Below are 57,671 nucleotides of genomic sequence, written 5' to 3' on the forward strand. Positions count from 1 at the left end.
GCACGACGCACTGACATGTGGCCGACGTTTTCGGACTTTCAACGTCGTGGATGATTTTAACCGCGAGGCTCTGGCGATAGAGATTGACCTGAATATCCCGGCACAGCGGGTGGTTCGGGTGCTGGACAGGATAGTGGCAAACCGTGGATATCCGCTGAAAATGCGGATGGATAACGGGCCAGAACTGATATCACTGGCTCTGGCGCAATGGGCTGAAGACCACGGTGTGACGCTGGAATTTATTAAGCCGGGTAAGCCAACGCAGAACGCCTTTATTGAACGGTTTAACCGAACGTACCGGACAGAAATCCTGGATTTTTACCTGTTCAGAACGCTGAACGAAGCACGGGAAATCACGGAGCGCTGGGTGACGGAATACAACAGCGAGCGGCCTCATGAATCCCTGAATAACCTGACGCCGGAAGAATATCGGCTGATGGCTGAGAAACCGGAAATCTCAAAAAGTGTGTGGAACTAAAACGGGTCTGTTTACACAGCCATATATTCTCTGATGTTGAAAGCCGGGGCTATGAGACGACATGCGCATGCTGCAGTGTTACCTGGCAAATAACCGTGAAGGTCACTTTGTAACGGCTGACGAAGCCATAAGTGCAACCAGGCCAGGTATGGAGCTGCGCCTCCTGTGGCTGTCGTCTGGTGCTGCATGCCGGCTCTTACGGTGACCCAGCCTGGTTTGAACACGATCAGCGCTCAGTGGCACAGCATGTACTGATGAAGTGCCCATCTGGACCCGGAAGTGAAGGCGGAGGCTCGTCACAGAAAGTTATGCAACATCATCAATGGGCTGGATGCGTCGGTGACAACACTCTCCTGGTACTGTGTCTGGTGTGGTGGACATTACAGCGCGGATAAATATTGTGCGTCGTGTGGAACGGGCATTTACAGTATTGAAAAATCCAGCTGGCAACTGAATTACTGCTGTGATATTAGCCCAAGATGACCACGGTCAGTCTGGAAGAGCCGCATCATCCGTAATGCATGACTGCCGCTGGCTTTACACGTGGCAAGTACCTGCCGGATTTCTGTATGCCCCGTTGGGTACCCGCGGTGTTTAGCGACCGCTTCTTAAGAACTCCCCTGTTGCAGGCACTTACCATTTCGAATGGTGATGAGCAGGTTACCAGAGAAACAATCCATCCCCCGACTTTTCCGCGGAAGAACTGAACGCGAGTGTGTTTTACAAGACCCTTATTATCTATCAGAACAAAACTTTTCCTGAAAGTGCTGTCGGCATTCAGCTATTGCTGAACATATATCTCGTGCAGGGCGCATGTGATAGGTTATCGTGGTCTGGAATCCCCTTCCGGGTTGAAATCCCAAGTGTTCAAGACTTATAACATCATCAGTCTTGATTCAGCCACGCTCACCATGCTCACCGATATTTCCCTCACGATAAACGATGATTTTCTCCGGATAGTCAGGATTTTCACCTTCCTTCGAGAAAATCTCATAGCGGACATCGCCGGTGCGTTCATTGCTCAACAGCAGTACTTTTACCAGATTGAGCTGTACCATTGTTGCCTCCCGGTCCTCAGGACATACTTTGTTTTACGGATTTGAAGAACATATCCCACAAATGTTCTGCCATACCTTCATTAGTCAGTAATGTGTTATGACTGTTTCCGGTGAACCCCATCATCGTGCGAAAACCCAGAGACTGACCGTTATCCGCCAAACTTAGACTTTCGTTGTAGCTGTTTCGAACCATGCCGTCATGACTGAAACAGACTGAGCCTACCCCATGGAGTCTGTCACCACGCCAGACCCCACACTGCCCCTTCCGGGTACCGTGTAAATAAATCGCGCAGGTGAACGCGCTGGAGTCAACCGGTTGAAATTCCACTTCTATACCTGGGTTGCGTTGTTTTAGCTCGAAGAGAGAGTTTTCAAAATAGCGTGCAACATACTCAAAACCTTCACGGCTAGCCCGATCTTTATCGAGATCGCTGAATGTTTTTGGAAGCGAGAGGTTGCCAGATCGGGGCTTTAAAACTGAATTTACCGACGGTGATAGTTGAGCCTTTGATGAAGTTGAAGCGTGAGGCACTTGGGTTGAATTGTTGGTATCAATACGGGCAGCAGCCTTTGATACTGCATCAACAACCTGCACAAACCCGTCATCATGACTGGGGAACTGAGTAATCGGTTTCCCATCTTTGGTTGCGGCCAGTAGCTTACCAAAAGGGAGATTGTGCCAGGCACAATTGCGCAAAATCACCGGGATGACTATCGCTTCCCCTCGTTCATGCCGCGCCATTGCATTCTTAATTTCAATATTCCAGCAATAATCCGATGCAATGAAGTCGCTACTGACTAACAGCAGAATAATATTGGCTTCGGCGAAATAGCGATCTATTTCATGCTCAAATTCCTGCCCAGGAGCAATACGTCGGTCATGCCACGCGCTGATTGTTCCCATGCGTTTTAACGGTGAGAGATGCGTTTCGAGCTCGTTACGCAAGGCTTCATCTGCATGAGAATAGGAAAAAACGAGGGTAGCCATAAACGTTAATCTCTCCTTAAATATCCTTGATATCCAGCTATTGTAGTTAGTGTAAAAAGGGGCAAACAGCCCCTAACACGATTAACATGCACTCATCCCATCAGGAGGCATCTTAGGGTTGGCTGCAGCTTGGTTTACTAATTTAAGGATCGCTTCCTTGCCAAACTCCTTGCATAGACGAGCAATGTCCCTTTGTGCATGTGAACGTTTATGTTGCGCGTGTAACCTTGCGCATTTCCTCATAATCTCCTCCGGTTCGGATTTCAGAGAATGAAGATCCTCTTTACTGATGAAAAAAACCGCCTGATTGGTGATTCCACCAACATCAGAGCCCGTTGAAACGGAATTTGTTGAGACAGGGAGATTCTTCAGCTTCAAGGAGTGAATGACCGCAGATGCTCGTTTAACGCTAAAATCGGCATTAATTTCATACCCTGCAGTTGTGATCGTTTTTCCATCACATAAGGCTGCAAATACGCACAGGCTTGATTTTTGCAAACGCATTATCACGTCAAGCATGATGAAATTGCCTGAAAAATAAGCATTGAGCTTGTGCCGCGCAATTTCGGGTGAATACTGGTCGGTTACTTTTTCCATCAGTTACTCCAAATCGGTTTATTGGTACCGTTACTGGAGCCACGCTTGTCGATTACGTTGTGAATAACGTATACTCGAAATGCGATTAGCAGGGCTCAAGTGGCGGATTATTCCTCCGCAGAGGTTTTGTTTTTCTGGTGAAGGTTGTCTGCAAACAACCTTCACCATCCCTTCCAGAAGAAATACTCATACAGAACAATTGTTCTATCCAAATATTCCTCCAGAACGATACTGCTGATGATCAATTTATCAATAGGTGTCAATCCTAACTCATTGCAAGCAGTAGATCAACATGTGATAATTGACAGTATACTTAATGTATCATATATCGGAGTGTTACGATGACAGAATTTCATGACGTTCATTTGGAACTGCTTGTTGAAGCCTATTCGCTTCCTCAGGCAGAGCGACTGGCGTACATCGATTTGTGTATACGCTACCTCGGCAGCATATCCAGGGCCGAAATTATGGCTGAGTTCAAAGTTGCACAGGCTGCAGCCTCAAAAGATCTTGCTTTATATCGGGAACTCAAGCCAGGTAACTGTAGTATTGATACGGCAACCAAAAGGACGATTATTTCTCATGGTACCTATACTCCGTTGGTGCAGATTAGTGTTCATACGGCGCTGAATCTGATCCAGTATGGTTTCTCTCGTTCGGAGCTGATGCAAAAACGTCCGATGCTGCCGATTGATGAGATAGACCCGCTTTATCTACCCGAGCGTTTGAAAGAAGAACAGGTCTATGTTGTCACCAGGGCAATAAAAGGCCGCTATGCGATCAAATGCACATATGGCTCAGAAAGTGGCGAGCATGGCAAACGGATACTATTTCCATCAGCATTATTTGTAGATCGGAAAAACTGGTACTTCAGAGCTTATGATCGAAACGATTCGGATCCAAAACTGAGTGGGTTTAAAAACTTTAAGTTATCGAGAATTTTTGATGTTGAGCAAGAGGAATCGATACTGCCGACGGTTGCAGAGTTGACGGACAGAGAATGGAATGAGGAGGTTACCTTTATCATTGCATTCAAAAAGGACCTTCGACCTGAGATTGTAGATAAAATCTCTCGTGAGTTTTCGATCAGCGGTAATGTACATTCTGTTACATGTCGCGCTGCTTTGGCCTGGTACGTAAAGACCAACTGGAAAATAGATCTGACTGGAAATAACAATAATGGTTGGTTGTACTTTGATGTCCTGAATAAAGAAGCTTTACAAGAAGTTAAATGCTTGGAGAAGTTGTTTGAAGAGTAATATTTTCAGTCACTGCTCTTCCAAACTGGAGTTTGGTTGCGGATGGGCAAGTTATTGCGTCAACATTCGCTATCTACTGTCTTACGCTAGGTATGGTTCGGGAGACGTCACATGTTGATGATGCATAGTAGCTGAGACTGATAACGATTCAGCTTGCCCGCTAGTGAGTAGATGTACAGGCTCTGTACTGCCTGAGCATCCTAAATTACTGATCCACTACAACCCGTATTTGCAGGTTGAGTGGCCTTTGTGGATGGTTTCACCGAACTAAAGATTCGTGCCATGCAGAGCTTTAGTCTGCGCTATCTGTGACTTCACCAGTTATCTGAGTGAATTGTGCAGAACCAGAACCGGCTACCGTTCTTCTGACTTAGCGGCGTATTCTGGCCTGACATGAGCGTTGATTCCTAGCGAACCGCCGATCGACGTTCCAAGCGAAAACATGATCGACCAGAGCTGGATACGCAACTTTGCCACCATTCTTGATTTTCACGAAAAATTTCAGAGTCTGGCACGGCGGTTATCATTTTCAGTAAAGCGCGACAAATGTACTCCGGCAGTTAACAGAGAACGTGTAACATAGATACAAATTGAACAAACATTGTTGCCAGCCGTTCGGGGGTTGTGGAATACCGCATGGCCTGAGACGTGATAAATACCAAAAACAGAGAACACGATGAAATTCACCGAAGACACCCGGGTAAAAATCCCCGTCATCCTCCACCTGATACGGCTGGGCTACCGCTACCTGTCTCTGAAAGAACAACACTGGGACAAAGAAACCAACATCTTTCCTGACCTCTTCACCGCTGCAGTTGGCAGAATTAACCCCGGAATTGCGCCCGACGACATCGGGCGCCAGTTAAAAGATCTCACGCTGCTTCTCGACAACGACGACCTAGGCCGCGCCTTCTTCGAAAAACTCAGCGACCGTTCCGGCATCAAACTGATAGACTTCGATAACTTCAACAACAATAGCTTCTATGTCGTCACCGAACTGACCTGCGAAAACGGGGATGAAGAGTTCCGCCCGGACATCACGCTGCTGATCAATGGCATGCCACTGATCTTTATCGAAGTGAAAAAGCCCAACAACCGCGAAGGTATCGTCGCAGAACGCAACCGCATCAACGAACGCTTTAAGAACCCCAAATTCAAACGCTTCGCCAATATCACCCAGTTCATGATCTTCTCCAACAACATGGAGTATGACGACAGTGACCCGGAGCCGATTCAGGGGGCATTTTACGCCAGCAGCTCATACAGCAACCCGGTATTCAACTACTTCCGCGAAGAAGAACTCTTCAACCTGACCAACTTACTGAAACCGCTGTCAGAAGAAACCGAAATCGCCGTTCTGAAAGACAACAACCTGGAAGTCATTCGCACCAACCCGGAATTTCAGACCAACAAAGATCACAACCGCCCGACCAACCGCCTTTGCACCGCGCTGTTGAGCCGCGATCGGCTGGCATTTATCCTGCGCTATGCGCTGGTGTACGTCGCCGAACCGGGCGGCATCCAGAAGCACATCATGCGTTACCCGCAGCTCTTCGCCACCAAAGCAATCGAGCGCAAACTGAACGCTGGCGTGAAAAAAGGCATTATCTGGCACACCCAGGGCAGTGGAAAAACCGCACTGGCTTACTACAACGTGCGCTTCCTGACGGATTACTTCCAGAGTCAGCAGGTGATCCCAAAATTCTACTTTATTGTTGACCGTCTGGATCTGCTCCAGCAGGCGCAGCGCGAGTTCACCGCCCGTGGCTTAATTGTTCACCTTATTGACTCACGCGAAGCCTTCACCCGCGACATCAAAGCGGCGCAGGCGCTGCACAATCACCACGGCAAAGCGGAAATCACCGTCGTCAACATCCAGAAATTCCGCGATGACCCGGACGTCGTCACCATCAAAGACTACGACATCAACATCCAGCGCGTGTATTTCCTCGATGAAGTCCACCGCAGCTACAACCCCAAAGGGAGCTTCCTGGCGAACTTAAGCCAGTCGGACACCAACGCCATCAAAATTGGCCTGACCGGTACACCTCTGCTGGGAACGGACTACAACTCCCGCGACCTCTTCGGCGACTACATCCACAAATACTACTACAACGCCTCCATTGCCGACGGCTACACGCTGCGCCTGATCCGTGAAGAGATCGCCACCAACTACCGGATGATCCTGCAACAGGCGCTAAAAGACGTAGAAGTCAGAATGGGCGATGTAGATCGCAAATACATCTACGCCCATCCCAGCTTCGTCAAACCGATGCTGGACTACATCGTCACCGACTTTGCCAAAAGCCGGGGCGCGCTGAATGATGGCACCATCGGCGGCATGGTGATATGTGACAGCTCTGAACAGGCCAAACAGATGTTTGAATTGTTCAACGCCGACTACGCCGAATCGCCCACCGTTGCCGATGAAGTTACCGACGAAATGTCTATATTACAGGCCGCAGAACCCGCTGCCGTTTACCAGATCCACGCCAAAGAAACACGGAAAATCAAACGCGCCGCTCTGATCCTGCACGACATCGGCAGCAAGCAGGAACGTAAAGAATGGGTGGAACAATTCAAGGCGGGTGAGATTGACCTGCTGTTCGTCTACAATATGCTGCTCACCGGCTTTGATGCCAAACGGCTGAAAAAACTCTACCTCGGGCGGGTGATCAGAAAGCACAACCTGCTCCAAGCGCTGACCCGCGTCAACCGAACCTACAACCACTTCCGCTACGGCTACGTGGTGGACTTCGCCGATATCCGCCAGGAATTTGACGCCACCAACAAAGCCTACTTCGAAGAGCTACAGGCCGAACTGGGCGACGAAATGGAGCACTATTCCCGCCTGTTCAAATCGGCGGAAGAGATCCGCGAAGAAATTGAACACATTAAAGATGTTCTGTTCAGTTTCGATACGGAAAACGCAGAAATTTTCACTGACCAGATAAACCAGATCCAGGACCGGGAAACCGCGCTGGCGCTAAAAAACGCGCTGGCCGATGCCCGCAGCCTGTACAACCTGATCCGCCTCCAGGGCAACACTGAGTTTCTCCAGGCGCTGGACTTCAACAAACTCAACATCCTCTACCGCGAAGCCAGCCACCGCCTCGACTTACTCAACCTGAAGGCGGATCTGGAGCAGGGTGTTGACCTCTCCGGTCTGTTGAACCGTGCGCTGGAAGAGGTGATCTTTGAATTCCACAAAGTGGGCGAAGAAGAACTGGTGCTGGCTGACGAACTGAAAGAGACGCTGCGCCGTACCCGTGAAGCGCTGGCCGCCAACTTCGACCAGCAGGACCCGCAGTTCGTCAGTTTGAAAGACGAACTGGAGCGACTGTTTAAGAAAAAGAAACTCAGCGAAGTCACCCAGGAAGAAATGGTTGCGAATATTGGCACACTCAATAAAATTCATGACCGTATTAAAGAGCTGAACCGTCAGAACAACCTGCTGCGCCAGAAATACCGGGGCGATGTGAAATACGCGCGTACCCACAAACGCCTGCGCGAGCACGGCGGCCTTAGCGAGCCAGAGCGTAAAATCTTCGAAGCACTGCTCGGTGTCAAGCTGGATGCGGATGGAAAAGTGCTGAACAATAGCCAAATACTGAACAATGAAAGCTACTTTGAACGCCAGATCGTGTCATGCGTGCTGGAACACTTTGAAAAACAACAGAAGATCACTCTCAGTGCGAAAGCGGCTGGCGATATCAACCGCCTGATTGTGGCGGAATACCTGAACGAATTTAATACCGGAGCACGTACGTGGTAGAACTGGAATTTAGAGACAAAACTAAAACCCTGATCGATAGCCTGAAAAGCATTTGTGCTAACTACGGTCTGGGCAACGACGGTAACGAATTCAAAATCATCACTCAGGCATTTCTATACAAATTCCTGAACGACAAATTCGCCTTTGAAGCCAAAAAGGTGGATACAAGCATCGCCAGCGCCGAAAAATGGGAAGTTGCGCTCAATCAGATGAGTGAAGAACAGCGGGATAAGCTGCAACTGAAAATGAGCGCCGACACAGCGCGTCTGAAGCCACATCACTTCATTCAGTATTTATACAACCGTCAAAATGAGGCCAATTTCGCCACCACCTTTGACGACACCCTGATGGACATCGCCGCTACCAACAACGATGTCTTCGCGGTCAAAACCGACGGCGGTGCAAAAGTGGTGCTGTTTGAACGCTTGAGCCAGTACATCGCCGACGAATCAAAGCGCGACGACTTCTGCCGTGCCATTATCAACAAACTGGCCGATTTCAGCTTCGAGCGCATCTTTACGCAGAAATTCGACTTCTATGCCACCATCTTTGAATACCTGATCAAAGACTACAACAGCAACTCCGGCGGTAAATACGCTGAATACTACACGCCCCATGCCGTAGCACGCATCATGGCGGAAATTCTGGTACCGAAAGCGCAACAGGGCGTCGTGCGCAACGTAAGTTGTTACGATCCATCCGCAGGTTCCGGCACACTGTTGATGAACGTGGCACACGCCATCGGGGAAGATCGTTGCAGCATCTTTGCGCAGGACATCTCGCAGAAATCCTCCAGTCTGCTGCGTCTGAACCTGATCCTCAATAATCTGGTGCATTCGATCCCCAACGTTATCCAAGGCAATACCATTCTGCATCCGTTCCACAAGGACGGCAGCGCACTGAAACGCTTTGACTACATCGTCTCTAACCCACCGTTTAAGATGGATTTCAGCGACTTCCGCGATGCGCTGGACAGTAAGGAAAACCAGCAACGTTTCTTTGCCGGGATACCGAAAGTACCCAAAGCCGCCAAAGACAAAATGGCGATTTACCAGTTGTTCCTGCAACACATCATTTTCTCGCTGAAGCCGGGTGGTAAAGCGGCGGTCGTAGTGCCGACCGGCTTTATCACGGCTCAGTCGGGTATTGATAAAGGCATTCGTGAACATCTGGTGAAAAATAAGATGCTGGCGGGAGTGGTCTCCATGCCGTCGAATATCTTTGCCACCACCGGCACCAATGTGTCGATCTTGTTTATCGACGCCAGCAACAAAGAGAAAGTGGTGCTGATCGATGCTTCTAACTTAGGGGAAAAAGTCAAAGACGGTAAAAACCAGAAAACGGTGCTGACAGAAGAAGAAGAGCAGCGCATCTGCGAAGTGTTCAATAATAAATGGAGCGAAGAAGATTTCTCGGTGGTGGTCAGCTATGACGATATCGTCGGGAAAAATTACTCGTTCAGCGCTGGCCAGTATTTTGATGTCAAAATTGAATACACCGATATGACGCCGGAACAGTTTGCCGCAAAGATGACAGGGTTTTCGGAGAATTTAAATAATCTTTTTGAACAGTCGCGCGAGTTAGAAGTAAAAATAAGAATGCAGATGGCAGATATCAACTATGAAATTTAACTATCTGAAAATAAGAGATGTATGTGATTTTGTCGGAGGAAGTCAACCTCCAAAATCGCAATTTATTTATGAACCTAAACCTGGGTATGTCAGGTTGATTCAGACGCGTGATTACAAAACAGATGCTTTTCCTACTTATATACCAAAATCATCGACGAAGAAATTTTGTAACGAATACGATATTATGATTGGGAGATATGGCCCCCCAATTTTCCAAATATGTCGCGGATTGAAAGGTGCATATAACGTTGCCTTGCTGAAAGTTATACCTAAAGAAGGTGTAAGTCGTGATTTTTTATACTATTTTCTTAAGCAAGACTCTGTTTTTCAATATGTCGATAAATTATCAGCCAGAACCGGAGGACAAACTGGGGTTGATCTGGTATCTTTAAAAAATTATCCAGTCAGAATACCAGAAAAAATAGAACATCAAGAAAAATTGGTGGCTATTCTTATTACCATTGATAAAAAAATCGCCCTTAACAACCGCATCAACGCTGAACTGGAAGCGATGACGAAAACGTTGTATGACTACTGGTTTGTTCAGTTTGATTTTCCTGATGTCAACGGGAAACCATATAAAACCTCCGGTGGAAAAATGTTGTATGATACTACTCTGAAACGCGAAATTCCGGCGGGTTGGAAATCTGGAACATTAGACGACTTAGGCCAAATTGTAGGTGGTAGTACTCCCACTACCAGTAAACCAGAGAATTTTACAGCAAATGGTACTCCATGGATCACACCAAACGATCTGTCTGACAATCAGAGTAATAAATTTATCTCTTGTGGTGCCCAAGACGTTTCTGTTGAAGGGATTAAAAGTGCATCACTAAAGATTTACCCTGCCGGAACGGTGTTATTAAGTTCACGGGCTCCTATTGGTTATATGGCGATTGCCCGAAATGAACTGACTACAAATCAGGGTTTTAAATCCTTCATTCCTTCAAAAAATTACTCAACGGAATATGTGTACTATACGGTGAAAAATAACTTGCCAGTTATTGTCAAAAATGCCTCGGGCTCGACGTTTAAAGAAGTTTCCAGTTCTGTTTTGAAGAGTATTAACGTTATGCTTCCAGCATTTTCTGTTACTGATAGTTTTACAAAAACTGTGACTGGAATATTTTCCCGCCAGGAAAAACTAGAACTTGAAAATCAGCAACTTATCGCACTCCGAGACTGGCTCCTCCCTCTACTTATGAGCGGACAGATCACAGTTAAATAATCCCGACGTGTTTTGCGGGGCGCAGTCCGGATCAGTACTGTGCTCCGCTCACTGTATCCAAATACCATGCCATCTCTTAATGGATGTGGTATATCTCACATTTACTGGTATTAATTATTACTACACCTAATCAACCTATAACTGTCATAAAAGATCTGAGTTTTCACTATGATTAGACAGTCAATCCAGTTCAGTAAATCGCCGGGATATGCATTATTATGAATATCCCGGTGATTTATAGTATATTTTGCCCCTTGCTAGAATTCTCTTATTTAAAATGAATATTGATGAAGTAGTTCGTTCCAACTTATCTCAATGGGTTGTTAGTTTTGGCATAGTCAAAGGGAGAGATAACTTCTTGCATATTCGCATCCAGATAATCCGCCCACCACTGCAGCATCAACCTCCTCTCCCCCAGATGCTCCGCCTTATGAATATAAGCCGCCCGCACAGAGCTGCGTTCCTGATGGCTCATCTGCCGCTCTACCGCATCTCTCGACCATAGCCCCGACTCAATCAACGAACTACACGCCATCGTTCTGAAACCATGTCCGCATACTTCCGTTTTGGTGTCATAGCCCATCACTCGTAGAGCCTTGTTCACCGTGTTCTCACTCATGGGTTTACGCGGATCGTGACCTCCTACCAAGATCAGGTCACGGTTCCCATTCATGCTTTTGATCTTTTCCAAAATTGCGAGAGCTTGTCGCGACAAAGGAACAAGATGAGGTGTCCGCATCTTTGAACCACGCTGAGAATGCTTAACTCCTTCCAGTGGCTCACGCTCGCCCGGAATCGTCCACATAGCCCTTTCAAAATCTACTTCTGACCAGCGGGCAAACCGCAGTTCACTTGAACGAATGAAGACCAACAAAGTGAGTTCAACAGCCAATCGAGTTAGGGGTCTGCCAGAATAGTGATCAATGCGATGAAGTAACTCAGGAATTCGGTTAAGTTCCAGAGCTGCACGGTGCTGTCTTTTCGCCGTAGCAACCGCACCGGCAATCTCTTGCGCGGGGTTATAGTCGATTAAGCCGCTCTGCACAGCAAAGCGCATAATCGCGGTAGTTCGCTGTTGTAAACGGGCGGCGACTTCGAGTCGTCCGGATGATTCCACCCCTTTAATGGGTACAAGAAGATCCCGTGTTTTCAATTCAGCAATGTTCCGCTTACCGATAGCAGCAAAGAGATTATCTTCTAAGCTTTTCAATACACGAGCACTGTGCGACTCAGACCACTTCTGATTGCTGGCGTGCCAGTCTCTGGCAACCACTTCAAACGTTATCGCCTCTTGCTCCTGCTCTACCTTAACGGCTTTCTTGCTCTCACTGGGATCGACGCCATTAGCTAATAGTTTACGGGCCTCATCCCGGCGAGCCCTTGCATCCGCCAGCGAGACTTCGGGGTACTTCCCCAGCGCCAGCATTTTTTCTTTACCACCAAAGCGATAACGAAGTCGCCAGTATTTTGAACCGTTAGGGTGAACCAGCAAAACCATGCCTTCACCGTCAGTCAGTTTATAGGCTTTTGCTTCAGGCTTAGCTGAACGAACCTTCACATCACTCAGAGCCATGATGAGTATCCTTTCAAGGGTTCTGTGTGGGTACAAACATTATCGAACCGGGATATACCCGCAGATGTACCCGCATCAGTAAGTTGATGTAGATTGAATCAGGTTGACTTAGGTTGAGTGAAAAAACGAGGAAAGCCTTGCGGATACTGGATTTCAGGCACAAAAAAAGACGTCCGTTGACGTCTATTGATGTTCCGATGGTGCGAAGGCCGGACTCAAACAATACTGCAACTATATGTTCTGTATGAAAATAAAATAACACAAAACTAAGAATGCCCCCTTTTGTGCCTCCTCATTATTTTAATGAATTTTTTAAGGGCAGATGGTCTTTAAGATTGAAGAGTAGCCAACCAGCAGATTTCCCGACCGATGAGTTAGGCTCCGAAAGACGGAACCTAACCGCGTTAACTTCATCTGGATGAGATAGCAGCGCTTGCATGGGCTAGCTGAAAAGCCACCGTCCGGCTTTTGCTGATTCAACGAGCATATGAATCGTCAAGGGTTTGGGTTCAACGTCAGGGAGCTTATGGGATTTAGGCCTTAAGAAATTAGGCAGAAATCCTTTTTCATAAGGCCAGTATGCAAGAAAATCAAATTCGCTGTTATCAACGTTAAATCGCTCGAAATAGTCATTCATTATTTCGTCACCAGTTTCTCTGGCCCAGGGATATTTACCTGTCGATAGACTGGTATCAATCGTTAGCTCAGGCTTATCTTTTGAAAAAAGAGGCTTAAAATTATAATTATTCTCATACCATTCCAATACAGCGCTTTCGATTGTGTCTTTTACCATAACTTGTCCCCTTCTTTTGCAATCAGGTTGTAAGCGTGGGTCGTTTTCCATCCAATTTGAGTCACGTCATTTATGATAAATCCTATACCCAATATGGGTATCCAGCGTCCAGCGAAAGCACCCAGGTTATTAACATAGCTGAATCTCAATCCTTTAATGCTTTCGGTAGTAAGTGTTGGCCAGCGGTGCACTCTAATCTTTAACCAAACACGAAGATTTGCACTCAAGATTGAAGTTCCCTTAGTTGTTCCGGCTGGTTTTGCGCGCGTGGTTTGGGTTGGTTGACCTAAAATTATTAGTGCTAAAGTGGCTACATCTTCCACACCAAGCTGTTTTTGAGTCTCATCCAGGAACACGAAGAAAAAAAGCTCTCCAGCGGAAAGATTGAACATTCCTTTGTAAAAATACGTCCCTTTCAGCTCTTCGACAGTATCCATTACGCATCTCCTTTATGACTGTCTCAGTACCTTATCTGCCGAATTGAGGTTCGTCCATAATCAAAATTTGAGATTCATTAATTGCAGTAGAGGATAATGAATTCAAATTTTCGATAAAAAAAGATTTTACAGAAAACCCTTCACATTGTTCACCTTCCATTTTTATTTATATATATCAGGCAATTAAATGATGAATGATAGGTGTAGGGTGAAGGATATCATTCATCACCGGTGAAGTTCAGGTATAAAAAAACCGGCTTTCGCCGGTTCAGATAGTCATGCTGCTGGAGGGGCGTCGCACTTTGGCAGCCAGTCGGTGCTGCTTTCTTCCGTCAGATCAAGGTTGGTCTGCATCCCCAGCTTTGTACGCCGCTTCATGTAGTGCTTTCCGTATTCCCGCATGATGCTCTCCAGTGACAGGCCAAACATCTTCATGCTCAGCGGATTCCTGTAGCCGTTGGCCTCCATATAGGCCAGATAGGCATGATAAAGATAACGCCTGGGCTGAAGCGGTCTGATACTGGCGTTACCCATATAGAGTGCGTTTGGCTCGGGCGTCGTAAACAGGTAGCCGCAGAAATCCACCATCGGGTCCGCATCGCGCTTGATGCGCATCGCCTCGTCGGAGTTCTGCTGCGACTGAAGCAGCGACCGGGCCTGCTGTGGCTGGCTGAACTGCTGCATCAGCTGGCGCACGATAACGGACAGCTCACCGCTGATTTTTTCCTTCAGCTGCGGGTCACGCTCGTCTGCCGGGATGATTTCCGGGAAGTGCAGAATAACCCGGCGGCGCGACACGCCCCCGCTGCGGTCGGTGAAGCGCATCGGGTTGTTGTTCACCGCCAGAATCACCGCCGGAATGTGGGTTGAGTAGGCGTCGCGGTACTTCGGGTCAACGGATACCGCATCGCCGCCGGTAATCGCCTTGATGCCCGCGCCGTCGCCGCTCCACTTTTCCTGGTCGGGCAGGATAATCAGCGAATACCCAATCACCGCCGCACGTTCGCGCGACGACTCCAGCGTTTCGATAGTTGCTGAAGTGGTGTTGTCCGTTCCGGCCAGCATGGTGGCGATTTCCGCCATGATGCTCTTACCGCTGCCACCGGGGCCGGTGACCTCCAGAAACAGCTGCCAGTCGTAACGGTTCGCCAGCACCATAAACAGCGCGGCCAGAATAATGTCGCGTTTGGCCGGGTCCCGTCCGGCGGCGCGGTCGAGCCACTGCCAGAAGTGCGGCGCATGGTCTGCCAGCGTTTCACCCTGAACGGGCTTTGTGTAGTCCACCTCGCTGACCGTGCGCAGCCAGAAGTCTTTACTGTGCGGGCTGAAACCACCGGTGCGGGTGTCCAGCACGCCGTTACGAAAGCCAATCAGGCGGCGCGCCGGATCGGCCTGCTGCGGCAGCATCAGCTTCAGCGTGTCCACTACGCCCGAAATCTTGCCCGCCGAAAACGGCGCGCGCAGGCGCTGAAACAGCTTCGCCACGTCGCGCTCAAACTGCTTCCCGGAAATCACCTTCCACGCGCCGGAGCGGTAGCGTGACAGAATTTCCCCGCTGGCGTCCACGGCCAGCGCGCTGCGGTAGTGCTCCGCCACGCGCTCCGCCTTTTCACTGGCGCTCATGGCTGAAAATTCCGCCTCGCTCATTACGTCGAACGGACTGGCGGCAGGCGGCGTGGCGGCTCCGGCCAGCGCCAGCCGGGTGCTTTCCTCACCGTGCTGCATGAAGGCGTCATTCCAGTCACCGAACACCGGCGGCAGGGCCACGGCGGCGCGACTGGCTTCGGCTGCCTGCCTTGCTTTAGTCTGGCCGTCGCCGTTCAGGTCGCGGTCGGCGGCAATCAGCAGCGGCAGTGCGGCGTGCTTTTCACGGGCAAGGCCAGCCAGAGAAAGGAGGTTAACGGACGACAGGGCAATCCACACCTCATCCCCGGTCAGGTTGTGCACCGTCAGGCCGGTGGCGTAGCCCTCCGTCAGCCAGATGCGCGCTGCCGGTTTGCCGGTGCTGAGGACGTGGCACGCGCCTTTTACCTGGCCGCCCTTCAGCGTGCGCTTCTCGCCCGCGGCGTTAATCAGCTGCACGTTGACCAGCTGGCCGCCCGCATCATGGAGGGGAACGAGCAAATCACCGGCGCGATAGGCCGTGAGCGCGATTTTCTGCGACTTCGCCAGCGTCAGGCAGGACTGCTCCGGCCAGCCCTTACGGGACAGGTAGGCGTTGCCGGTTGCCTGCTGCGCGGTGCTGACCAGCTGCCGGGCCTGCTTCACGGCGGTGGCGCGTGCGGCTTCGTTATCTTCGCCCGCGCTGGCGACAGGCGTGCTGTCTATCGGTGGCAGGCTGCCGGTCAGGCCGTTTACCCGCGCGGCGGCTTCGGTCAGGCTCAGTGAGAGGGCCTTTTTCACCAGGTCCATGCCGTCACCGGCACCGCACTGATTACAAATCCACGTGCCTCGTCCCTCCTGGTCGTCAAAGCGGAAGCGGTCGGTTCCGCCGCATACCGGGCAGGAGGTATGGCGGTTCTTTACCACCTTCACGCCCAGCGCGGGCAGGATGCGGGGCCACTGGCCCCGCGCGGCTTTTGCCGCGTCTGATACTGTCATTTTCATTGTTCTTTACTCCCTCAGTGCAGCACCGGCGCGTCTTTGAGACGCCCGCAGAGTTCATCCATCACCACCTGTCCCAGAAAGCTCAGGCACGGGGCCGACTTGAGCGGCCCGGCGGCCAGCAGGTCGTCGAGCAGCGCGCAGGCAATTTCCTGACCGCGCTGGCGTCCGTGCTGGCGCAGATAGAAGCCTTCCAGCTCGGTTTCAATGGCGTGTTCAAGGCGCGCCAGCGTCAGGCCGGGATAGCGCTTCTGTTCGCGGCAGATGGTCAGCCAGGCGCAGGCCACCGCGCGGCGTGAAAGCGCGGAATGCAGTTCGGGGGAAAGGGTACGTGTACTCATGGCTCAACCTCCCCGTTCATCCAGCCGTCCTGACAGCGGTTTACCACTCCGTCCAGCTGCTCGGTGATGAGGAAAATCAGCGAATTCAGCTGCGCCTGCTGTATAGCCGGTGGCTGTTCGTGGCACTCCTGAAGCAGGGTCATGTCGCTGATAAAGCGCCCGGCGTTACGCAGGTGCTCAAGACGTAACAGATCGGCGTGGGAAATGGTGGCGTGAGTCATGCGCGCACCTCCCGTACCGGCAGGCGGGCGGCAAGTGACAGCACGTAATCGCGGGCCAGCGGCAGGCGTGCGGCGCGTTCGTCAGCGGCAACGGTGCGGAGCATGTGGATACGCTGCTGGCGCTCGGTACGGCGCACGGCGGCAAAGACGAAAACAAACTGAGGATATGGGGAATTAAGGACGGTAGCCATGATGGCAGTCTCCATTGAGTAGCGGTTATCGCCACCACCGGAAACGCCAATTTCACTGGTGGTAGCCCGGACGGGGTTGGCGTAACCGGCCTCAATGGATACCGGCGCTTCGTGAGAAGCCCCCGCCCGGGCCACCATTACACAGACGGCACTACGGCAATAACGCCGCAGCCCGAAAAATGGTTGCACTAAGGCATGGACACAAAAAAAGACGCATGGGGCGTCTGGTGTCGCCATTGAGATATTCAGGACGCCAATCCCGGCTGCCGATTTTGCGACAGCAGAAAGACTGTACCAGGGAATGGCCCCGGCGCGCAAGCCGGGGAACACAGGAAAATGCAGCATGGCGGAAAATCTCAACAGTTGGTGAAGATCATGCCGCCCGTTCCTGACTGCGTGCAGCGATGCGTGCATTCATCCAGGCGCTGACTTCGCTGGCAAGCCACGCGACGTTCTTGCCGCCAAGCGACACCTGCGCCGGAAAAGCGCTGCGACTGATAAGATCGTAAATGGTTGAGCGGGACAGGCCGCAGACGTGGATCACTTCCGGCAGGCGCATAAAGCGTTCCTGGACCGGGAATGATACCGGCATGGCAGGGGCCGCCGGGGCGGATGAATGAGCGTTTAAAGTCGTGTGCATGAGCTACCTCTTATGTATCCGTGAAGCGCCGCACAGGTGTGTACGGCATCGGGTAGCTCTTTATTTTGCGAATATTTTTGCCGGTGACAACAACAGAAATCTGTCTGACCGGCCGCACAAAAACCACATAAAGCATGGGTGTACGAGAACAGTACTAAATAGTGCTAATGAGTACTAAGAAGGTTTTATCCAATAACTTTAAGTTTGCTTCAGCCGGATTTTAAAAACTACTCATTCTAAAGGGCGAATAAGGCCGGAATCCCGGCGATGAACAATGGTGAACAGTAGGTGAAGGATTACTTTTTCACTCTTCACCTCTTAATTTACTGTATTTACTATCTTTTTCTCTCTGGTGAAGAATGGTGAAGGATTTATATAAAACTGAAATCTGATAACAGGCTTTAGTGAGACCTTTTTCTGGCTCGCCAGAAGTAATGCTTTTGTCTGGTCCGTCATACAACGCCCTCCGGTAGAAGCCGCTGTGCCAGACCCGGCACAATTGACTTACTGAAAACGACCACACAGGAAAACGAAATGGCCCTGAAATGTCCCGAATGTGGTCAGGTAGCCCATACCCGCACCAGCGCTTATGAAGCGCCCTCCGTAAAGCGTACCTGGTACCAGTGCCAGAACCTCGACTGCTCCTGCACCTTCACCGCGCTGGAGAGCGTCGAGAAAATCATCATGAAGCCGCACAGGCCCGCAGCGGCAGAGCCGGAACCGCAGAATGATGTACCGGTTCGCCAGCCGCAGACGCTGGGCCGCTATGGTTCAGCAAGCGCCCGCAAAGACCGCCACGCACAGCCCTGACAGAGAGGAAAAACAGCATGACACAGCAGAACATGACAGAAGAAGAGATGAAGACAATCGCTGAACTCGTTGGCTCGCTCGTAGCAAAAAGCCAGAAACCGCTGCAGGATGCGGGGTGGCTCCTGAAGCTGCCCGAAGCCGACGTTATCAGCCATACAACCGCGCTGGTAAAGAGTCTTCCTGCTGGCTGGCACCCCCGCGTCCAGGACCTCCAGGGTAAAATGCTGGCCTGGCTGGAAGCAAAGCAGGCAGAAGCCGCAGCTGAGGACACCATCAGCGCGTTGCGCCAGAGCAGAACCGAAACGGAGCAGGCAAGCCAGGACAACCGGGCGCGCTTTCGTGAACTGCTTGAGCAGAACGGCGGCACCGTCACGCCGGAGATGAAGGCGCTGCGCGCGGAGTATCTGGAACAGCAGGAAACGGCATCAGACCTTTCCGGGTTGATTGCCGAAAAAGAAAAGCAGTTACCTGCTCTGGCCGACGCCACCGGACGCAAAGCCAATGCCTACGTGTTCTGCCACGAGGGCATCATGGACGAGCGTATCGACACGCTTATTGATGAATTTTTTATCGTCCATGGCGTTGAACTGAGCAGTCTGCTCAGGATGAAGTACAGCCAGTTTGAGCGGAATGGCTCAGTCTATGCGCCGGGCGTTATCGAAGGTGCAAACGATGCGGATACGCTGTATCGAAAATTTGCAGTGAACCTCATTGAAGAGTGGACGCATAAAAAACTGCCGCTGAAATTCCGGGATGACGTCATCAGCCTGACCGGCGCTTACCCGTTCAGAGGGGCCAGAACCGACCGGCGCAAGCGCAAAATTTTCTGAGCCAGAGAGATAACCCCTGACTGATGCCCGGCTACGCGCCGGGCTTTTTTGTGTCCGCTAATCACCGAAGGGGGCGTGCATGTCTATGCTGCATGAAAACGCATGAGTTTCAGACACCGCGGAACGGCGGGAAAGGCCAGCTGCGGCGCGGCGCTGAACCACTCATGCAGGCGCATGAAAACCGCTACATAAAGTGCGCAGGCGTGGCGGGGCTACGAGAGCGCGCAACGGGGATAAATGTTCAATCCTACCGCAAACTTAAAAAATGAGCCGGTAGGCAAATTTTATCTCGCTAAAAAAAGTATTCACATTAAGAAACGAGTGATGAAAAGACTGTAATCCTAACTAAAAAAGTTTCGGTCATATAGCTAACCTTCAGCTGCAGAAAGAGAAACATAAATCTAACTTAATCTATAAAAATAGTTACACACACCAAGAAAACAAATAAAACGCTTTAATTTCAAATGTTTATGTTTCATTAATGGATCTATTGCAAATCAAAACCACAACATATATATCTAAACATTATCAAGTTTATTTTATGGATGATCAGATGATTACTTATGATGAATATCAAAAAAAAGTAGCCGAAACTGATATACTGACTTCTAAAAGTTCTGGTTTTATTGCACTAGGCTTAGTTGGTGAAGTCGGTGATTTACTCAGTTTAATAAAAAAAGAGCAGAGAGACCTTTTCGTAATTGGTTCTCTCGAAGATCACTTACACGAAGAATTAGGTGATGTACTTTGGTATGTCACATGCCTCATTAACAGAGAGGGTTATGATATTAGAGAGATTGTTAGAAATTCATTTATAATAATAAAAGATGAATATTCACAATTAAATCCATTATCCTTGAAAAGTCTTAATGAGTTAGACATTTTGTCAGCATCTCATAAGCTTGATCTAAACGTTTTAGAAAGTTCATTAGATGTTGCAACTGCTTTATCATTACTTTTAACTCTTTATTCAGGTAAACAAGTTGAAAAGCATCAAGATAAATCCAAGGTAATTTCAATATTCCTCAGCAAGCTCATAATCTTTAGCCTATCTAAAAAATTATGTATTTCAAAAGCGATCATCTGTAATTTAAAAAAAATCGAAAGCAGATGGCCTCAAAAAGAGGTATATCCAGAACCATTTGATAAGTCTCATGAAGAATACGAGCGATTCCCCGATAAGATCAATTTCATTTTTAAGGAAATTGATCTTGGTGAGAAAAAATTTGTGATACAGCAATGCCAAGGTGTCAACATCGGTGATCGATTAACAGACAACAAAAAAGATAAAGATGATTATAGATTCCATGATGTTTTTCACATTTGCTTTGCGGTACATCTAGGTTGGTCACCTGTCTTAAGAGCATTGTTGCGCTTAAAACGGAAAAATATTTCATCTACAGATGAAAATCAAGATGGTGCAAGAGCAATTATAATTGAAGAAGGAGTATCGACTTTTGTTTTTAGTAGAGCATTAAATCAGTCTCTTTTTGAGAATGTTGAAAGGCTTGATTACGACCTGTTAAAATTCATTCAAGAATTTGTCAAAGGATATGAGGTTGAGAAGTGTAATCTCTGGCAATGGGAAAAGGCCATTATTGATGGCTACAAAATATTTCGCCAGATGAAAAAATCAAGAAAAGGCAAAGTAGTAGCCGATTTTGTTTCTCATACAGTCATCTTCGAAGAGATTTAAAGTGAAAGATAACGACAAATCAAAAAAAATTAGAACTTTCATAAATGAAATTAGAAAATTCTCATCTGAAAATGTTTTCAATCCATATAAAGATATATGTCAGAATCATGATACTCCAGAATCACCGATGTTAAGATTACTTAATCTCGAATTGTATTTGTTGGCTCATACCAGCATCAGACCCAAACAATTATGGGTTGGTAGGGACCTCGGCTACAGAGGCGGCAGAAGGACTGGTTTAGCCCTAACTGATGAACATCATCTACAACTTGCATCTGAGATTATCGGTCCAAGATTTTTTAATAAGAGTACTTACACAACGAGTGTTAAAGAGAGGACGGCAACAGAAATATGGAGTGTCATAAGTCATATTGAACATATCCCTTTTCTGTGGAACATATTCCCCTTTCACCCGTATGAAATAGGAAATCAAATGTCAAATAGGTGTCATACTAATAAAGAGTTTCTTACTTCTTCTTGTTTCATTTTAAATCTATTAAAAATATATGATTTCGAAAAAATACTCGCGCTTGGAAATGATGCATCTAAGAGGTTATCTGATTTAGGAATCATTCACGAAAAAATTAGACATCCAAGTTATGGAGGTCAGGGTGAGTTTAGGAAAAAAATATTCTTTCTTAACACTATTAAGACTTATCAATAGATAATTATATTTTATTAAAGTGGAGTTCAATAATGAGAAAAGCATGCGTAATTTTTATTAAAGAAACTGAACATATGCTGCCTGCGACCGAGCAGAAACTTCAGGATGATGGTTTTAGTATATGTTCTGTCAAATTAGAAGAGTCATGGAGTGAAGAAAAATTTACTCCAGCGGTAGCAGATTGTCAGAGTAATGCTGATGTTTGCATCTTCCTATTAGATGATAAATGTAATGAATACCCCTCATTTGGCGGAGCTGTTGGAAGCGCAGCAGCGGATGGAAAAAACATAATTGGAGTTACAGAAAAAAAAGTAAAATTGCCTGCTATAATTGATGAAAAAGCAAATTCAGTAATTTCTATTCAAAGTGGAAAATTTCAAAATGCGGTGAAAGGTGAAAGCATATGGGAGGACTCAGATGGAAATAAACTTCCAAAAAGAAAAATTGAACGAGTAAAGTGCCAATGACAATAAAAATGTTCTCGTACAAAATAGTCCGAGATTATGGTTTTGCTCCTAATCCATTCCATGGATATTGTACATTAGCCACGTGCAAGCCACAAATCCGCAAGCATGCAAAGACTGGAGATTTAATATTAGGCTATGGCAGCAAAGGCATGGGGCATAATGAAGAATTAATTTACATTATGCGAGTTGATGAAAAACTAACATATCAACAGTATTGGGATGATGTCCGGTTTTATAACAAAAGACCTAATCTTTACAGCAATAAAATTAACGCCTATGGAGATAACATTTATCATCAAGATGAATTTAATAAATGGATACAGGTGGATTCGCATCATAGCTTAGAAGATGGAGCTTTGAACCAAGATAATTTAAATAGAGACACTTCAAGTCTGAATGTTTTGATTAGTCAAAACTTTATTTATTTTGGTTGCGATAGCATTCCCTCACCAACTTTTGAAGGGATTAGTGAAAATGCGTACCCTACGGGCAGAGGTTACAGAGTAAACTTTGGTCAGCCACTTATAAACAGTATGTCTCAGTGGCTTCTAAATCACCCTAAGAAAGGTTATGTTGGGCGCCCAATATCTTGGTAAAATAATTTGAAAACCCTGTCATACTTTTTAAAGTCACATACAGGGTTTATCCTACCAATTCTTACGTATTTACTCTGGCAAAATCATAGGGTGATATAGAATTATCGCTATTAGCCTCTAGAAAATTTGCCCACCATTGCACCATTAATCTCCGCTCATCAAGATGCTCCGATGTATGAATATATGCAGCACGAACACTATTTCGCTCTGAATGACTCATCTGTCGTTCTATGGCGTCCTCAGTCCATAATCCCGATTCACCTAGAGCACCACGCGCCATTGTTCTGAACCCATGTCCGCAGACCTCGGTCTTTGTGTCATACCCCATAGCACGCAAGGCATTGTTAATCGTATTTTCGCTCATAACTTTTTTGGGATCGTGATCGCCGGGAAAGAGCCTTTCGTTGTCGCCGCTTAATTGCTTCAACTTTTCCAACAAGGCTAAAACCTGACGGCTTAGCGGTACAAGATGTTCCTCTTTCATCTTCATACCACGGTGAGAGTAACGAACTCCTTCTATCTCTTTACGCTGTGCAGGAATTATCCACAAAGCTCTTTCAAAATCGAACTCATCCCACCTTGCAAAGCGCAACTCACTGGAACGTACAAAGGTCAGTAATGAAAGTTCGACGGCTATACGCGTCATGATACGCCCACGGTATGCGGCAAGGCGCTCAAGAAATTCAGGGAAACGGTTAAAAGGTAATGCGGGATAATGACGAGCTTTAACCGTAGAAAGTGCCCCAGCCATATCAACAGCGGGATTAGACTCAATATAATCATTTTGCACGGCATAGCGCATTATTGCAGTAACACGCTGCTGAAGACGCTGAGCGACATCATGCCTGCCACTGGCATCAACGGCCTTAACAGGTGCTAGCAGCTGGCTGGTTTTCAGCTTACGTACATCTGCTGAACCAATATGAGGAAAAATATACAGTTCGAGATAGCGCATGATCCTCGAACGATGGTCATCACTCCAGCGCTTGTTACTCGCGTGCCATTCGCGGGCGATCGTTTCAAAAGTATAAGCTCCCGCATTTTCAGCTTGGGCTTCTTTCTGTTCAGCTTTGGGGTCAATCCCCTGCCCTAACATCTTTTTAGCTTCGTCACGCTTAGCACGTGCCTCAGCAAGTGTTACTGTCGGCCAGACGCCAAAGGCAAGCCGGTCTTCTTTTTTGTCGGCTGGCCGTCGGTACTTCATACGCCAGTACTTTGATCCTTTAGTCGTGACCTCAAGATACAAACCGCCACCATCGGCCATTTTATAGTTTTTTTCTTTGGGCTTTGCAGTGTCGACCTGACGGGCATTCAGCTTCATTTTGGGGGCACATTTCTTATCGAAGTGGAAATGCCCCCAATTATGCCCCCACCGAGGTCTGGATTGCAACGGATGCGCTCGGACGACGCAGGATGATAAAATCAGGCCTAACATTGATTTTAAAGGTTTTTTTGGACTTCCCCGGACGGGGATGGAAAGGATACTGGTGCCGAAGGCCGGAATCGAACCGGCACGCCTCGCGGCGGTTGATTTTGAATCAACTGCGTCTACCGATTTCGCCACTTCGGCACTGAAGGGTATGCGGAAAACGTTGAGGATTATACCGTTACCCCCTGTTTCCGCAACCCTTATCCGCAGGCAAGTGTGCAACTGCTGAAAAAACCGTCTTTTGGGTTCTCCGGGACACAGCATCACCTCCTTGTTGAAGCTGCCTACGCCCCCCCTCACCTGCCGAAGCATTCACGTCAGCCATCATGTTTCACTGACATAACAAAGGCTCTAACCCGATACCGGCTTCACATCAGTCACCAGCGTGGGCAAATCCCAGGTACCCCCCGCATGGATATAACGACACATGCCGGTCCCGCCGTCATAGCTTTTGCGGAAAGCCTGACCACCCCATACCCAGCTTTCCTGGCTCATGCAGTCGCCGATGCCGCGGCCTTTCTGCACACTGGTTATCTCGCCCTTGTCGTAATCTGACCCGGAAATGGTCACCAGTTCAGGCTTGCCTTTCAGCTGATTATCAATGACCCAGTAGCCATATCCTTCGTTATAAGCAGCACGCCAGCAGAGCGCCGAAAGCAAAACGTGGCTGTCGTCGAGTGGCGTAAGCGTGAGCCCGTCGGTTTCCGGATCGCTGTTTTCTGCCGGTGAATAGAGGCTGTCGCACGTGTCATCGTCATTATGATTGACCGTTGCAAGCAGTCGGGTTTTCAGCGCGTCGCTCTCTGAGGCGGTCAGCAAACGGGGTTCGCCGCTGAGGGTTTTAGCCGCCTGAATAACCGGTGCAGGCACAGCTTTAGGCACGTTGCTTTCCGGCTTATTGCCCTTTTTGGTGAGCGCGCCTGGCGTGCCGATACGGCCCTGCAGGTCGTCCGCTTTCAGCAGCACGGCATATGCGCCCTCGCCTGAAAGCAGGAAAGGCTTGGTACCGCCTTTAAACTCGACTTTACCGCTGCCTTTGACGGCGCTGATTACCGCAGCGGTCTGACTGGCCGACATGCGCCAGTTGTCATCGGCCGCCACCAGATCGCCAGCTGATTTCCCGTCGATCCACAGCGTCAGCTTTTCCGCTGGTTCGCTGTCATCTTCGGTGTCGCCCAGCGTCACTTCTCCCACTGTCTCCGTTGCAGGTCCAGCGGCACGGGTGAGCAGGATGGAGCCGGAGGGATCCTCTTCTTTGGCATAACCCGCAATGCGGCAGGTCAGGGTGTTATCACAGGCAACTTCCCAGTCTTTGTGCTCAAGCGTTTTTCCGCTCTGGGCGGCCTGAGCCGACAGGGAAAGCGCCACCAGCATGAAAAGCATCGATTTACAATTCACTTTAATCCCTCAGGTTTTATTTCTGCCCGGCCTGCACAGATAGCGCCTGATTATATCGAAGAGGATTTGACGCCGTTATCCGTTTTTTTCTCTCTCCCCACAACGCAAAAGAGCCAACCTCACGGTTGGCCCCTTCTTGCATGCTCAGCATTGGGCATCAGTAATGCCCATCAGCGCCTGTCGTTGTCAGGATCAGCGCCTCAATGCGAATGGTCATGTAGCTTATGGTCCACCTTATCCTTCACCTGGCTGGCTTTATCACTCACCTTTTCAGTCAGGCTCTCTTTGTGGTCACGGTTATGCGCCCCTGGTGACTGCGTGCCTGCTGCGGCGGTCGCAGGTTTTACCCCAGCAGTTGTACCCGGCAGATCGCGCTCCAGTCCACTGCGTGCATGGTCGATATCCACTTCCTGACGACGCACCGTGTCATTTATCGTCTCGGTACGATCGCTGCCGTCGGTACGCACCACCACTTCTTCTTTCACGTGGGTCGTTTTGTTGATCACTGGCTGCTCATGCGTCTCAGCGACCTCGACGGTTTTCTCTGACCAGTCCACTTCACCGGCCAGCGCGGGTTCATTCACCGAACGGCGGAAGATGTCAGCGTGCTGCTCATGCAGCGAGATATCTTCAGATACGGTATCGGTCACCGTATATCGGCGAACGCGAGTGGAGCCTTCGCTCACCAGACGTTTACCCACTTCCACCTGTTCTTCAGCCAGACGCAGAATATCCGCTTCGCTCTCATCACCGGTCAGTGAAGTTCGTCGCGGTTCAACCTGACGGTCATTGGTTTCACCGGCAAACTGCTTGCCTGCGGTGGTCGGGTTGATCCCCGGCGCGGCTGTTGAAGCATTATCAACCGAGCTTTGCATACGTGACGGTACGTCCACCGAGTCATGCGAATGGAGAATGGTCATGGCACGGGCCAGCTTCTCCTCCTCGGTACGGAGGGTCAGCACCACGCCGCCCTTGTCCATCGCTCTGGTGTAAACAGCTGCGTGCTCTTTATCAACAGCGTGACCAAACAGACGCTGCCAGATGCTTGGATGACGGATAGAGTGTCCTTCCTGCTGCAAACGTTCTCCACTGATAAGACTGATGTCCCGATCAGAAAAGCCTGCTTTCACGAGATTTCTTTTCGCGGCCTCTGCCTGATGTGCAGAATCGAACAGTGTTACGATTTTTTCCTGTGCCATGATAGGTTCCTCTCTGTTAGCTAATTTGATCGTCATCTCTCTCAACTTTCACCTGCTGCTCACGTCGGGTCACCACTTCCTGAAAAGGAACGTTTTCCTGCACTTTTCGGATGTGGATCTCCTCTTTAAGCACCAGCTTTCTGACGATTTGGATTTCTTCCTCTACTACCGGGACAATCAGTACACCGTTCTCTTCCCTGATGTCGGGCATCATTTCAATGGGCTGCGCTTTCGCTACATGCTCAACCTCAACCTTCTCCCGGTTAAGCAGCGTACTGATGACCTCGTCATGTTCAGTTGTAGAACGGGTAACGCGGACATGTCCATCCACAATCTTTTGCTTCGTCAGGGCTATTTTCTCTTCCGCGAGTTTAAGCGTGACCTCTGCATTATTATTGTGCTCTGGCTGTCCAGCCATAATATCGCTCCCGTTAAATTAAATATCTGCCACAACTGCCTGACACAGTGATTAAGCATGAACACTCTCGCGGATTTCGCAAGCCGGAATAATAAAAAACTCCGCTAGCTCAATTTAATTACGGCACAGAAAACCGCATCAAAAACCAGTGACCAGGCTTAAATGCACGCTGCGCTAAAAATAAAAATAACCTGAAATACATGAAGTTATAAACAAGTAATTTCCCATGTAAATATTACCAAGCCAGACGCAATCACTTATAAAACACTCTATAAGAAAAGCGGTAACTTTTATTTAAACCAGGACAATTCCTGATAAATGCCGCAAGGATATTAAATAATATTTCAGCAGAGCGTGCTTATTACTGACTATAGAAAATTACCTCACGAAATAATAACACCCACACGCATCTGAATATTTCATCGTCTCTATTGCAGAATATTCCCAAAGCGCTATTGAAAGCGCTATTTAAGGAAGAAACTCAGGAACTTTCTGCTATTTAGCCTTTCTTAGCAAAACTGAATAAGCACATACCGAGGTTGAAATGAAAAAAGCACAACGCAGTGCGTGGGGATGGGGACTGGCGGCACTTCTGGTGGCAGGCAGTGCATCAGCGGCAAGCTGGCAGGATCAGCTGAGCAGTGCAGCATCGCAGCTCAGCCAGCAAAACACTGGTAGCACCACCAGTACCACCCAGCAGAATGGCGGCATGTCGCTCTCTTCTATTACCAGCCTGCTGGGCGGCGGCGACAAAGCGGTCAGCGCTAACAGCATGACCAACGCGGCCGGTGTGATGCAGTACTGCGTCGAACACAACGTGGTGAAAAACAATGTGCAGTCGGTTAAAGATCAGGTGCTGAGTAAGCTCGGTCTGAATACCACGACCGCCCAGGAACAGAAAACCGATTATACCCAGGGCGTAGCAGGATTGCTGAATACCGGTAATGGCCAGCAGCTCAATCTGCAAAGCCTGAGCAACTCACCAATGGGTGAGAAGCTGAAAACCAAAGCCTGTGACGTAGTACTAAAGCAGGGCAAAAACTTTATCTCCTAATCTGCTTCCCTTCTCTCTCCCCTCTCTGCTCAGAGGGGAGTATTAAACGCCCTCATGCTGTGACGCCTGACATTCCCTTCACCTGGGGTTGAGCGCTATAGTGTTGTTTTGATTTCTACAGGACAGCACGCATGAAAGGCATCAACATCGCACTTTACTTCGACCCCGACCAGATTCAGGCCTGCGTTCATGAACAAGACGACAGCTATCTCAGCAAAAAATTCGAGTATGACGACGGCGTTATTGAAGAGATCTATCAGTGGCTGGAGCAGTACGAACCCAAACGCACCCATATCTGCCTGATTGAAAATGAAACTGCCGAGTTGCTGGCCGATGAACTGGTCGACAGCGGCTTTCGCGTCCATCAGGTCACCATGCATCAGCTGCTGAGCTGGTTCGCCTCTGAACCGCCTTCCACGCCAGACGGTACACCGATGCGCGCCATGCTGCGCTTCCTGGAAGATGAACATCCGCGCGAATATGAGTCGCGCACGCCGCAGACCGAAGCGCTGATGGAGATGTTCGACGAGCTGGACGCGCTGGAGATGGTCGATGACGCCGACGACGAAGACGCGCTACCAGGGGATCTGCTGCGCGCTATGAAGAAGCACAAAATCACCGCCAGCGCCGCGGCCCAGCGTCTGCTGCCGGACGTCAATGAGCGTATCCGTGAGCATCTGATGCAGTATCCCGAACTGATGACGCCGGAAATCCTGCAGGACTTCTTCCCGGAGTTGCTTGAGGCGCTGGAGCGCCCGAAACACTAATCGGGGAGATCGGACATGCTGGAACTGATTAAAGCGATTGGTCTGGGGCTGGTCGTCATCCTGCCGCTCGCCAATCCGCTCACCACCGTGGCGCTGTTTTTAGGCCTGGCGGGTGAGATGAACTTCCAGGAACGCAACCGGCAGGCGCGCCAGGCTTCTATCTATGTTTTCGCCATCATGATGGTGGCGTGGTACGCGGGCAGCGCGGTGCTGAACACCTTCGGCATCTCCATTCCTGGCCTGCGTATGGCGGGCGGCCTGATTGTCGCCTTTATCGGGTTCCGGATGCTGTTCCCGGCGAAGCCTGCGGGTCATTCGGTTGAGGCAAAACATAAACTGGATGAGCTGGATGGCGCCAAAGAGCCAGTGAATATCGCCTTTGTGCCGCTGGCGATGCCGAGCACGGCCGGGCCGGGTACGATTGCGATGATCATCTCTTCCGCCTCGACGGTAAAAAGTGGCGTCGATTTTCCCGCCTGGGTGATCAGTGTTGCGCCAGTGCTGACCTTCCTGCTGGTGAGCCTGATTTTGTGGATCTCGCTGCGCAGTTCAGGTGCCATCATGAAGCTGGTCGGTAAAAGCGGCATTGAGGCGATCTCGCGTCTCATGGGATTTTTACTGGTCTGCATGGGCGTGCAGTTTATCATTAACGGCGTGCTGGAAGTGGCGCACACCTTTTAAATAAAAAAGAGGAGCGCATGCGCTCCTCCTCTCTTTTGCTGAGTCGATCCAGCCGGCAACGGGTCGATTTACTTCAGCGTTTTCCGCACCTCAGCTACCTGATCTTTACTCACCGCCGGAGCGCTGTTGCTCCAGCCCTGGCGAATAAAGGTGGCCAGTTCCGCCACCTCATCGTCGCTCAGACGCTGACCAAAGCCCGGCATCACCAGTGTAGAGGGGGCTTTTTCGGTCGAAGGCTGCTGTGCGCCTGCGAGGATAGTGTGGATCAGCCCGGTTGGATCGTTGGCATTGACGATGGTTGCCCCATCCAGCTCAGGGAAGATCCCTGGTGCGCCTTTGCCGGTCACAAAGTGACAGGCACCACAGTTATCCAGATAGAGCCGCTCGCCTTCGCTGAGGTTCTTCGCCGCGGTGAGTTTCGCTTCGGTTGCCTGTTGCGCCTTCACATCGTAAGCCTGCAGCGGCGGGTTACCGCCCAGAAACTTCAGGTAAGCTGCGATGGCTTTGAGATCGGCGTCGGTCATGTGTGAGCTGCTGTGCTCAATCACCGAGGTCATCTCGCCGCCCACCGCCGCTTTATCGTTACGACCGGTCTGCAGGTAGTCCACCACCTCCTGCTCGCTCCAGCGTGGCAGGCCACGCAGTGATGGCACATCCCAGTTGTTCAGGCTGCCGCCTGCCAGGAATTTATCGTCACCGCTATCCAGTGCTTTCTCGTTCATGCCCAGACCGCGCGGCGTATGACAGCTGCCGCAGTGACCGAGACTCTCCACGATATAGGCACCGCGGTTGATTTCGGCTGATGCCCCACCAATCGGCTGGAACGGCTTATCGGACGCGAACGCCCAGTTCCAGAACCGCATGCCCCAGCGCTGGCTGAACGGGAAGCTCAGATCGGTTTCCGGTGGCTGTTCCGCGCTTGGCTGCACGCCTTTCATAAAGTAGACGTAAAGCGCGTGGATATCGGCATCGCTGATTTTGGCGTAATCAGGGTACGGCATCGCCGGATAAAGATGCGAACCGTCCGGTAATACCCCTTTGCGCACCGCGTCAGCGAACTGCTGCTCGCTGTAGTTGCCGATGCCGTGTTGCTTATCGGGCGTGATGTTGGTGGAGAAGATGGTGCCGAGGTTCGACTCAATCGCCAGTCCACCCGAATAGGCCGGTTTGCCGGGCAGTGAGTGGCACGCCATGCAATCGCCCAGCCGCGAGAGATATTCGCCCTGCTTGATCAGTTGCGCTTCATCTTCGGCGTGAGCCGGCAGCACAAATCCGCTGGCGAACAGCACCGCGTTGGCGAACATAAAAGACTTCAGTTTCAGCTTATTCATGCGCTTATGCCTGTACCAGTGGGCCGGGATTTTTCAGATACTGATCTTTAATCGCCTGTGCCGCCATCAGGGTAATCGCACCGATGGTATCGGTTGGGTTCGCCTGGAAGTTCTGCGGGAAAGCATTGCCGCCCGGCACAAAGACGTTATGCACATCCCAGCTCTGCAGATATTTGTTCAGCGCCGAGGTTTTCGGGTTATCGCCCATCACCGCGCCGCCCACGTTGTGGGTAGAGACATATTTGGTCAGGTCAAAGTCCGCGCCCATCGGCAGGAAGCTCATGCTCATGCTGTCCGGGTTCAGCTCTTTGGCGATGTTGCCGACGATGCCCTTAAGATGCTGCTGCAGCTTCAGCTCATTCTCTTTCCAGTTAAATGTCATACGCAGCAGTGGCAAGCCACGATGATCGTGGTAGTTCGGATCGAGATCCAGATAGATGTCGCGGTAAGACTGGCAGGTAGTGGTGATGCTGATCTTCATCGAATGACCGTACCACTCTTCCAGACCTTCCTTGTAGCCCATGCCCCAGGTCGGCGTGCCTTTTGGCAGCGCGGTGCTGATCGGCGTACCGGTCGCCTGCGAACTGTGGATCTTCGCGCCGCCCAGGAAGCCGAGTGAAGGACCGTCGACGTTGCCTGGCGAGATATCGTTAAACATCTGGCCGGTCGCGCCCGCGGTGGCATACGGGTTGAAATTCTTATCTTTAAAGAACAGCGTTGCGCCGCCGTTCGACAGGAACGCGTAGTTACGGCCAATCACGCCCTCTTCGGTAATCGGGTTGTAAGGCTTGCCGATCCCGGAGAGCAGCATCAGGCGCACGTTGTAGAGCTGGAAGCTGCTCAGCACCACGATTTTCGCGGGCTGGAAGCACTCGTTGCCCTGTGCATCGATGTAGATTACCCCTTTGGCGGTTTTCTTATCATCGTTCAGCACCACCTTGATCACTTCCGCATTCACTTCATAAGAGAAGTTCGGCATGCGCTTCAGCGAATCCATTACTGCGGTCTGCGGCGACGCTTTGGAGTAGTTCAGGCAGGGATATTTGCTGCAATAACCGCAGTAGTTGCACGGGGCGATCTGGTTGCCGTACGGGTTTTTCCACGCGCGCGATACACAGGCTGACGGGTTCGGGAACGGGTGGTAGCCGAGTTTAGTTGCCACCTCTTTGAACATCACGTTGTTCAGCGTGTCATCCAGCGCAGGCAGCGGATAAGGCTCGGAACGCGGGCCTTCGAACGGGTCGCCGCCTTCCAGGATTTTACCGCGCAGGTTGCCGGTATTGCCGGACTGGCCGCAAATCAGTTCGAATTTGTAGTAATACGGTTCGATCTCTTCCCAACTGAACGGGAAGTCCATTACCCGCATATCATCCTGCAGAATGCCCGGCTTGTAAGCCTCATCGACATAGCTCTTGAGTTTGATATCGGTTGGCGTCGGACGGATCAGGACCGCTGTCCAGTGCAGGCCGGAACCGCCTACGCCAGTGCCCGGTGCAAATGCGCCCCATTTACGGGTCGGCAATGCCGTCTGGCTGCTGTTGTAGCGAACCGTAACCGCTACTTCGGCGGGCGTCGCAAACACTTTATCGCGCACCGCATAGGCGTATTCATCCGCCGGTTTCGGGTAGGCGAACTCGTCATAATCACGATCGCCGCCGCGCTCCAGGGCGCGCACGTCCAGACCAGCCAGTGCCAGCTCGATGCTCATCAGCGAGCCTGCCCAGCCGAGGCCGCAGACCACGACGTCGACTTCTTTTTTAGTAACCTGTGCCATGATAATCCTGTTTCAAATACCTGATGTGGAAGCGCCTTATGCGCGTTCACCTTTGATGCTGACCGGACCCAGCGGATAAGGAACGTTGTGCTGTTTCACCCATTCGGTGAAGCTGGCACGCGCGCCCGGGAACCCGATGGCGATCCAGGCTTTCATGCCTTTATTGCCGCCGTACATCGGGTCGGCCAGGTAGCCATGCTTGGTATCTGAAAGCAGCTGGCTGAAGAAATGAGAAGGCTTAAGATCGGCTTCGCCCAGCGCGACAAAGTCGATCTCGTTTTTGTTAACCTGGGTCAGCACCGCATCTTTCTCTGCCAGCGTCAGCGCATGAAACGCTTTCTGATGCGTGTTCTGCGACCACTGATTAATCAGCCGGATAGCGGTCTGATACATCTGCTGAGGGCGGAACGGGATCTGATAACCCAGGGTGGCGGGAGCCTGAGTATTGAACGGCCCCTGCATATAGATTTCGCTGCCGAACGATTCGCTGTGCAGCTGCTGATCGATAAAGATCGGCACGTTGGTTTCCAGCGCGCCTGGCGCTTTGCCTTTACCGCCCGCCGGAATCAGACGGTCGGTGGCAGCCAGAATGAACTGCCACTCATCGGCACTGAAAAAGATCGGGGTGTAATCGGCTAACTCGGGTGCGGCCATTTCTGCAGCCTGTGCCGCAGTCATGCCCTTAAAGACCAGTTCACTTAATGGCAACGCCAGCAGTGAACCGAGCAAAAATTTACGCCTGGTGGTGGGTTTTTCTAAAAGCATATCCGCACGACTCTCATCTGCTAAATACCCGTTTTATTTGTTATGGCGCTGAAAGGCTGGTCGCGACAGATTACGTATCGCCGAAATTAACGCGCACAGCACAGACCACAGCAGAACGTACAACGGCGGGTAGAATTATTATGGGTGACAAACAGAACATATCGGTTAATAACCTGGCAATATTAGGGATATAGATATGTCTGAATGTAAAAATTGAATTTAAAGTGTGTCGCAGTAAAAATTCATCATGACGTTGCGGAGAGGTTACAGCAAGGTAAAAGAATTACAGCCCGGAAAACGGAGATAAAACCGCATAAACATCGGGTGTTTAGCTATTTTAACGCAGGAGTAAGGGGTATTATTTTCGCCATGTCATCATCACGCTGAATAACCGATAAAAAAATATCATACTTCCATACAAGTGAATCATCCTCATTGATAACACTATAGTGACTTTGATAGCCATACAATCAGACCCTGCGCAATTTGTGATCGTCTGAGGAAAACCCTCCTTATTTTTTCCAGCGTAAAAGTAACAGCAAAATAATTACTTACCGTCACTATCTTGTTTATCTCTTTGCCTGAATAGCTACGCTAATAATTGTGCAAAGCTCATAACAAACCCGCATTTGGAGATTATCCGACGCCCGATAGAGTAGAGCGAACAACAACTCAGGATAACTCTCGATGCGCAAAACACTCTTGTCACTGTTTACTGCTCTGGCACTGGTTCACCCGGCACACGCCGCCACGCCTGCCGATACGCTGGTAATTGCCGTTCCGCTTGATGGCATCATCAGTTTCGATCCGGCGGAAAGTTTTGAAACGGTCAGCAGCAGCAGCCTGCGCAATATCTACCAGACGCTACTGGAGCCGAATCATCAGAATCCTCAGCAGCTCTCCCCACTGGCTGCCTCGCGCTGGCAGGCCGGCAAAACACCCCACAGTCTGGTATTTGACCTCAACCCGCAGGCCCGCTTCGCCAGCGGCAATCCACTGACTGCTCAGGATGTGGTGTTTTCATTAACCCGCGCGGTCAAACTTAACAAAGCGCCCTCTTTTATCCTGGGTGAATTTGGCTGGACGCCGGAAAATATCGATCAGCAGTTTACCGTGATCAACGACCACCAGCTTGAGCTGCGCTGGCCAGCAGAGATCGGCAGCGATCTGGCGCTACGCCTGCTGACCGCGCCAGTTGCCTCCATCGTCGACAGCAAGCTGGCACAGCAGCACGCCAGCAACAACGATTACGGCAATAGCTGGCTGAAAGTGCACTCCGCGGGCAGTGCCGCCTATGCCATCAAACAGTTTGTGCCGCTGCAGGCGCTGGTACTGGAGGCCAATCCCACTAGCAGCCAGAAGCCGCACCTGAAGCGGGTATTGCTCAAGGGTGTAGCCGACCCGGGTAGCCGCCGTCTGCTGATTCAACAGGGTGATGTGGATGTCGCTTATCAACTCGGCCCGGATCAAATTGCCGCCCTGAAAGATACCGCCAATGTGCGTATTGATGCCTTCCCGTCCAGCCTGGTTTACTACCTGGGCTTTAACACCCAAAGCCCGCAGCAACCGGCGCTGGGGAATCCGGCACTGTGGCAGGCAGCACGCTGGCTGGTTGACTATGACAGCCTGGCGAACCAGCTGCTGAAAGGTCAGTACCGCATCCATCAGAGTTTCCTGCCGGACGGTTTCGATGGTGCGCTGAACACGACGCCGTTCCATTACGATTTGAAAAAGGCGCAGGCGATTTTGCAAAAAGGTGGCATCAAGCCCGGAACCCATATCGCGCTGACCGTGGTGAACCAGCCACCTTATATCGACGTGGCGCAGGCGCTACAAGCCAGCTTTGCCAAAGCGGATGTACAGCTCGATATCCAGCCGGTGGCAGAATCGGCGTTGTGGAGTAAAATGCGCAGCCGTAACTTCCAGGCAATATTCTCTTACTGGGGCGCGGACTACATCGATCCCAACACTAACGCCAGCACTTTTGCATCTAACGTTCCGGGTGGCGGCAAAACCCTGGCCTGGCGCGTCGGCTGGTCTATCCCGGAACTCAGCGCAGAGACCCGCGTCGCTGCCGGTGAAAGCGATGCTGTGAAACGTCGCAGCCGCTACGCAGAGCTGCAAACCCGCGTCCAGCAGGATTCACCGTTTGTCCTGCTGTTACAGGGCGCGTCCCAGGTGGCGGTGCGCAGCAACCTCAGTCACCTGCAACAGGGCATTGGCGTCAGCCTGCTCAATTTCGAAGAAGTGCAGAAGTAAATCTCGGTTTTCAGGCCGCTGCTCTGTGGGCAGCGGCCGCGTTTTTGATGAATTGTTCTCCTCTTGTCTGTCTCCCACTTGCTATTCTTCAGGCATAACCCAATGCCTGAGAGTGGAAATCATGACTTTCCCGCTATTGATTGCCCGTACGCCAGATGTCGAACTTCATCTGTTGCCGCAAATGGCGAACCGCCACGGCTTAATCACCGGTGCAACCGGCACCGGTAAAACTGTCACGCTGCAGAAGCTGGCCGAATCGTTCTCCGCCAGTGGCGTGCCGGTCTTTATGGCTGACGTTAAGGGCGATTTGACCGGCGTGGCGATGGCGGGCCAGTCCAGCGAGAAGCTACAGGAGAGGCTGGCAAAAATCGGCGTCACCGACTGGCAGCCGCAAAGCAATCCGGTGGTGCTGTGGGATATCTTCGGTGAAAGAGGGCATCCGGTGCGCGCCACCGTCTCTGATCTCGGTCCGCTGCTACTGGCGCGGTTACTGAACCTGAATGAGGTGCAGAGCGGCGTGCTGCAGATTATTTTCCGCATTGCCGATGACCAGGGTTTGCTGCTGCTGGACGTCAAAGATCTGCGCGCCATGACGCAGTACATCGGTGACAACGCCAAAAGCTTCCAGACCCATTACGGCAACATCAACAGCGCTTCGGTCGGTGCGATCCAGCGCGGATTACTGACGCTGGAGCAACAGGGCGCGGAACACTTCTTTGGTGAACCGATGCTGGATATCGCCGACTGGATGCGCGTCGACAGTAACGGCAAAGGTGTGATCAACATCCTCTCCGCCGAAAAGCTCTACCAGATGCCGAAACTCTATGCCACCAGCCTGCTGTGGCTGCTGTCGGAGCTTTATGAACATCTGCCGGAAGCGGGCGATCTCGATCAGCCAAAGCTGGTCTTCTTCTTTGATGAGGCGCATCTGCTGTTTACCGACGCGCCGCCGGTGCTGCTGGAAAAAATAGAACAGGTGATGCGGCTGATCCGCTCCAAAGGGGTCGGCGTCTGGTTCGTCACCCAGAACCCGGCGGATATTCCCGATCGGGTGCTGGGCCAGCTCGGCAACCGCATCCAGCACGCCCTGCGCGCCTTCACCCCCAAAGATCAGAAGGTGGTGAAAACCGCAGCCGATACCCTGCGCGCTAATCCGGCCTTTAAAAGCGTCGAAGCAATTCAGACGCTGGGCACCGGCGAAGCGCTGATCTCCTTGCTGGATGCCAAAGGCAGCCCGTCGGTAGTGGAACGCGCCATGGTGATTGCGCCCGGCTCACGCATGGGTCCGGTTACAGGCGATGAACGCAACGGCCTGATCAACCATTCAATGCTGTATGGCAAATATGACACCGGAATCGATCGCGAATCGGCATTTGAACGGCTGCAAAACGGGTTTCAGGCCGCCAGCGATCAGGCCGGTGCGCCTCCAGCGAAAGGTGAGAACGTGGCAGTGGATAATGGCATTCTCGGTGGCCTCAAAGAGATCCTGTTTGGCCGGACCGGCCCGCGCGGTGGCAGGCACGACGGTATGGTGCAGACCATGGCGAAAAGTGCCACCCGCCAGATCACCAATCAAATCATCCGTGGCGTACTCGGCAGCCTGCTGGGTGGTCGTCGCCGATGAACCAGGCTCTCTGCTAAGATCAGGATATGGATAAACAACACGAACTGAAACGGACAAAACGTCTGGCGCTGCTGTTACTGCTGCTCGCCGCCGCGACTTTTATTGTCACCCTTTTTCTGCCGCCCGGCTTCTGGGTCAGCGGCGTCAAAGCAATAGCGGAAGCCGCGATGGTCGGCGCGCTGGCGGACTGGTTTGCCGTGGTGGCGCTGTTCCGGCGCGTGCCGGTGCCCTTTATCTCGCGCCATACCGCCATCATTCCGCGCAACAAAGATCGTATCGGGGAAAACCTCGGGCGCTTTGTGCAGGAGAAGTTTCTTGATACCGACTCGCTGCTGAATCTGATTCGCCGTCACGATCCCTCAAACCTGCTGGCACAGTGGCTGAATGCGCCGGGCAATGCCGACCGCGTTGGCCGCCATCTGCTCCAGGTCATGCGCGGCTTCCTTGACCTCACTGATGACGCACGGATCCAGACCTTTATGCGCCGCGCGGTGCATCGTGCGATTGATAAGGTCGATCTCAGTCAGACCAGCGCCCTGCTGCTGGAGAGTTTGACGAAAAACAACCGTCATCAGGCGCTACTGGACGCGGCAATCGAGCAGCTACTGAAACTGCTGCATAAGCCCACTACCCGCGAGTTTATTGCCCTGCAGCTGGTGCGCTGGCTGAAACGCGAGCATCCAATCAAAGCCAAAATGTTGCCGACTGAATGGCTGGGCGAACACAGCGCCGAGCTGGTGGCGAACGCGGTCGATTCGCTGCTGGATGATGTGTCGCTGGATCAGGGCCATGAGCTGCGCCTTGGCTTTAACCGGGCGGTAGACAAGCTAATCGTTAAGTTGCAGAACGACCCGGAAATGGCCGAGCGCGCCGAGGAGATTAAAGGCTGGCTGAAAGAGGATGCGTCGTTTAACCGCTACATCGGTGAGCTGTGGAATGACATGCGTAACTGGCTCAAGGCGGATCTTAGCAGTGATGATTCCCAGGTGCAGGAGAAAGTACGCGGTGCGGCATTATGGCTGGGCGAAACCCTGGCGGCCGACCCGGCGCTGCGTGACTCCATGAACCAGCATCTGGAACAGGCCGCGCGCAGCGTTGCGCCGGAGTTTGCCAGCTTTTTGACGCGTCACATCAGCGACACCGTGAAGAGCTGGGATGCGCGCGACATGTCGCAGCAGATCGAACTCAATATCGGCAAAGACCTGCAGTTCATCCGCATCAACGGCACGCTGGTCGGCGGCACCATCGGGCTGATTCTCTATCTGCTCTCGCAGATTCCGGCAGCGCTGCCGATGGTGAAAGGCTGGCTGGTCTGAGCCAGGTGCGGCATGTTGTGCGCCGCACTTTACGGGGCTGACGTAAACAAAAAACCTCGCCTCACCCGCGGGTTTTTTTGTTGTCTGCGCCAGGTAATAAACGGCGGCTACGCTTGATCCAGCGCAACCTGCGCCACGGCCATAAAATGTTTTACCCTGTCCCGATCCACATCGTTCCACCAGACGCCATCCACCTTGAGCGCGCTGGCCACAATCACGGCCTGGGTACGCGCCAGAATCTGGCAGACGTTGACGGGCGTAACGCCCGAACCCACCAGCAGCGGTAAGGCGGTGGCGGCACGGATCTCGTCGATTTCGTCCAGCGTAGCGCTGTCACCGGTGCGCTGTCCGGTGGCAATAACTGCATCGGCTTCAAAAAAATCGACATCGCGGGTCAGTTCCTGAATGGAGCGGTCGGCCACAATCGCATGGCTGCCGTGTTTAACGTGGCTGTCGGCGAACACCCTGATATGTTCGGCGCGCAGCTGGCTTCGGTAGCGCAGCGCTTTCGCGGCTGCCCCTTCAATAAAACCTTCGTTGGCGATATAAGCGTTAGCCCATTGATTAACGCGGATAAAATCCGCCCCGCCCGCCAGCGCGGTAGCAAAAGCGGGTAATGCTGCGTTTGCCAGCACGTTAATGCCCAGCGGCACGCCGAAACGTTCGCGCACTTTTTCCGTAATCACCGCCATTAGCGCCGGCGTTTCCGGGCCAATATCTTCAGGTTTTGAAAAAGGAATATCACCATGATTTTCCACAATCAGACCGTGAACGCCGCCGAGAATATAATTTTCTGCGTCACGTAATGCGCGATCAATTATCGCGCTGACGGGTTTGCCGCGATATTTTGGCGACCCCGGAAAGGGGTCACAGTGAATGACGCCAATAACAGCTTTAGGACGGGAAAATATCGCTTGTATTGCATCAATTTTTTCTGCTGAGATAGCAACCATCGTTTCTTTATCCTGTTCAGGAAAACACTATGCGTGTTTATGTGGCTGGTAATATTACTGTTGATGAAACCTGGTCTGTTTCAGATATTCCGGCTAAGGGTGCCTCTGTTCATGGTTATCAACGTTCGCAGGATATCGGCGGTAAAGGCGCGAATCAGGCGATAATTTTATCCCGTTGCGGCATTGAGACGTATTTAATTGCCGCGACCGGTCATGACAGCAATGGAAAATGGATCCGTCAGCAGCTCATGAACGAGCCAGTGACGTTACTCCCCACCCAACCCCTTACTGCGTTGAGCGACACCTCGCTTATTCTGCACAGCGCTGATGGCGATAATGCCATTATTACCAGTACAACGGCGGCAGATGCGCTGGATATCCATACACTTAGCCACCATCTTGCCGGCGCGCGTCCGGGCGATCTGCTCGTGCAGCAGGGCAATTTCTCGCCCGAGAAAACCCATGCGCTATTTAGCCTGGCCAAATCCCTTGGCCTTATCACCGTCTTCAACCCCTCGCCAGTGCACGTCGGTTTTGTCTCGTGCTGGCCGCTGGTGGATATTGCGGTGGTGAATCAGCACGAAGCGCAACAATTGCAACCCCGCGCGGTTAAAACGGTAGTGATCACGCTCGGCAGCGCAGGTGCCTGGCTGACTCAGGGCGACCAGCGAACATTTTCCCCGGCGCAACCCGCCAATGCCGTAGATACCACCGGCGCAGGTGATACTTTTCTTGCCGTGATGCTGGCTTCGGCGACCCTGCGTGGGGGTGGAGTTGATAAGTTAGCACTTACTCACGCCAGTCATGCCGCTGCGCTGACCGTCAGCCGTCATGGGACACTTCAGGCCTTCCCCACCGCAGAGGAACTCGCCGCGCTGCTCCATACAGGCGGCGAGTCAGCGATTACTTAAACATCGCGCGGTAGCTGTCCACGTTGGCTTTGGTTACCACCGTGGCCGGCACCAGAATGGTTTTTGACACGGTTTTGCCCGACGTAAGCGCGTTCAGGGCTTTTACCGCTTCTTCACCCATCTTTTTCGGATCCTGCTGCAGCACGGCCGTGACATAACCGCCATCAATGCCGCTAATGGCTTTTGACGTCAGATCCCAGCCAAAGACTTTGATGTCCTTCTGACGCCCCTGGTTTTCAACGGCAGCAATCGCACCCAGCAGTGCCGGTTCACCGGTCGCATAGATGGCGGTTAAATCCGGGTTACCGGTGATCAGGTTTTCTGCCGCCGTCATCGCGCTATCCTGCACGTTCTGGCCATCAACCACGTCCGCCACGGTGATGCCCGGATTGCTCTTAATGGTTTCTTCAAACCCTTTCTGACGCTGGTTCTGCACGGCCGAATTCAGCGCGCCCACGATGCCCAGTCGTGCTTTGCCACCCCCATTTTTCGCCACGTAGTCGACAAAATATTTACCAATAATTTTGCCGCCCTCCAGGTTATCCACGCCCACCTGTGCTGCCTGAGGGCCCGCCGGTAATACCGAATCAATCGCAATCACCGGTATTTTAGCGGCGGCCGCTTCTTTTATGGCTGGCATAATACCGTTGACGTCAATCGCGTCCACCATAATGCCCTTCACGCCCTGTTGAATATAATTTTCGATCGCATCGTTTTGCGACACGGGATTATCGTTGGCATTAAAGATCACTAAATTTTTACCGCTGGCTTTCGCTGCTTCCTGTGCACCCTTATTCATCTGATTAAAAAACAGGGCCTGCTGATTAATCTGAACCAGCGCGTAGGTGGTGGCGGCTTGCGCCAGTGAAAATAAAGAACCCGCAGACAGTAAGCCGGTTGCCAGCGCAACAGCACGCAGTTTTCTGGTGTTAAATGCCATCATCTTAAAATTCCTCGTCGGGAATGAGCGATAACCAGTCGATCTCCGCATCGAAATGCAGAGGGATTATTGTTGGCGGGCAAATATCGTAGAAATGGCTGCTTCAGCCAGGACCTGAATAATCGACTTTCTGCACACCGTCCATTATGGTGCACGTGTGAAAGGGATTAATCGGGTTGGGGAGTGACTCCCGGGTAATGCGGTAAACTGCCTTTAACATTCGCTTCTGGCTAAATTTTGTCAAGCGATTATTTTATCGTCAGCGGTCATGCAAAAAACTGTATTCGCTGCGCGCAACTGTGTTACTGATAGCTTATTCCGGGCAAGATGGCAGGTGATATGAGTAAAAAACGGGTGCTGTTATCCGATGTTGCAGCGCTGGCCGGACTGTCAAAAGCGACCGTATCCCGCTATATGAATCAAAGTATTATGCTGCCACAAGAGACGATTGACCGCATCGAAGCGGCGATTCGTCAACTGGATTATCGCGGTAACAGCCTGGCACGCCGCCTGAGCAAGGGCGGCAGCGAAACCCTGGGGCTGGTGCTGCCCGATATCACCAATCCCTTCTTTGCCGAACTGGCAGATGCCGCCGAAGAAGCCGCCTCTGCCCATGGCTACAGCCTGGTGCTGTGCATTACCCGAAACCATCCAGACAAAGAGAGTCAGTTTATCCGCTGGCTGGATACCTGCCAGGTGGACGGCCTGCTGTTTACCACCAACCATCCTGATAACGGCCTGTTACGCAAAGAAATTAACCGCCACCAGCGCATCGTGCTGCTGGATGAGGACATTCCTGGTAGCGTGGTGCCCAAGATCTTTGCCGACAATGTTCAGGGTGGCCGGATTGCTACCGAAAACCTGATCGCCGCAGGTCACCGGCATATTGCCTTTGTTGGCGGGCCGGATGAACTGATGAGCGTGCGAGAGCGCTATCAGGGCTTTTGCACCGCGATGGAGCAGGCCGGCCTGCATGTCCCGCCCGAATGGGTGATGTACGGTGAATACCAGCGTAAGTTCGGTGAACAGGCGCTGGAACGGCTATTTAGCCGCGCTGAGCGCCCTACCGCCGTCTTCGCTGCCAGTGATTATCTGGTGCTGGGACTGATGGATGGCCTGCGCGCGCGCGGACTTAAAGCTCCCGAGGCGTTGTCGCTGGTGGGCTTTGATGACGCGACCTATGCCGACTTTACCCAACCCCGTATTTCAACCATCCGCCAGCCCGCACGGGAGCTGGGCCGCACGGCGGTCCAGATCTTGTTGCGCATTCTGAATGACGACCTCCCCGTTCCCGCCGAAACCCGCCTGCCGGTAGAATGGGTGGCGCGCGATTCAATACAAATATATTAACAACGTCCCAGAATGGCGCAAAAGCGCACAGCTTTGGCGCAAATAATGAGCTTTTAAATTTCGCCTGGTTATATTAAGTAAACCGGTTTACCTAAAATTAAATTTTAAATGTTTTTTATTACAGTTAGTTAGACCGTGAGTGTAGCGCCTATTCACAGGCTGGCACGGAAGCTGCAACGCCGTATCCGGCAAACAAATATCGTTGTAGCGTGTTGTTCTGTGTGTTGTCACAAAGGTTTTGTCTTGCAGGTAAACCGGTTTACAAGGGCGTAAACCGTGCCGGATAACGCCTTTTTGCATGCAGAGTAACTGTCCCGTTAGCGGTGATGGGAGTGATCACATGCAACAAGCACAAACTGCCCTGACACGGGTAGAGATGGTGAATATTACCAAAACTTACGGCGCGATACGGTCTCTGCGCGGCGTAAACCTGCAACTGGCCCCGGGTGAAGTGCTGGGCCTGGTGGGCGACAACGGCGCGGGTAAATCCACACTGACCAAGGTGCTCTCAGGTGCAGTCGTGCCTACCAGCGGCACGATTCGTATTGATGGTGAGGACCAGCATTTCAGTAACCCGGCGGATTCACGTCGCTGCCATATCGAGATGGTTTATCAGGACCTGTCGCTGTGCGACACCGTCGATGTGGCAGGCAATCTGTTTATGGGACGTGAGCCGATGAAGTCCATTCTTGGGATTCCGTTTCTGGATGAAGAGCAAATGCACGCTGACGCACGGGAGATGCTGAAAGGCCTGGGGATTTCTATCCCGGACACGCGGTTGCTGGTGCGCAATTTATCTGGCGGGCAGCGCCAGGCGATTGCCATTGCGCGTGCTGCCGCCTTCGATCCCAAAGTGCTGATCATGGATGAACCCACCGCCGCGCTGGCCGTCGCTGAAGTGGAGGCGGTGCTGGAGTTGATCCGTCGGGTGTCGGCACGTGGCGTGAGTGTCATCCTGATCACTCATCGCTTACAGGATCTGTTCCTGGTCTGCGATCGCATTATGGTGATGTACGAAGGCACCAACGTGGCGGAACGCCGGGTGGCCGAAACGGATCTGACCGAGATCGTCAATTTGATCGTGGGTGAGAAATTTGTCGCCCGCTCGGCCGCAGCGCACTGAGTGAGGTAACAGGATGACGATTATGAATCTGAACAGTTCCCGTATGGCACAGCACTCGTTGCCGCGTCGCCTTCTGCACAACCACTCTGGCGTGGTCAGCATCGCGCTGTTTTTTGTGTTCTGCTGCGTGGTGTTTTCGCTGATCACCGGCAACTTTCTCAGCAGCACTAACTGGCTGAATATTATTCGCCAGAGTGCGCCGCTGCTGATCGTCGCCACGGCGATGACGCTGGTGATTACCACGGGTGGGATCGATCTTTCCGTGGGATCGACGCTGGCACTGGTCGGTGCCCTGTCCGCGATCGCCTTGAATAACTGGGGCCTTCCCTGGCCGGTAGTGTTGCTGGGCGGCTTGCTGCTGGGCGCACTGGTCGGTGCCATCAACGGCTTCTTTATCGCCTATGAAGGCATTCCAGCCTTTATTGTCACGCTGGCGACGCTGGCGGTGGTGCGCGGCGTGGCGCTGCTGATCACCCAGGGCTACTCCATTCCCATCCCTGCCGACAGCCTGTTCGCCTTTATGGGACGCGCCTGGGTGCTGGGCGTTCCGATGCCCGCGCTGATTGGGATGGTGGTGCTGGTGGTCGGCCATATCGTGCTGAACCATATGCGTTTTGGTCGCTATGTTACGGCGATTGGCGCGAATGCAGAAGGCGCGCGCCGTAGCGGGATTAACACTAAAGCCGTGACCATGAAGGTCTACATCATCAGCGGCATGGCGGCGGCGCTGGCGGGCATGATCATCACCGCCCGTCTGGGCAGCGGCTCTTCTAACCAGGGCGAAGGCTTTGAGCTGCAGGTTATCGCTGCAGTGGTGCTGGGCAGTACCAGCCTGTTCGGCGGCTTCGGCACCGTTATTGGCACGCTGTTAGGCGCGTTGTCGATTGCCATTATCCAGAATGGCCTGATTTTGTCGCATATCTCCCCGTTTTACACGCAGATCGCCACCGGTACGATTATTCTGCTGGCGATCTGGCTGAACACCCGCATTCTCAACCCGACGCGATCGGCGGCAAAAGGATAGCGTATGAAACATTCCATTTTTCGCCATCCCGATCCGCTGCCGCTGGGCATCAGCAGCGGCTATGTGATGACTGTGCTCGGCCCGCTGCCGGTGAGTGAAATGGGCGTAACGCTGATGCACGAACACATTCTGCTGGATGCCTCCGGCAAATGGGTGCCGCCCTGCTGCTGTAGCGATCGTCATCTGGCGGAGATGCCGGTCAGCATTCAAAACCTGGGCGAACTGTCACTCAATCCGCTTATCAGCCGCGATAACTGTCAGCTGTTTGATGTGGATCTGGCGATTGAAGAGCTAATGAAGTTCCGGGCGCTGGGCGGCGATACGGTAGTAGATCCCACTAATATCGGTATTGGTCGCGACCCAAAAGCCCTGCAACGGATCTCGCGCCTGACCGGGCTGAATATCATCATGAGCACCGGGCTGTATCTGGAACCGTCACATCCGGACTGGATGAAAACGATCAGCGTTGAAACGCTGACCGACAAGCTGATTTACGACCTGGGCGGCAGAGAAGACAAACCCGACGTGCTGGCAGGACTCATCGGCGAGATTGGCGTGTCCAGCCGCTTTACCCCCAATGAAGAGAAATCCCTTCGAGCTGCAGGCCGTGCCAGTGCTGCGACAAGCGTACCGATTGAGGTGCATCTGCCCGGTTGGGAGCGTTTGGGCCATCGGGTGCTGGATATCCTTGAAGAAGAAGGGGCTGACCTGCGCCATGTCGTGCTGTGCCACATGAACCCAAGCTTTGCGGATAAGCGTTACCAGCACGAACTGGCGCAGCGCGGAGCTTTTCTGGAGTACGACATGATCGGCATGAGTTATTACTACGCCGATGAATCTGCGCAGTCACCGTCCGATGAGGAGAATGCCCGTGCTATTCGCGAGCTGATCGATGACGGCTTTATTGCACAGATTTTGTTGTCGCAGGACGTGTTCCTGAAAACCATGCTAACCCGCTACGGCGGTCACGGTTATGGCTACATCCTTAAACATTTTGTTCCGCGCCTGAAACGCCACGGCGTAAGCGGCGAACAACTTGAAACCTTACTGATTGCTAACCCACAGCGCGTTTTTGGTGGGTAAGGGAGAACCGCAATGCAGAAGAAAATTTTACTGGTCGGCGAGTCCTGGACCAGCACATCCGTTCACGTCAAAGGCTTCGATCAGTTTGCCACCGCCACCTGGCATAATGGCGCAACCGACTTTATGGCGGCGCTGGCCGACAGTGATTATGCCATCACCTACATGCCTGCCCATGCCGCCGCCGCCGAGTTTCCGCTGACGCTTGACGGGCTCCAGCAGTGGGACGCCATCATTTTGTCCGACATCGGGGCCAATACGTTGCTGCTACATCCGGATACCTGGCTGAAGAGCCGGCGCACGGCGAACCGCCTGACGCTGATCCACGACTATGTAGCCGCGGGTGGCGCGCTGATGATGATTGGCGGCTACTTTAGTTTTCAGGGTATCAATGGCGGCGCGCGCTATCGTAACACGGCAGTTGAGAAAGTGCTGCCGGTGCGCTGCCTGGCGTGGGATGACCGCATCGAAACGCCTGAAGGCGCTTATCCCAGCATGACTGAATCCCACCCGCTGTTCACCGATATGCCAGACAAATGGCCGTGGTTACTGGGTTATAACGAAGTGGAAATGCATCCTGAAGGCAAACTGCTGGCGACGATTGCCGGTACGTCACATCCGCTGCTGGCGGTGCGCGAGTATCAGCAGGGTCGCTCACTGGTCTGGACCAGCGATATGTCTGCGCATTGGCTGCCGCAGGAATTCGCCCAGTGGCAGGGTTATCGCCAGCTGTGGATCAACTGCCTGGACTGGTTAACGGTGCGCGACTGATGAGCCAGAGTCAGACACTGGCGCAGCAGCTGCTGCGCTTTGACACCATAAACCCACCGGGTAATGAAGCGGCTTGCATGCACTTTTTGGCGAACTGGCTGGTGGAACATGGCTTTGACGTCACCTTGTCCCCCTTCGGTAAAAATCGCCTGAACCTGATTGCCAGTCTGCCTGGCAGTCAGCCCGGACCGAAGCTGGCGTTTACCGGCCATCTGGATACCGTACCGCTCGGCAATGCTGACTGGCAGTACGATCCTTACGGTGAAAGCGTGGGGGACAAACTTTACGGGCGCGGATCGAGTGACATGAAGGCCGCCGTAGCGGCCTTTGCCGTCGCCTGCGTGACGCACCAGCAGACGATTCAACAGGGTTCTGGTGTTGTACTGTTGATCACTGGCGGGGAAGAGACGGGCTGCGACGGCGCGCGGGCGCTGATTGACGCCAATGACCTGCCCGAGGTGGGCGCATTGATCGTCGGCGAGCCTACCGCCAACTATCCGGTTATTGGTCATAAAGGCGCGCTGTGGCTTCGCTGTGAAACCCGGGGCAAAACGGCGCACGGCGCGATGCCTGAGCTGGGCATTAATGCCATTTATCTGGCGGCGGAGGCACTGGGCAAAATTCAGCATTTCTCACCTGGCGCACCACATCCGCTGATGAAGCAGCCGACCCTTAACGTCGGACGCATTGCAGGCGGCCTGAACATTAACTCAGTGCCCGATCGCACGCAGTTTGACGTGGATATCCGTAGCGCACCCAATCTGCAGCACGCGGCCATTCGTCAGCAACTGACAACTTTACTGGGAGACAGCGTAACGGTGACTACGCTGGTGGATCTGCCTGCGGTGCTGAGCGAAGACAACCAGGCCTGGATTAAGTCTGTTTATCAGCACTGTCAGGCGTTACATGACGCCCCGCTGACACCGCGCATTGTCCCCTACTTCACTGATGCGTCGCTGTTGTTGCCCGCGCTGGGCACGCCGCCCTGCATTATCCTCGGTCCTGGCGAGCCATCAATGGCACATCAGACCGATGAATACTGCCTGCTGAGTCGGTTAGCGGAAGCGGAGGTGCTGTATGGTGCATTGATTAATGACTGGATGAGGTGATGGAGGCATAACGCATACGTTGAGCGGCGTCATTCCCTGGCACTTGCCGTCCAGCCTAATGGAAAAGCAGGCTGGGCACCTCAGCAATACTTTTCCCTGCTCAGTTCCCATCAGGCTCTCTGCCGGAAAACCTGTTGCGCGCAGGAACTGACGGTCAGCCCCGGTGAGCAGGTTAGTGTAATGACCTCGCTGAACGGCTGGTACTGGGCAGAACGCGTATCGGACGAGTGCGCCCGGGTGCCTGTGGAAGGTATCAGACGGCTGGACCACTAAACTGGCGCCCGGTGTTTGCCATGAAAAAGGCCGCCCCGGAGGCGGCTTTTTTCGGGATAAAGATCAACGCCGCTTTATCAACATAAACATACTGATCGCGAAAAACGCAAAGCTTGGCAGAATCGCCCCCAAAATCGGCGGCAAGCCGTAAACCAGACTCAGCGGGCCAAAAATCTGGTCCAGCACGTAGAACAGGAAGCCAAAGCTGATACCGGTTACCACACGGACACCCATCGACACGCTACGCAGCGGACCAAAGATAAACGACAGCGCCATCAGCATCATCACCGCTACGGACAGCGGCTGGAAAATCTTGCTCCACATATTCAGCTGATAACGTCCCGCTTCCTGCCCACTCTGCTTCAGATATTTACTGTAGCTATGCAGACCGCGAATCGACAATGCGTCGGGATCCAGCGCGACCACACCCAGCTTGTCCGGCGTCAGATTGGTTTTCCATTCGCCACTCAGGCTCTGTGAACCGGTAATCTGCTTCGGATCGGTGAGGTTAGACTCATCAACCTGTGACAGCATCCAGCGCTTTTTAGCCGCATCCCAGGTCGCCGTCGCCGCGTAACGTACGCTCTGCAGACGACGCTGATCGTTAAAGCTGTAGATGCTGACGCCATCAATTTCGTTGTCGCCTTTAATGCGCTCAATAAAGATAAAGCTATTGCCATCTTTCGCCCACAGACCATTCTGCGTCGACACCAGTGCGCCGCCGTAAAGCTGCTGCGCCCGGTAGTTACGCGCCATCTGCTCGCCTGACGGCGCTACAAACTCACCAATCGCCATGGTCAGCAGCACCAGCGGAATCGCGGTTTTCATCACCGACAGCGCCACCTGCATGCGGGTAAAGCCCGCCGCCTGCATCACCACCAGCTCACTGCGCTGCGCCAGTGCGCCCAGTCCCAGCAGCGCACCCAACAGGGCCGCCATTGGGAAGAAAATCTCAATATCTTTCGGCACGCTGAGCAGGGTGTAATAACCGGCACTCAGCGCGCTGTAGCTGCCCTGGCCGGTTTTACGCAGCTGATCGACGAACTTGATGATGCCGGAGAGCGACACCAGCATGAACAGCGTCAGCATGATGGTATTAAAGATGGTTTTACCGATATAGCGGTCAAGTACGCGAAACATCAGACCGACCCTCCGCGGGTAAAGCGGGCGCGAATCCGACGCATCGGCACCGTATCCCACAGGTTAAGGAGTACCGCCAGCACCAGATAACTGATATTCACCACCCACATCCAGATCGCCGGATCGAGCCGCCCTTTCGCGCCGCTCGACTTCAGCGAGCTTTGCATCAGGAAGAAGATCAGATAGAGCAGCATAGCGGGCAGCATCGACAACACGCGACCCTGACGTGGATTCACCACGCTGAGCGGCACCACCATCAGCGCCATCACCAGCACCGCAAACACCAGTGTCAGACGCCAGTGCAGCTCGGACTGAAACTCAGGTGTCTTATTCGCGAACAGATCAGTCAGACTCGCCTGCTCTGCATCATTAGGATCGAGCGTTGCCGCTTTATAACCCACGATTGCCTGATAGTTGGTGAAGTCGGTGATACGGAAATCACGCAGCAGTGCCGTGCCCTCAAAGCGGGTGCCTTTATCCAGCGTCACCACCTGCGAGCCATCTTTATGCTGCTCCATGTGACCACTGTCAGCCAGTACGACTGAAGGCCGCGCGTTACCTTTTGGCCGTAACTGCGCCAGGAAAACGTTACCAAACTGGTTGCCCTTCACATCCTCAACAAATAGCACGGCACTGCCGTCACTGGAGGTCTGGAACTGGCCGGCGGCCATCGCCGCCGCCCCCGGATTCGCTTTGGCGTTTTGCGTGACTTCATCCTGATAACGGGATGACCACGGCCCCAGCCAGATGACGTTCACAGCCGCCACCACCGAGGTAAACAGCATCAGTACCATCGCTGCTTTAACCAGTACGGCCTTACTCAGGCCGCAGGCGTGCATCACCGTAATTTCACTTTCCGTGTAGAGCCGCCCCAGCGTCATCAGGATCGCCAGAAACAGACTTAAGGGCAGTATAAGTTGTGCCATTTGAGGCACACCGAGTCCTAACAAGGTCAGAACGAGGTTTGTCGGCACTTCGCCATCCACCGCGGCTCCCAGGATCCTGACTAACTTCTGACAAAAGAAGATGAGAAGCAGGATAAACAGGATAGCCAGCTGGCTTTTGAGCGTTTCCCGAACCAGATATCTAATGATGATCACGCTTAGTACGCCTGTGAAAACTTGTCTTTTTGCAGGAAAATCGCTAGTTTCAACGCTTATCAGCCATTTTTCTTCATCAATGGCCGTTGCCGTAGCTAAAATTGTATGAAAAACGCGTCCGGGTGGTGAAAAAACAACATCTTGTCACCCTGATTCATTATGACCTCCAGCGGCAGAATGTCATGCTGCGACAATGAATAAATGGGTCATTAGCGCGCTACATTCTAGCGGCAGCCGCGGCCGTTGTCTTTAAGATTCAGGAGAGTGCATGGAGTTCAGTGTAAAAAGCGGAAGCCCGGAAAAACAGCGCAGCGCCTGCATTGTCGTTGGCGTTTTCGAACCGCGTCGTCTGTCACCGATTGCCGAACAGCTGGATAAAATCAGCGATGGCTACATCAGCGCCCTGCTGCGCCGCGGCGAACTGGAAGGGAAAGTGGGCCAGACACTGCTGCTGCATCATGTGCCAAATATCCTGTCTGAGCGAATTCTGCTGATTGGCTGCGGTAAAGAGCGTGAGCTGGATGAACGCCAGTACAAGCAGGTCATTCAGAAAACCATTAATACGCTGAACGACACCGGCTCAATGGAAGCGGTCTGCTTCCTGACTGAGCTGCATGTCAAAGGCCGTAACACCTACTGGAAAGTGCGTCAGGCGGTGGAGACCTCAAAAGAGGCGCTCTACAACTTTGACCAGCTCAAGAGCAACAAAGCGGAGCCGCGTCGTCCGCTGCGTAAGCTGGTCTTTAACGTGCCGACCCGCCGTGAACTGACCAGCGGCGAACGGGCGATCCAGCATGGATTAGCGGTTGCCGCCGGTATGAAAGCGGCTAAAGATCTCGGCAACATGCCACCTAATATCTGTAATGCCGCCTATCTGGCGTCACAGGCGCGACAGCTGGCTGATGCGTTCGGTAAAAATGTGACCACCCGGGTGATCGGCGAACAGCAGATGAAAGAGCTGGGCATGAACGCCTATCTCGCTGTCGGTGCCGGATCGCAAAACGAATCGCTGATGTCAGTGATCGAATACAAAGGCAATCCGGATGCTGATGCGCGCCCGATTGTGCTGGTGGGTAAAGGGCTGACCTTTGACTCCGGCGGCATCTCCATCAAGCCTGCCGACAGCATGGACGAAATGAAGTATGACATGTGCGGCGCGGCCGCTGTCTATGGCGTGATGCGTATGGTGGCTGAGCTAAATCTGCCGCTGAACGTAGTTGGCGTGCTGGCCGGCTGTGAAAACATGCCAGATGGCCGCTCGATGCGTCCGGGCGACGTGCTGACCACCATGTCTGGCCAGACGGTTGAAGTACTGAACACCGATGCTGAAGGCCGCCTGGTCCTGTGCGATGCACTGACCTACGTCGAACGTTTCGATCCGGAAGTGGTGATTGACGTGGCGACGCTGACCGGTGCCTGCGTCATTGCGCTGGGTCATCACATCAGCGGCCTGCTGTCGAACCACAATCCGCTGGCGCATGAGCTGATCAGCGCATCGGAACAGTCAGGCGATCGCGCCTGGCGTCTGCCGATGGCGGATGAGTTCCAGGATCAGCTGGAGTCCAACTTTGCCGATATGGCAAACATTGGTGGCCGTCCGGGCGGCGCGATTACCGCTGCCTGCTTCCTGGCACGCTTTGCCCGCAAATATAACTGGGCGCACCTGGATATTGCGGGTACCGCCTGGCGCTCCGGCAAGGCCAAAGGCGCCACCGGACGTCCGGTGCCGATGCTATCGCAGTTTCTGTTGAATCGGGCAGGATTGAACGGCGACGACTAAGCGCCCTCTTTTCTGACAACAGGGGCGGATCTGATTCCGCCCTTGATCTTCTGATGAGCAAACCGATGAAAAACGCAACCTTCTACGTGCTGGAAACCGATGCCCCGAGCGATGGCCTTAGCGCCATTGAAGCGCTGGTGTGCAATCTGGCGGAAACACGCTGGCGGGCCGGAAAGCGAGTATTGATTGCCTGCGAAGATGAACAGCAAGCCATTCGTCTCGACGAAGCGCTGTGGCAACGACCGGCAAACGCCTTCGTGCCGCACAACCTGGCGGGCGAAGGCCCGCGCTACGGTGCGCCGGTCGAGCTGGCCTGGCCACAGCGTCGCGGCAGTTCCCAACGTGACCTGCTGATTAGCCTGCTGCCCCACTTCGCAGATTTTGCTACTGCTTTCCATGAAGTGATAGACTTCGTTCCTTACGAGGACGCTCTCAAACAACTGGCGCGCGACCGCTACAAAGCGTATCGCAGCGTTGGATTCCAATTGAATACGGCAGCGCCACCACAGCCGCAAACGACATAGCAGAAATGGAAAAGACATATAACCCGCAAGATATCGAGCAGCCGCTTTACGAGCATTGGGAAAAGCAGGGCTACTTCAAACCTAATGGCGACACCCGCCAGGAAAGCTTTTGCATCATGATCCCGCCGCCGAACGTCACCGGTAGCTTGCACATGGGTCACGCCTTCCAGCAAACCATCATGGATACCATGATCCGTTACCAGCGCATGCAGGGGAAAAATACCCTGTGGCAGGCCGGTACTGACCACGCGGGCATCGCCACGCAGATGGTAGTTGAGCGCAAGATTGCGGCTGAAGAGGGCAAAACGCGCCAGGACTATGGCCGCGATGCGTTCATCGACAAAATCTGGCAGTGGAAAGCAGAATCTGGCGGCACCATTACCCGCCAGATGCGTCGTCTGGGCAATTCCGTCGACTGGGAGCGCGAGCGCTTTACCATGGACGAGGGTCTCTCCAACGCCGTTAAAGAGGTGTTCGTTCGCCTCTATAAAGAGAACCTGATCTACCGTGGCAAACGCCTGGTGAACTGGGATCCTAAGCTTCGCACCGCCATCTCCGACCTGGAAGTGGAAAACCGCGAGAGCAAAGGCTCAATGTGGCATATCCGTTATCCGCTGACTGACGGCGCAAAAACTGCCGACGGTAAAGATTACCTGGTCGTTGCCACCACCCGTCCGGAAACCCTGCTGGGTGATACCGGCATCGCCGTTAACCCGGAAGATCCACGTTATAAAGATCTAATCGGCAAATTTGTGATGCTGCCGCTGGTAGAGCGTCTGATCCCCATCGTGGGCGATGAACACGCCGACATGGAAAAAGGCACCGGCTGCGTCAAGATTACTCCGGCGCATGACTTCAACGACTATGAAGTCGGTCGTCGTCACAAACTGCCGATGATCAACATCCTGACCTTCGACGGCGATATCCGCGACCGTGCTCAGGTGTATGACACCAATGGCGAAGCCAGCGATGCCTGTTCCGATGTGATCCCGGCGGCTTTCCAGAACATGGAACGCTTCGCGGCGCGTAAAGCGATTGTTGCCGCTGTCGATGAACTCGGCCTGCTTGAAGAGATCAAACCCCACGATCTGACCGTGCCTTACGGCGACCGTGGCGGCGTGGTTATCGAGCCGATGCTGACTGACCAGTGGTATGTGCGTACCGCACCGCTGGCGAAAGTCGCGGTTGAAGCCGTTGAAAACGGCGACATCCAGTTTGTACCGAAGCAGTACGAAAACATGTACTTCTCCTGGATGCGCGATATTCAGGACTGGTGTATCTCCCGTCAGCTCTGGTGGGGTCACCGCATCCCGGCGTGGTATGACGACAACGGTAACGTCTACGTCGGCCGCACCGAAGACGAAGTGCGCGCCGAGAATAACCTGGCCGCCGATGTGGCGCTGCGTCAGGATGATGACGTGCTGGATACCTGGTTCTCCTCAGGCCTGTGGACCTTCTCCACCCTGGGCTGGCCGGAAAACACCGAAGCGCTGCGCACCTTCCATCCGACCAGCGTGCTGGTCAGCGGCTTCGACATCATCTTCTTCTGGATTGCCCGCATGATCATGCTGACCATGCACTTCATCAAAGATGAAAACGGCAAACCGCAGGTGCCGTTTAAAACCGTCTACATGACGGGTCTGATCCGCGATGAAGAGGGTCAGAAGATGTCGAAATCCAAAGGCAACGTGATTGACCCGCTGGATATGGTCGACGGTATTTCGCTGGAAGCGCTGCTGGAAAAACGCACCGGCAACATGATGCAGCCACAGCTGGCTGAGAAGATTCGCAAACGTACCGAGAAGCAGTTCCCGGACGGCATCGAGCCATCGGGCACTGATGCGCTGCGTTTCACCCTGGCGGCGCTGGCTTCAACCGGTCGCGACATCAACTGGGATATGAAGCGCCTGGAAGGGTATCGCAACTTCTGTAACAAGCTGTGGAACGCCAGCCGCTTTGTGCTGATGAACACCGAAGATCAGGATTGCGGACAGAATGGCGGCGACCTGACGCTGTCGCTGGCGGATCGCTGGATCCTGACCGAGTTTAACACCACGGTGAAAGCGTACCGTGAAGCGCTGGATAGCTACCGTTTCGATATCGCGGCTAACCTGCTTTATGACTTCACCTGGAACCAGTTCTGCGACTGGTATCTTGAACTGACCAAGCCTGTGATGAACAGTGGCACTGAATCTGAACTGCGCGGTACGCGTCATACGCTGGTTCAGGTGCTGGAAGCGCTGCTGCGTCTGGCGCATCCGATCATTCCGTTTATCACTGAAACCATCTGGCAGCGCGTGAAGGGGCTGAAAAATATCAGCGACGACACGATTATGCTGCAGCCTTTCCCGCACTACGATGCGGCGAAAGAAGATGCCGAAGCGAAAGCGGACATTGAGTGGATGAAGCAGGCGATCGTGGCGGTGCGTAATATCCGTGCCGAGATGAACATCGCGCTGAGTAAACCGCTGGATGTGTTGCTGCGTGATTGCTCCCCTGCGGCGCTGCGTCGCGTTGAAGCCAACCGCAACTTCTTGTCGCGCCTGGCGCGTCTGGAAAGCCTGACCATTCTGCCTGCGGGTGAGAAAGGCCCGGTGTCGGTGACCAAACTGGTTGAAGGCGCAGAGCTGCTGATCCCGATGGCGGATCTGGTGGATAAAACCGCCGAGCTGGAGCGTCTGGCGAAAGAGCTGGTTAAGCTGGATGTGGAAATCGAGAAGATCGAGACCAAGCTGGCGAACGAAGGCTTTGTTTCGCGTGCGCCGGAAGCGGTGGTAGCAAAAGAACGCGAACGCGTGACAGAACTGCAACAATCAAAAGCAAAACTGATTGAACAGCGGGCAGTGATTGCAGCGCTCTGATTAACCGATCGCTCTGCTCTGAGAAAACCCTGCGCTTCGGCGCGGGGTTTTTTAATGGCAAAGACCTGGCCGTTTAAGGCTACGACGAGGGCAATAACGTGACAAGCGTGGCCCAGGGTCTGACCTGATCGCTTTTCGCCAGCAGACAGTACTGGCTCATGTTGACAAGTTATGCGTTGGCTTTTTCGTCGGTCTGCCAGGTAAAGGCATTGTTTTTTTAAGGCTGTTTCCCTTAACGCACCAGAGCGTTTTGGGAAAATCAGATACGTTTCGCCGTTAAAAAAGCCCTGTTCCCTTCAATCATGCGTTCTGCGCCCAATACTTTGCTCACGCCCCGGATAGCCTGGGGAAAGAATAGGCAGTTAAACTTTCCGCTTTAAAACCAAAGGCCTGTTGATGCCAGGAAGCCATGCCGACGATTTCAATCGAGCGCTGATTAATCTGTATAAGCTGAAAGGAAAACAGGATAGAAATGGCAATGACCAGCGCTGGCGAAAAAGCCACCGGCTTAATACCGAAGCGCGCTTTGGTTTGATTAGTGATGAGCGAGAGCAATGCCCGCCAGGAGAGCAAGAACTGCATTATCATTATCACGACATATTGAAGCAAAATCACGACCCGAAAAAATAAACATCAGCCTGCAGCAAAAAATGAGCGGCAAAAAAGAGACGCCCGCAAGAGTGCGCGAAAATAAGGTAAAAACAGGATGGATGAAAACGGCATGTATTTCCGTCTCTGCTAGCCGTAAGGCCTATTTACGCTTGCCTGTCAGACCTGACCGTCATATAGGTAAGCTTACGCCGGCTGATAAGTTCGCGATGGTGACGCTGGCGTTGTCGGTTAAAGCGATAGTTTAAAAGCCGATAAACACCAAAGAGAGTGGCACAGGGAGTCAGGTTACCCTATTGAAAGGGTTTTCTCAGTGGACAGTAGCGTGAGCGCTGTCAGTACTGCTGCCGATGCTGTCGCGGTACAGCATCCTCCGTTGTACTTTATCTTTAGCCTGTTTTTTTACTACTCTGCCTATTAAAAGAGGGATGATAACGCCGAGGAAATCAGTAGCGTAATGCAAAAAACGCTAAAAAATATTAGTGATGTGATTAATACCGCTACAAACCGCTACTACGCCTGAAAATTATTAATGATCTGCGGAAAATATCCAGCTGCCCGATCCATTTCAGTTAGTCCCAGATATTAATAAACCCTAAAAAAAATAAATAAAGGAAAAATCCCTTTGATGATTTTAAAGCTAAGGAAAAACATTGCCGTCAGCATCCATGCGTCACAACCAAAATTGCTTTTGCCCGACGATAATGCTATTTCTGGTGAATGTCTAACCGATTTTAACCACGCTATTTTGCCATGACCTCTGAAACCCAACTCTCACTCATCGTGCGGCCGATTACTGCCGCCGATAATCCGCATATCGCCCAGGTCATCCGCGACGTTTCGGCGGAGTTTGGCCTAACGGCTGATAAGGGATACACCGTATCCGATCCGCAGCTCGACCACCTGTTTGAATTGTACAGCGCCGAGCACAGCGCTTACTGGATTGTGGAGCATCAGGGTAAAGTGTCGGGCGGCGGCGGCGTTGCCCCACTCGCCTGTAGCGCACCCGATATCTGCGAGCTACAAAAAATGTATTTTCTGCCAGACGTGCGCGGCTTCGGTGTGGCGCGCGAACTGGCGTTAAGAGCGATGGAACATGCGCGCCAGCGTGGCTTCCGCCGCTGCTATCTGGAAACCACCAGCAGCCTGACGCGCGCCATCAAACTTTATGAGTCCCTGGGCTTTGAGCTGATCGATAGCCCACTAGGCTGCACAGGCCATACAGACTGTG

At 52.3% G+C, this 57,671-nt stretch carries 54 protein-coding genes and 1 tRNA gene (1 of these 55 running past the window's edge); 31 read left to right on the forward strand and 24 right to left on the reverse strand.

The window, feature by feature from the left end:
• From WFO64_RS09455 to WFO64_RS22560, 3 genes are all read left to right on the forward strand, one after another.
• The coding region (locus WFO64_RS09455; protein ID WP_337011063.1) for an integrase core domain-containing protein at positions 1-478 on the forward strand (478 nt) is incomplete at its 5' end.
• A 179-nt stretch (positions 479-657) separates the two neighbouring features.
• Positions 658-873, forward strand: a complete 216-nt coding sequence (locus WFO64_RS09460; RefSeq protein ID WP_442956145.1) for a DUF7828 domain-containing protein — start codon at positions 658-660, stop codon at positions 871-873.
• Positions 818-961, forward strand: a complete 144-nt coding sequence (locus tag WFO64_RS22560) for a putative zinc ribbon protein (protein WP_442956144.1) — start codon at positions 818-820, stop codon at positions 959-961. The genes WFO64_RS09460 and WFO64_RS22560 overlap by 56 nt, the downstream gene beginning before the upstream one ends.
• A gap of 413 nt (positions 962-1,374) precedes the next feature.
• Here WFO64_RS22560 and WFO64_RS09465 read toward each other — a convergent pair whose 3' ends face one another.
• The 3 genes from WFO64_RS09465 to WFO64_RS09475 form a co-directional block, all read right to left on the reverse strand.
• Positions 1,375-1,536 (reverse strand): hypothetical protein, encoded by a 162-nt coding sequence (locus tag WFO64_RS09465; RefSeq protein WP_337011065.1) that lies wholly within the window; start codon positions 1,534-1,536, stop codon positions 1,375-1,377.
• A gap of 16 nt (positions 1,537-1,552) precedes the next feature.
• Entirely contained in the window at positions 1,553-2,524 is a 972-nt protein-coding gene (locus WFO64_RS09470; protein WP_337011067.1) for a toll/interleukin-1 receptor domain-containing protein, read from the reverse strand.
• 81 nt (positions 2,525-2,605) lie between these two features.
• Complete coding sequence (locus WFO64_RS09475) at positions 2,606-3,121, reverse strand: hypothetical protein (protein ID WP_337011069.1); 516 nt, start codon at positions 3,119-3,121, stop codon at positions 2,606-2,608.
• A 341-nt stretch (positions 3,122-3,462) separates the two neighbouring features.
• Between WFO64_RS09475 and WFO64_RS09480 the strand changes: the two genes are divergently transcribed.
• The 4 genes from WFO64_RS09480 (at position 3,463) to WFO64_RS09495 (ending at position 11,014) form a co-directional block, all read left to right on the forward strand.
• Entirely contained in the window at positions 3,463-4,380 is a 918-nt protein-coding gene (locus tag WFO64_RS09480; protein WP_060175513.1) for a WYL domain-containing protein, read from the forward strand.
• 676 nt (positions 4,381-5,056) lie between these two features.
• Complete coding sequence (locus WFO64_RS09485) at positions 5,057-8,155, forward strand: type I restriction endonuclease subunit R (RefSeq protein ID WP_337011071.1); 3,099 nt, start codon at positions 5,057-5,059, stop codon at positions 8,153-8,155.
• Positions 8,149-9,786 (forward strand): HsdM family class I SAM-dependent methyltransferase, encoded by a 1,638-nt coding sequence (locus WFO64_RS09490; RefSeq protein WP_337011073.1) that lies wholly within the window; start codon positions 8,149-8,151, stop codon positions 9,784-9,786. Before WFO64_RS09485 ends, WFO64_RS09490 begins: the two co-directional genes overlap by 7 nt.
• Complete coding sequence (locus WFO64_RS09495) at positions 9,776-11,014, forward strand: restriction endonuclease subunit S (RefSeq protein WP_337011075.1); 1,239 nt, start codon at positions 9,776-9,778, stop codon at positions 11,012-11,014. Before WFO64_RS09490 ends, WFO64_RS09495 begins: the two co-directional genes overlap by 11 nt.
• A 307-nt stretch (positions 11,015-11,321) precedes the next feature.
• Here WFO64_RS09495 and WFO64_RS09500 read toward each other — a convergent pair whose 3' ends face one another.
• The 8 genes from WFO64_RS09500 to WFO64_RS09535 form a co-directional block, all read right to left on the reverse strand.
• The gene (locus tag WFO64_RS09500) at positions 11,322-12,587 is read right to left on the reverse strand and encodes a tyrosine-type recombinase/integrase (protein ID WP_337011077.1); all 1,266 of its coding nucleotides are present in this window, start codon (positions 12,585-12,587) and stop codon (positions 11,322-11,324) included.
• A 442-nt stretch (positions 12,588-13,029) separates the two neighbouring features.
• Complete coding sequence (locus tag WFO64_RS09505; RefSeq protein WP_337011079.1) at positions 13,030-13,380, reverse strand: DUF1493 family protein; 351 nt, start codon at positions 13,378-13,380, stop codon at positions 13,030-13,032.
• On the reverse strand, positions 13,374-13,817 hold the full coding sequence (locus tag WFO64_RS09510) for an STM2901 family protein (RefSeq protein WP_337011080.1): 444 nt from the start codon (positions 13,815-13,817) through the stop codon (positions 13,374-13,376). The genes WFO64_RS09505 and WFO64_RS09510 overlap by 7 nt, the downstream gene beginning before the upstream one ends.
• Positions 13,818-14,093: 276 nt before the next feature.
• Positions 14,094-16,424 (reverse strand): phage/plasmid primase, P4 family, encoded by a 2,331-nt coding sequence (locus WFO64_RS09515; RefSeq protein WP_337011082.1) that lies wholly within the window; start codon positions 16,422-16,424, stop codon positions 14,094-14,096.
• 14 nt (positions 16,425-16,438) lie between these two features.
• Complete coding sequence (locus tag WFO64_RS09520; RefSeq protein WP_337011084.1) at positions 16,439-16,762, reverse strand: DUF5375 domain-containing protein; 324 nt, start codon at positions 16,760-16,762, stop codon at positions 16,439-16,441.
• On the reverse strand, positions 16,759-16,983 hold the full coding sequence (locus WFO64_RS09525; RefSeq protein ID WP_275771770.1) for a hypothetical protein: 225 nt from the start codon (positions 16,981-16,983) through the stop codon (positions 16,759-16,761). The genes WFO64_RS09520 and WFO64_RS09525 overlap by 4 nt, the downstream gene beginning before the upstream one ends.
• Complete coding sequence (locus WFO64_RS09530) at positions 16,980-17,519, reverse strand: host cell division inhibitor Icd-like protein (RefSeq protein ID WP_337011088.1); 540 nt, start codon at positions 17,517-17,519, stop codon at positions 16,980-16,982. The genes WFO64_RS09525 and WFO64_RS09530 overlap by 4 nt, the downstream gene beginning before the upstream one ends.
• 28 nt (positions 17,520-17,547) lie before the next feature.
• Complete coding sequence (locus WFO64_RS09535) at positions 17,548-17,814, reverse strand: helix-turn-helix transcriptional regulator (protein ID WP_158782683.1); 267 nt, start codon at positions 17,812-17,814, stop codon at positions 17,548-17,550.
• A 534-nt stretch (positions 17,815-18,348) separates the two neighbouring features.
• On the opposite strand from WFO64_RS09535, the gene WFO64_RS09540 reads away from it, so the two are divergent.
• The 6 genes from WFO64_RS09540 to WFO64_RS09565 all read left to right on the forward strand — a co-directional run bounded on the left by WFO64_RS09540 (position 18,349) and on the right by WFO64_RS09565 (position 22,877).
• Positions 18,349-18,624: an ogr/Delta-like zinc finger family protein gene (locus WFO64_RS09540; RefSeq protein ID WP_010671763.1), complete on the forward strand. Its 276-nt coding sequence runs from the start codon at positions 18,349-18,351 to the stop codon at positions 18,622-18,624.
• A 17-nt stretch (positions 18,625-18,641) separates the two neighbouring features.
• Positions 18,642-19,454: a hypothetical protein gene (locus WFO64_RS09545; protein WP_337011093.1), complete on the forward strand. Its 813-nt coding sequence runs from the start codon at positions 18,642-18,644 to the stop codon at positions 19,452-19,454.
• 553 nt (positions 19,455-20,007) lie between these two features.
• On the forward strand, positions 20,008-21,150 hold the full coding sequence (locus WFO64_RS09550) for a MazG nucleotide pyrophosphohydrolase domain-containing protein (RefSeq protein ID WP_337011095.1): 1,143 nt from the start codon (positions 20,008-20,010) through the stop codon (positions 21,148-21,150).
• 1 nt (position 21,151) lies between these two features.
• Entirely contained in the window at positions 21,152-21,814 is a 663-nt protein-coding gene (locus WFO64_RS09555) for a uracil-DNA glycosylase (protein ID WP_337011097.1), read from the forward strand.
• Between the two features lie 32 nt (positions 21,815-21,846).
• The gene (locus tag WFO64_RS09560) at positions 21,847-22,281 is read left to right on the forward strand and encodes a hypothetical protein (protein WP_337011099.1); all 435 of its coding nucleotides are present in this window, start codon (positions 21,847-21,849) and stop codon (positions 22,279-22,281) included.
• Positions 22,278-22,877 carry a hypothetical protein gene (locus tag WFO64_RS09565; RefSeq protein ID WP_337011101.1) on the forward strand — a complete coding sequence of 200 codons (600 nt, stop codon included), beginning with the start codon at positions 22,278-22,280 and terminating at the stop codon, positions 22,875-22,877. The genes WFO64_RS09560 and WFO64_RS09565 overlap by 4 nt, the downstream gene beginning before the upstream one ends.
• A 61-nt stretch (positions 22,878-22,938) precedes the next feature.
• Here the strand turns inward: WFO64_RS09565 and WFO64_RS09570 are convergent, their stop codons facing one another.
• The 5 genes from WFO64_RS09570 to WFO64_RS09590 form a co-directional block, all read right to left on the reverse strand.
• A complete protein-coding gene (locus tag WFO64_RS09570) occupies positions 22,939-24,198 on the reverse strand; it encodes a tyrosine-type recombinase/integrase (protein ID WP_337011103.1) in 1,260 nt (419 codons plus the stop codon).
• 164 nt (positions 24,199-24,362) lie between these two features.
• Positions 24,363-24,447 (reverse strand) — tRNA-Leu (locus WFO64_RS09575).
• 210 nt (positions 24,448-24,657) lie between these two features.
• Positions 24,658-25,689: a DUF1176 domain-containing protein gene (locus WFO64_RS09580; RefSeq protein WP_337011507.1), complete on the reverse strand. Its 1,032-nt coding sequence runs from the start codon at positions 25,687-25,689 to the stop codon at positions 24,658-24,660.
• A gap of 215 nt (positions 25,690-25,904) precedes the next feature.
• Positions 25,905-26,903, reverse strand: coding sequence for a YsnF/AvaK domain-containing protein (locus WFO64_RS09585; RefSeq protein WP_337011105.1), 999 nt, complete (start codon positions 26,901-26,903; stop codon positions 25,905-25,907).
• A gap of 16 nt (positions 26,904-26,919) precedes the next feature.
• Positions 26,920-27,321 (reverse strand): DUF2382 domain-containing protein, encoded by a 402-nt coding sequence (locus tag WFO64_RS09590; RefSeq protein ID WP_337011107.1) that lies wholly within the window; start codon positions 27,319-27,321, stop codon positions 26,920-26,922.
• Positions 27,322-27,865: 544 nt separating this feature from the next.
• Between WFO64_RS09590 and WFO64_RS09595 the strand changes: the two genes are divergently transcribed.
• From WFO64_RS09595 to WFO64_RS09605, 3 genes are all read left to right on the forward strand, one after another.
• Positions 27,866-28,375, forward strand: a complete 510-nt coding sequence (locus WFO64_RS09595; RefSeq protein WP_337011109.1) for a DUF2501 domain-containing protein — start codon at positions 27,866-27,868, stop codon at positions 28,373-28,375.
• Positions 28,376-28,506: 131 nt separating this feature from the next.
• Entirely contained in the window at positions 28,507-29,142 is a 636-nt protein-coding gene (locus tag WFO64_RS09600; RefSeq protein WP_337011111.1) for a hypothetical protein, read from the forward strand.
• Positions 29,143-29,157: 15 nt separating this feature from the next.
• Positions 29,158-29,823 carry a MarC family NAAT transporter gene (locus tag WFO64_RS09605; protein ID WP_337011113.1) on the forward strand — a complete coding sequence of 222 codons (666 nt, stop codon included), beginning with the start codon at positions 29,158-29,160 and terminating at the stop codon, positions 29,821-29,823.
• Positions 29,824-29,891: 68 nt separating this feature from the next.
• On the opposite strand, the gene WFO64_RS09610 is transcribed toward WFO64_RS09605, so the two are convergent.
• From WFO64_RS09610 to WFO64_RS09620, 3 genes are read right to left on the reverse strand one after another with little or no spacing between them, the layout of a single operon-like run.
• Positions 29,892-31,154, reverse strand: coding sequence for a c-type cytochrome (locus WFO64_RS09610; protein WP_337011115.1), 1,263 nt, complete (start codon positions 31,152-31,154; stop codon positions 29,892-29,894).
• Positions 31,155-31,158: 4 nt separating this feature from the next.
• Positions 31,159-32,928: a GMC family oxidoreductase gene (locus WFO64_RS09615; RefSeq protein ID WP_337011117.1), complete on the reverse strand. Its 1,770-nt coding sequence runs from the start codon at positions 32,926-32,928 to the stop codon at positions 31,159-31,161.
• 36 nt (positions 32,929-32,964) lie between these two features.
• The gene (locus tag WFO64_RS09620) at positions 32,965-33,693 is read right to left on the reverse strand and encodes a gluconate 2-dehydrogenase subunit 3 family protein (protein WP_337011119.1); all 729 of its coding nucleotides are present in this window, start codon (positions 33,691-33,693) and stop codon (positions 32,965-32,967) included.
• 687 nt (positions 33,694-34,380) lie between these two features.
• Between WFO64_RS09620 and WFO64_RS09625 the strand changes: the two genes are divergently transcribed.
• The 3 genes from WFO64_RS09625 (at position 34,381) to WFO64_RS09635 (ending at position 38,892) form a co-directional block, all read left to right on the forward strand.
• Complete coding sequence (locus WFO64_RS09625; protein ID WP_337011121.1) at positions 34,381-35,952, forward strand: ABC transporter substrate-binding protein; 1,572 nt, start codon at positions 34,381-34,383, stop codon at positions 35,950-35,952.
• 121 nt (positions 35,953-36,073) lie between these two features.
• Entirely contained in the window at positions 36,074-37,576 is a 1,503-nt protein-coding gene (locus WFO64_RS09630; protein ID WP_337011123.1) for a helicase HerA-like C-terminal domain-containing protein, read from the forward strand.
• A 26-nt stretch (positions 37,577-37,602) separates the two neighbouring features.
• On the forward strand, positions 37,603-38,892 hold the full coding sequence (locus WFO64_RS09635) for a DUF445 domain-containing protein (RefSeq protein ID WP_337011125.1): 1,290 nt from the start codon (positions 37,603-37,605) through the stop codon (positions 38,890-38,892).
• A 107-nt stretch (positions 38,893-38,999) separates the two neighbouring features.
• Here WFO64_RS09635 and WFO64_RS09640 read toward each other — a convergent pair whose 3' ends face one another.
• A complete protein-coding gene (locus WFO64_RS09640; RefSeq protein WP_337011127.1) occupies positions 39,000-39,845 on the reverse strand; it encodes a BtpA/SgcQ family protein in 846 nt (281 codons plus the stop codon).
• A 29-nt stretch (positions 39,846-39,874) separates the two neighbouring features.
• Here WFO64_RS09640 and WFO64_RS09645 point away from each other — a divergent pair, with 29 nt between their 5' ends.
• Complete coding sequence (locus tag WFO64_RS09645; RefSeq protein WP_337011129.1) at positions 39,875-40,756, forward strand: PfkB family carbohydrate kinase; 882 nt, start codon at positions 39,875-39,877, stop codon at positions 40,754-40,756.
• On the opposite strand, the gene WFO64_RS09650 is transcribed toward WFO64_RS09645, so the two are convergent.
• A complete protein-coding gene (locus tag WFO64_RS09650) occupies positions 40,749-41,699 on the reverse strand; it encodes an ABC transporter substrate-binding protein (protein ID WP_337011131.1) in 951 nt (316 codons plus the stop codon). The two genes, WFO64_RS09645 and WFO64_RS09650, sit on opposite strands and share 8 nt — an antisense overlap.
• A 324-nt stretch (positions 41,700-42,023) precedes the next feature.
• Between WFO64_RS09650 and WFO64_RS09655 the strand changes: the two genes are divergently transcribed.
• The 6 genes from WFO64_RS09655 to WFO64_RS09680 all read left to right on the forward strand — a co-directional run bounded on the left by WFO64_RS09655 (position 42,024) and on the right by WFO64_RS09680 (position 48,153).
• Complete coding sequence (locus WFO64_RS09655) at positions 42,024-43,046, forward strand: LacI family DNA-binding transcriptional regulator (RefSeq protein WP_337011133.1); 1,023 nt, start codon at positions 42,024-42,026, stop codon at positions 43,044-43,046.
• 376 nt (positions 43,047-43,422) lie between these two features.
• On the forward strand, positions 43,423-44,169 hold the full coding sequence (locus tag WFO64_RS09660) for an ATP-binding cassette domain-containing protein (RefSeq protein WP_337011509.1): 747 nt from the start codon (positions 43,423-43,425) through the stop codon (positions 44,167-44,169).
• Between the two features lie 22 nt (positions 44,170-44,191).
• Positions 44,192-45,193, forward strand: coding sequence for an ABC transporter permease (locus WFO64_RS09665; protein WP_337011135.1), 1,002 nt, complete (start codon positions 44,192-44,194; stop codon positions 45,191-45,193).
• Positions 45,194-45,196: 3 nt separating this feature from the next.
• On the forward strand, positions 45,197-46,276 hold the full coding sequence (locus WFO64_RS09670; protein WP_337011137.1) for a phosphotriesterase family protein: 1,080 nt from the start codon (positions 45,197-45,199) through the stop codon (positions 46,274-46,276).
• Positions 46,277-46,288: 12 nt separating this feature from the next.
• Positions 46,289-47,044 carry a glutamine amidotransferase gene (locus WFO64_RS09675; protein WP_337011139.1) on the forward strand — a complete coding sequence of 252 codons (756 nt, stop codon included), beginning with the start codon at positions 46,289-46,291 and terminating at the stop codon, positions 47,042-47,044.
• Positions 47,044-48,153, forward strand: a complete 1,110-nt coding sequence (locus tag WFO64_RS09680; protein ID WP_337011511.1) for a M20 family metallopeptidase — start codon at positions 47,044-47,046, stop codon at positions 48,151-48,153. Before WFO64_RS09675 ends, WFO64_RS09680 begins: the two co-directional genes overlap by 1 nt.
• Positions 48,154-48,489: 336 nt before the next feature.
• On the opposite strand, the gene lptG is transcribed toward WFO64_RS09680, so the two are convergent.
• Both lptG and lptF read right to left on the reverse strand, forming a co-directional pair.
• Positions 48,490-49,566, reverse strand: coding sequence for an LPS export ABC transporter permease LptG (gene lptG / locus WFO64_RS09685; RefSeq protein WP_337011141.1), 1,077 nt, complete (start codon positions 49,564-49,566; stop codon positions 48,490-48,492).
• On the reverse strand, positions 49,566-50,666 hold the full coding sequence (lptF, locus tag WFO64_RS09690; RefSeq protein WP_337011143.1) for an LPS export ABC transporter permease LptF: 1,101 nt from the start codon (positions 50,664-50,666) through the stop codon (positions 49,566-49,568). Before lptF ends, lptG begins: the two co-directional genes overlap by 1 nt.
• 268 nt (positions 50,667-50,934) lie before the next feature.
• On the opposite strand from lptF, the gene pepA reads away from it, so the two are divergent.
• The 3 genes from pepA (at position 50,935) to WFO64_RS09705 (ending at position 55,831) form a co-directional block, all read left to right on the forward strand.
• Positions 50,935-52,446 carry a leucyl aminopeptidase gene (pepA, locus tag WFO64_RS09695; protein ID WP_337011145.1) on the forward strand — a complete coding sequence of 504 codons (1,512 nt, stop codon included), beginning with the start codon at positions 50,935-50,937 and terminating at the stop codon, positions 52,444-52,446.
• 65 nt (positions 52,447-52,511) lie between these two features.
• Positions 52,512-52,970 carry a DNA polymerase III subunit chi gene (locus WFO64_RS09700; protein ID WP_337011146.1) on the forward strand — a complete coding sequence of 153 codons (459 nt, stop codon included), beginning with the start codon at positions 52,512-52,514 and terminating at the stop codon, positions 52,968-52,970.
• Between the two features lie 5 nt (positions 52,971-52,975).
• Positions 52,976-55,831 (forward strand): valine--tRNA ligase, encoded by a 2,856-nt coding sequence (locus tag WFO64_RS09705; RefSeq protein ID WP_337011148.1) that lies wholly within the window; start codon positions 52,976-52,978, stop codon positions 55,829-55,831.
• Positions 55,832-56,158: 327 nt separating this feature from the next.
• Here WFO64_RS09705 and WFO64_RS09710 read toward each other — a convergent pair whose 3' ends face one another.
• Positions 56,159-56,413, reverse strand: coding sequence for a hypothetical protein (locus tag WFO64_RS09710; RefSeq protein ID WP_337011150.1), 255 nt, complete (start codon positions 56,411-56,413; stop codon positions 56,159-56,161).
• Positions 56,414-56,481: 68 nt separating this feature from the next.
• Here WFO64_RS09710 and WFO64_RS09715 point away from each other — a divergent pair, with 68 nt between their 5' ends.
• Both WFO64_RS09715 and WFO64_RS09720 read left to right on the forward strand, forming a co-directional pair.
• The gene (locus WFO64_RS09715) at positions 56,482-56,688 is read left to right on the forward strand and encodes a hypothetical protein (RefSeq protein WP_337011153.1); all 207 of its coding nucleotides are present in this window, start codon (positions 56,482-56,484) and stop codon (positions 56,686-56,688) included.
• Positions 56,689-57,193: 505 nt separating this feature from the next.
• On the forward strand, positions 57,194-57,671 hold the 5' portion of the coding sequence (locus WFO64_RS09720) for a GNAT family N-acetyltransferase (protein WP_337011155.1). Its footprint extends 26 nt past the window's final position; the window shows 478 of its 504 coding nt (coding positions 1-478); its start codon is at positions 57,194-57,196; its stop codon lies beyond the right edge, outside the window.

This window comes from Pantoea sp. AS142 (assembly GCF_037152305.1).
In the GTDB taxonomy this organism is placed as follows: Bacteria; Pseudomonadota; Gammaproteobacteria; order Enterobacterales; family Enterobacteriaceae; genus Pantoea.

Coding starts and splice junctions, on each gene's coding strand:
- WFO64_RS09465 (WP_337011065.1), bottom strand. CDS start 1,536: ATGGTACAGCTCAATCTGGTAAAAGTACTGCTGTTGAGCAATGAACGC.
- WFO64_RS09470 (WP_337011067.1), bottom strand. CDS start 2,524: ATGGCTACCCTCGTTTTTTCCTATTCTCATGCAGATGAAGCCTTGCGT.
- WFO64_RS09475 (WP_337011069.1), bottom strand. CDS start 3,121: ATGGAAAAAGTAACCGACCAGTATTCACCCGAAATTGCGCGGCACAAG.
- WFO64_RS09480 (WP_060175513.1), top strand. CDS start 3,463: ATGACAGAATTTCATGACGTTCATTTGGAACTGCTTGTTGAAGCCTAT.
- WFO64_RS09485 (WP_337011071.1), top strand. CDS start 5,057: ATGAAATTCACCGAAGACACCCGGGTAAAAATCCCCGTCATCCTCCAC.
- WFO64_RS09495 (WP_337011075.1), top strand. CDS start 9,776: ATGAAATTTAACTATCTGAAAATAAGAGATGTATGTGATTTTGTCGGA.
- WFO64_RS09500 (WP_337011077.1), bottom strand. CDS start 12,587: ATGGCTCTGAGTGATGTGAAGGTTCGTTCAGCTAAGCCTGAAGCAAAA.
- WFO64_RS09505 (WP_337011079.1), bottom strand. CDS start 13,380: ATGGTAAAAGACACAATCGAAAGCGCTGTATTGGAATGGTATGAGAAT.
- WFO64_RS09510 (WP_337011080.1), bottom strand. CDS start 13,817: ATGGATACTGTCGAAGAGCTGAAAGGGACGTATTTTTACAAAGGAATG.
- WFO64_RS09515 (WP_337011082.1), bottom strand. CDS start 16,424: ATGAAAATGACAGTATCAGACGCGGCAAAAGCCGCGCGGGGCCAGTGG.
- WFO64_RS09520 (WP_337011084.1), bottom strand. CDS start 16,762: ATGAGTACACGTACCCTTTCCCCCGAACTGCATTCCGCGCTTTCACGC.
- WFO64_RS09525 (WP_275771770.1), bottom strand. CDS start 16,983: ATGACTCACGCCACCATTTCCCACGCCGATCTGTTACGTCTTGAGCAC.
- WFO64_RS09530 (WP_337011088.1), bottom strand. CDS start 17,519: ATGCTGCATTTTCCTGTGTTCCCCGGCTTGCGCGCCGGGGCCATTCCC.
- WFO64_RS09535 (WP_158782683.1), bottom strand. CDS start 17,814: ATGCACACGACTTTAAACGCTCATTCATCCGCCCCGGCGGCCCCTGCC.
- WFO64_RS09540 (WP_010671763.1), top strand. CDS start 18,349: ATGGCCCTGAAATGTCCCGAATGTGGTCAGGTAGCCCATACCCGCACC.
- WFO64_RS09545 (WP_337011093.1), top strand. CDS start 18,642: ATGACACAGCAGAACATGACAGAAGAAGAGATGAAGACAATCGCTGAA.
- WFO64_RS09550 (WP_337011095.1), top strand. CDS start 20,008: ATGATTACTTATGATGAATATCAAAAAAAAGTAGCCGAAACTGATATA.
- WFO64_RS09560 (WP_337011099.1), top strand. CDS start 21,847: ATGAGAAAAGCATGCGTAATTTTTATTAAAGAAACTGAACATATGCTG.
- WFO64_RS09565 (WP_337011101.1), top strand. CDS start 22,278: ATGACAATAAAAATGTTCTCGTACAAAATAGTCCGAGATTATGGTTTT.
- WFO64_RS09570 (WP_337011103.1), bottom strand. CDS start 24,198: ATGAAGCTGAATGCCCGTCAGGTCGACACTGCAAAGCCCAAAGAAAAA.
- WFO64_RS09580 (WP_337011507.1), bottom strand. CDS start 25,689: ATGCTTTTCATGCTGGTGGCGCTTTCCCTGTCGGCTCAGGCCGCCCAG.
- WFO64_RS09585 (WP_337011105.1), bottom strand. CDS start 26,903: ATGGCACAGGAAAAAATCGTAACACTGTTCGATTCTGCACATCAGGCA.
- WFO64_RS09590 (WP_337011107.1), bottom strand. CDS start 27,321: ATGGCTGGACAGCCAGAGCACAATAATAATGCAGAGGTCACGCTTAAA.
- WFO64_RS09595 (WP_337011109.1), top strand. CDS start 27,866: ATGAAAAAAGCACAACGCAGTGCGTGGGGATGGGGACTGGCGGCACTT.
- WFO64_RS09600 (WP_337011111.1), top strand. CDS start 28,507: ATGAAAGGCATCAACATCGCACTTTACTTCGACCCCGACCAGATTCAG.
- WFO64_RS09605 (WP_337011113.1), top strand. CDS start 29,158: ATGCTGGAACTGATTAAAGCGATTGGTCTGGGGCTGGTCGTCATCCTG.
- WFO64_RS09610 (WP_337011115.1), bottom strand. CDS start 31,154: ATGAATAAGCTGAAACTGAAGTCTTTTATGTTCGCCAACGCGGTGCTG.
- WFO64_RS09615 (WP_337011117.1), bottom strand. CDS start 32,928: ATGGCACAGGTTACTAAAAAAGAAGTCGACGTCGTGGTCTGCGGCCTC.
- WFO64_RS09620 (WP_337011119.1), bottom strand. CDS start 33,693: ATGCTTTTAGAAAAACCCACCACCAGGCGTAAATTTTTGCTCGGTTCA.
- WFO64_RS09625 (WP_337011121.1), top strand. CDS start 34,381: ATGCGCAAAACACTCTTGTCACTGTTTACTGCTCTGGCACTGGTTCAC.
- WFO64_RS09630 (WP_337011123.1), top strand. CDS start 36,074: ATGACTTTCCCGCTATTGATTGCCCGTACGCCAGATGTCGAACTTCAT.
- WFO64_RS09635 (WP_337011125.1), top strand. CDS start 37,603: ATGGATAAACAACACGAACTGAAACGGACAAAACGTCTGGCGCTGCTG.
- WFO64_RS09640 (WP_337011127.1), bottom strand. CDS start 39,845: ATGGTTGCTATCTCAGCAGAAAAAATTGATGCAATACAAGCGATATTT.
- WFO64_RS09645 (WP_337011129.1), top strand. CDS start 39,875: ATGCGTGTTTATGTGGCTGGTAATATTACTGTTGATGAAACCTGGTCT.
- WFO64_RS09650 (WP_337011131.1), bottom strand. CDS start 41,699: ATGATGGCATTTAACACCAGAAAACTGCGTGCTGTTGCGCTGGCAACC.
- WFO64_RS09655 (WP_337011133.1), top strand. CDS start 42,024: ATGGCAGGTGATATGAGTAAAAAACGGGTGCTGTTATCCGATGTTGCA.
- WFO64_RS09660 (WP_337011509.1), top strand. CDS start 43,423: ATGGTGAATATTACCAAAACTTACGGCGCGATACGGTCTCTGCGCGGC.
- WFO64_RS09665 (WP_337011135.1), top strand. CDS start 44,192: ATGAATCTGAACAGTTCCCGTATGGCACAGCACTCGTTGCCGCGTCGC.
- WFO64_RS09670 (WP_337011137.1), top strand. CDS start 45,197: ATGAAACATTCCATTTTTCGCCATCCCGATCCGCTGCCGCTGGGCATC.
- WFO64_RS09675 (WP_337011139.1), top strand. CDS start 46,289: ATGCAGAAGAAAATTTTACTGGTCGGCGAGTCCTGGACCAGCACATCC.
- WFO64_RS09680 (WP_337011511.1), top strand. CDS start 47,044: ATGAGCCAGAGTCAGACACTGGCGCAGCAGCTGCTGCGCTTTGACACC.
- lptG (WP_337011141.1), bottom strand. CDS start 49,566: ATGTTTCGCGTACTTGACCGCTATATCGGTAAAACCATCTTTAATACC.
- pepA (WP_337011145.1), top strand. CDS start 50,935: ATGGAGTTCAGTGTAAAAAGCGGAAGCCCGGAAAAACAGCGCAGCGCC.
- WFO64_RS09700 (WP_337011146.1), top strand. CDS start 52,512: ATGAAAAACGCAACCTTCTACGTGCTGGAAACCGATGCCCCGAGCGAT.
- WFO64_RS09705 (WP_337011148.1), top strand. CDS start 52,976: ATGGAAAAGACATATAACCCGCAAGATATCGAGCAGCCGCTTTACGAG.
- WFO64_RS09710 (WP_337011150.1), bottom strand. CDS start 56,413: ATGCAGTTCTTGCTCTCCTGGCGGGCATTGCTCTCGCTCATCACTAAT.
- WFO64_RS09715 (WP_337011153.1), top strand. CDS start 56,482: ATGAGCGGCAAAAAAGAGACGCCCGCAAGAGTGCGCGAAAATAAGGTA.